Genomic DNA, 42788 nt, shown 5'->3' on the forward strand with positions numbered 1-42788 from the left:
CACCCCCGCATCCAATAATGAAGGCACTATCTGAGAAGGGGGTAAACTGGCGTATTCTTTACTGTTACAGATCGCTAAAACTGATGCCCGTTCAGCATCAGTTAACTTATTTTTCGGCTCAGGTCTATCTGCATCAAGGCGCCTATCTCCAACCTTCAGAGCATCTTCTTTTATCCAACGACGATAGGTTCTCAGGCTGATTCCTGCTTCAGAACAAGCAATTGTTTTTCTAGCACCTGCTGTAAAAGCATTATTGATCAGAATAATTAACTTTTGTCGCTCAAGCAGTGGCGTTAGCTCTCCTCGTCCTCCAGGTCGTAGAGAGCACTCAACTTTTTTCTGAGCACCAATATGGCAGCAGTTTCAGCAAGTGCTTTATCTTTGCGTCTCAACTCTTTTTTTAATGCCTTGATCTCGGCTTTATCATCTTTAGCCTCTTTAATACTGGCTTTGCTACTTACTTTTTTTGTTTGCATGCCTTGCACAAACTCACTTTTCCAAGCCTTTATTTTCTCTGGATAAAAGCCATTCTCACGACAATACTTTGCCAATTCAGATTCAGTGAATGAGCTCGTTTCAATAATAATCGCAAGTTTCTTTTCTGCCGTTAAAGACGTTGAGTTAGACATAGTTACACCGTTGTTTTGAGCTGTTTTTAGCCAAGTATATAAAGTGCTACAGTGTATGCCTTCTTCATTAGCAACTTCAACTACTGACCTTGATTGTGGTGGTAATACTTTACTCAAGACTGCTTCTTTTCTTTCTGGTGAATATTGATTCATTCAAATCTAAATTACCGCTCCCTGTCTTTATTATTAATTGAAAACTAAGGGGTGACAACTAGTCTGACACAGGGGGAAAGTGCAAAGCAAGGCCAAACAGGAGCTATAACTTTGATCGGCCGGTAAATGAATGCGATAAGGTGGTGCTATCTACAAACTCTAGCTCTCCACCTACTGGCACGCCGTGTGCGATACGACTTACCTGAATACCATGTTTTCTGGCCATTTCTGCGATGTAATAAGCCGTTGCTTCACCTTCTACCGTAGGGTTAGTGGCCAAAATAACTTCATTAGTCTTACCCGCTTGCATCTGTTTTTCTAATAGATTCAAACCTAGCTGGTCTGGACCTATACCATCGAGTGGTGATAAGTGCCCCATTAATACAAAATACGTACCAGAGAAAAGTGCAGTTTGTTCTATCGCCACCACATCAACGGGCATTTCTACAATACAAATAGTACCGTTGTCATTGCGTTTTTGGTTGTTACAAATAGAGCAAAAATCTTCTTCGGTAAATGTACGGCACTGTTGACAATGGCCTATCTCGGCTACCGCTCTTGCTAACATGTCACTTAACTTAAGCGCACCATTACGATTTTTATCTAATAAATGATACACCATACGCTGTGCCGACTTTGGCCCAACACTTGGTAAACATTGCAAGGCTTGCATTAACTCATCTATTAAAGGTCTACTTGACATTATCTCTTCTTCTATTTTTAAGCATTATTTAAGGTGTTTTTATAAGGCACTGGGTATAAGGTTCATTTTATTTAAAGTTATTCGTAACTACTCAGGCCGTCGCTATTTAAGCCTATTTATTTGTTGAAAAGTGCTCATTTAAACTACTAAACTGCGCTTTTTCGCCTTGAACTAAGCATAAATAGCTTAGCCCTGAGTATTTACGTTTTTATTTTGCTAAAAAGCACTCAGTTTTAATGGGTGCTGAGTAGTTACAGTTATTCTACTATTGATATCAACATCTGATTGTAATATTTTTAGTCAAATTCAGTGACTTTTTCCAATTCATAAAATGATTCAGTAATGGTATCCAGTTTATCATCTAATAATTCTCTAGCATCATTTAGACCCTGATTATAATAATAACTACCCACTTTTTCGGTAAAGAAATCTAACAAAAATTCAGCATCAAATTGCCCAAGATCTTGATCCAGCTCTTTTTCAAAATACTTTTGTATTTGATCTACTATTGTGGCTTTTTGTGCATTAGAAAATTTAATTTCAGCCATTTTCATTCCTCTATAAACGGGTAGATAATTTATTAATCACTTTACCTTATTTCAGCTCTGTAATTTTTATTTGCTCAATGGTCGGCTGTAAGTCTTTATATAGATTAATCGCCACCTGTTCAGCTAAGTGTAAATACGGATCAACTAGCTCAGGAAGATCACCTTTAGCTACCGTTGGCATGCCTGCATCAGTATCTTCACGGTATCGAATATGTAATGGTAATTCACCTAAATAAGGTAAATTAAATTGTTCTGCTAATTTTCGTCCGCCACCGGTTCCAAAAATTGCTTCTTGATGGCCACATTTAACACAGGAATAAACGCTCATGTTCTCAATTAATCCAGCGACATGTACGTCTACTTTATTAAACATGATAACCCCTTTTTGAGCATCAATTAATGCAACGTCCTGCGGGGTTGTGACTATAATTGCACTGGTAACAGGTACATTTTGCGACATTGTTAATTGAATATCGCCGGTACCCGGTGGCATATCCACAATCAAATAGTCTAATTCAGGCCAGTCCGTTTCATTCAACACTTGTTGCAAGGCTTTACTCGCCATAGGACCACGCCATACCATGGCATCTTTATCATCGATTAAAAAGCCAATGCTATTACCCACAATGCCATGAGCGCTAATTGGCGTTAATAGTTTGCCATCAGCAGAGGTCGATTTAGTTTGTTTTTTACCGATCATAGTAGGCAAAGATGGGCCATAAATATCTGCATCTAATAACCCGACTTTTGCACCATTCTTGGCCAACGAAATAGCAAGGTTAACACTGACCGTAGATTTACCCACTCCGCCTTTACCCGATGAAACGGCAATAATGTTGTTTATATTAGGATTAGTTTTGGCCACTTTTTTGTGCTCAAAGGTGGGCACTTTGTAGCTAACATTCCACACTGCAGGTTGTTTGAATAAGGTTTGTAATGAATCAGCTGTTTGTTGTTGTAAAGAAGCTAACCATTTAGGTGCATAGAAAGGTAAACGTAAATTGATTTCAGCTGAGTCTTCTTTAATAACTAATAAACGCTGCTCAATAAATTTTTTAAATATTGTTTCTTCAATTGCTTTTTCTAAACATTTTAAAACTTTTTGTTCGATAGTTTTCTTTTTAAACAGCATGATAAACCCTTAAAACTGAATTGATGAGTGAGTTTATCAAAATCATTAGATAAATCATCCTTATTAAAAATAGGCCTTAATACATACTGATACCTACTAGCTATCAAGAAACCTAGATAAGAGTGGGATTTATAATGTTTTTTGGGTAGACTTACTGGCTTAAAAAATCCGCTTAGACTTAAGGAATATCAAATAAAATGGCTAATCAAGATCGTAATATCCTTGTTACTTGCGCCCTTCCCTACGCTAATGGTCCAATCCATTTAGGGCATATGCTTGAGCACGTACAAGCTGACATCTGGGTTCGTTTCCAGCGCTTACGCGGTAATAACATTCATTTTGTTTGTGCTGATGATGCACACGGCACCGCTATCATGCTGAAAGCGCAAGAAATGGGTATCACTCCTGAGCAATTAATTGCACAAGTACAAGCTGATCATGAGAAAGATTTTGAAGGGTTTAACATCAGTTTTGATAACTACCATTCAACGCATTCAGAAGAAAATAAAGCATTATCATCACAAGTTTACCTTGCACTACGTGATAACGGCTACATCACTAAAAAGGTGGTTTCGCAATTATACGACCCAGAAAAAGAGATGTTTTTACCGGATCGCTTTGTAAAAGGTACTTGCCCAAAATGTAAAGCAGAAGATCAGTACGGCGATAACTGTGATGTTTGTGGCGCGACCTATAGCCCAGCTGAAATGATTAATCCAAAATCAGTGGTTTCTAATGCAACTCCTGTGATGAAAGATACAGAAAACTTATTCTTTGATGCGCCACAATTTCAAGACATGCTTGTTGAATGGACTAAATCAGGTGCGCTGCAAAGCGAAGTCGCGAATAAGTTAAGTGAATGGTTTGAAAGTGGCTTAAAAGCGTGGGATATCACTCGTGATGCACCTTACTTTGGCTTTGAAATCCCTGATGCACCGGGTAAATTTTTCTATGTTTGGTTAGATGCACCTATCGGTTACATGGGCAGCTTTAAAAATCTGTGTGATCGTACCGATGGTCTTAACTTTGACGATTACTGGAAAAAAGACAGCACAGCTGAGCTTTACCATTTCATTGGTAAGGACATCATCAACTTCCACGGTTTATTCTGGCCAGCGATGTTAGAAGGTGCAGGTTTCCGTAAACCGACTGGCGTTAATGTACATGGTTATGTCAGTGTTAATGGTGAGAAAATGTCTAAATCAAAAGGCACCTTCATCAAAGCAAGTACTTATCTTGAAAACTTAGATCCTGAGTGTTTACGCTATTATTACGCTGCGAAACTAACATCTCGTGTTGATGATTTAGACTTTAACTTAGAAGACTTTGCGCAACGAGTTAACTCTGATGTGGTTAATAAGTTAGTTAACTTAGCTTCTCGTACAGCTGGCTTTATTGCTAAAAAATACGACGGTCAACTTTCTAAAGAAGTTTCTGAACCTGAGTTATACCAACAGTTTGTTGATGCCGGTGAGTCCATTGCAACGCAATTTGAAAACCGTGAATTCGCTCGCGCTATTCGTGAAATCATGGCATTGGCTGATATTGCCAATAAATACATTGATGACAAAGCACCGTGGGCATTGGCTAAAGTTGAAGGCAAAGAAGTTGAAGTGCAAGATATCTGTTCAATGGGTATTAACTTGTTCCGTGTGTTAATGACGTATTTGAAACCAATCATGCCAAAACTAACCGAGCGTAGTGAATCATTTTTAGATGAAACGTTAACTTGGGACAGCATTCAAACACCATTAGCTGACCATAAAATTAATAAGTTTAAAGCCTTATTCCAACGCATTGATCCTAAACATGTTGAAGCTATGGTTGAATCGTCTAAAGCAAGTGCAGCTGCCGATGCAGCAGCAAAAGAGAAATTAGCTGAAGCAACACAAGCAGAAAGCCAAAGTGAATTAGACAAAGAGCCGATTGCCGCTGAGATTGATTTTGATACCTTTGCTAAAACGGACTTACGTGTTGCTTTAATTGCTAAAGCTGAACATGTGCCTAAAGCTAATAAACTGTTAAAACTAACCTTAGACTTAGGCGGTGAAACACGTACCGTATTTGCTGGTATTAAATCAGCTTATAACCCTGAAGATTTGGAAGGTAAATTAACAGTCATGGTAGCGAACCTTGCACCGCGTCAAATGAAATTTGGTTTGTCTGAAGGTATGGTATTAGCAGCGGGACCTGGCGGTGAAGATATTCATATTTTAAACCCAGATTCAGGTGCAAAACCTGGTCAGCGTATTATGTAGCTGCGGTGGCTCTTAGTTAATATAAAAGTGTTAATATAAAACCATTAATAATAGTTCACGTTGCCCATGACTAAAGTGACTAGAAACTAAAAAGGGGCTTAATCAATTGATTAAGCCCCTTTTTTATTATGATTTTATTGATAAAAATATTTAAAAATTATTTAAAGCTACTTAAAAACAAAACCGTTTACCACGTTTTCCAAATATTCTTGAGCACCAGACACAGGTGTTGGTTGAAAATCACTTTTAGCCGCATGCTCAGCTAATGCAGCAAGTGAAAGTTTACCACTTAAAATATCTTTGCCCATTTGGTCATTCCAACCAGCATAACGATTAGCGATATTTTTACCTAAAATATCATTTTCGATCATGCCCGCAGCGCGCTCTAATGAAGCAGCCATTACATCCATTCCACCAATATGTCCGTGGAAAAGGTCAGCACCATCAATTGATGGACGACGAACACGTGAGTCAAAGTTGAAACCACCCGTTGTAAAGCCACCCGCTTTAAGAATTTCGTACATAACTAACGTATTCTCTTCAACACTATTTGGGAATTGGTCAGTATCCCAGCCTAGTTGAGGATCACCTCGGTTAGCATCAACTGAGCCAAATAAACCTAATGATGTCGCTGTTGCGATTTCATGTTGGAAGCTATGGCCTGCTAACGTGGCATGATTAGCTTCGATGTTGACTTTAATCTCATTTTCAAGCCCGTACTGCTTTAAGAAACCATACACAGTTGCCGTATCATAATCATATTGATGTTTAGTAGGCTCTTGAGGTTTTGGCTCGATTAAAATAGCACCTTTAAAACCTATTTTATGCTTATGTTCAACAACCATCTGCATCATTCGGCCCAACTGCTCACGCTCTTGGCGCAAATCAGTATTTAATAGTGTTTCGTAACCTTCTCTACCTCCCCACAACACATAGTTATCACCGCCTAGGCGTTGTGTTGCACCCATTGCATTAAATATTTGAGTAGCGGCATAAGCAAACACTTCAGGATTTGGATTGGTTGCAGCACCGTTCATATAACGTGGGTTAGAGAACGCATTTGCAGTCCCCCAAAGAAGTTTTAGGCCGGTCTCAGCTTGTTTCGCTTCTAATACATCAACCATTTCAGCAAAGTTATTTTGGTATTCTTTTAGCGAATTACCCTCTGGTGCAATATCAGTATCGTGAAAACAGTAATAGGGTACGCTTAATTTTTTAAAGAATTCAAAAGCAGCATCTGCTTTCATTTTTGCCATGTCCATTGCATTACCCGGTTTGTGCCAAGGTCTGTCAAAGGTACCTGCACCAAAAACATCTGAACCAGGCCAACAAAAGTTATGCCAGTAACAAGCGGCAAAACGTAAATGGTCTTTCATTGGTTTGCCAAGAATAATTTTTTCTGCATCGTAGTGGCGGAATGCGAGTGGATTTGTTGAGGTTGTACCTTCAAACTTTATTGGAGAAACACTTTTAAAAAATTCAGTCATAATAATGATTCCATTGGTTGATTAAGAAAGATGTTATTTAAACTCACCTCATCTTTTTCTTTTTCTGCAATTCATTCAATTATGATATTTGTTAGCTCTATTCACTGATTTAACTAACGTGGCAAACCTCACACTTATTTTTTTATTTTTTGATGATTTATGTGAATACAACCAACTATTATTAATATTACAGGTTAATAATAAGGCATATTGCTTAAACATTTTACTCAAGTAGATTTATCATACGGTACTCTTTTGGTGTCATCTCAATGTCTTTTTTAAAAACGGTATACATATATTGAAGCGATGGATAACCACATAAATCTGGAATTTCAGCAATAGCAATGGTGGTAGAATTGAGAAGTTGGCAAGCTCGTTTAAGCTTAGCATTATGAATTTCTTGGTGTACCGAGTGCCCTCTTTCATCCTTAAAACGTGACTCTAAATTTGAACGGGAAATTCTTAAATGATCTAACACTTGATCAACTTTAATGCCGTTATAAGCGTTATTTCGAATATAATGCATCGCTCTAATAACCAGAGGATCGTTAATCGCCTGAAAATCACTACTCTGGCGCTCAAAAACTTTTGAAGCTGGTATAATTATGCGCGGTAACTGCGCTAGTTGATGATCAACTGATAAAGTATTATCTACTGGTGTTACTAATTTTTGATGCAGCATTTTAGCCGCAGCGTATCCCATCGCTTTACACCCTTGTCCCACAGAGCTCAATGACACTCTGGTGAGGTAGCGTGTTAACTCTTCATTATCAATACCTATGATTGCAATCTTATCTGGCACCATTAACTCCAAGTGTTCGCATACTTGTAATAAGTGCCTTGCTCGCGCATCGGTTACCGCAATAATACCAACCGGTGTTGGTAATCTTTGTAACCAGTCAGATAAACGGTTCATATCATATTGCCAGCTTTCTGCAGTCGTTATATTTCCTCTATAAACAGAACCTGAATAGTTTTCTCTAGTGAGCATGCTTTTAAATGCTTTTTCTCTTTCAGCCGCCCATCGATTGGTAGGCCCATCGGGTAAGCTATAAAATGCAAAATGCTCTAACCCTTTATCCATTAAGTGCAGAAAAGCGGTTTCGACTAAATTTTTATTATCGGTACCGATATATGGCACATTAGGGTAGTCTTTTTCATTTTCATAGGAACCACCTACCCCTACTACCGGAATATTTAGAGTAGAAACAAGCGACTTAATGTCAGGGTCATCCAAATCGGCAATAATGCCGTCTCCAACCCAGTCTTTGATTTTAGCTAAATTTGTACAAAAATTTTCTTCAAAGAAAATATCCCAATCACATTGCGTTGCTTGTAGGTATTCGCCAACCCCCTTAATAACCTGACGGTCATAAGCTTTGTTGGCATTAAATAAAAGGGCAATACGATAATTTTTTTTCATAACACTCTACTCTGGGAATCGATGGCACAATAAAAACATGCATTTATAACGTTAAAACAATCTCTTTAAAATAAATATCAAGGATGCTTTTTACTTTTTAAATAAATCAAAAGTTAAAATATTCAACAATAAAAAAACAGTAAAATTAAAGTAAAACAATAAGTTAAGAATCAATTATTTTTTAACTGTAACCTAGTGTTGTACCATAGCTCTATTTAAACAGTATCATTTACTATGCAATTTGTGAGCTATCACTCAATCAACAAATCAGAGAATCGTACTATTAAAAATCATAATTGTTATCGTAAATAATAAGCATCAAAATAACCCCATTAATGGTCATTAACTTAAATAAACGGTTATATAAATTGAATTAACCCTCATTCTTTATTTGTAAAAGGAATATTACATGTTCATTGGTATCGATCTCGGTACATCTGGGGTAAAAGTAATTTTACTCGATGTAAATGATGTTATTTTAGCGACAAAATCGGTCGCGATCTCAGTATCACGCCCTTTCCCTTTATGGTCAGAACAAGATCCAGAATCTTGGTGGACGGCCACAGACCAAGCAATTAAAGCATTAGCCTCTGAACATGACTTATCAAAGGTACAAAGTATCGGTATTGCAGGTCAAATGCATGGAGCGACATTATTAGACAAAGACTCAAATATATTAAGGCCTGCTATTTTATGGAATGATGGGCGTTCTGAAAAAGAGTGCCTTGAAATTGAACAGTTAGTACCAAATAGTCGAGACATTACGGGCAATATTATGATGCCGGGTTTCACGGCTCCAAAATTAAAATGGATACAAAAACACGAACCGGAATGTTTTTCAAAAATTGCAAAGGTGTTGTTACCTAAAGGTTATTTAAACTTCCGATTAACAGGGGATTTTGTATCGGACATGTCCGATGCTGCCGGCACCATGTGGTTAAATGTAGGTAAAAGAGATTGGGATGAACAGTTGCTTGCGGCAACGGGTTTATCACGTGACAACATGCCTAGATTATTTGAAGGAAACCAAGTAACTGGGCATTTATCGAATGTCATTGCTCAGCGATGGGGAATGGACAACGTTCCTGTTGTAGCTGGTGCAGGCGATAATGCAGCAGGTGCAATAGGTGTTGGTATCATTAAACCTGGACAAGCTATGTTGTCATTAGGAACTTCTGGCGTTTATTTCGCTGTTACTAATGGTTTTACACCCAATCCTGAGTCTGCATTACATAGTTTTTGTCATGCATTGCCTTCTACTTGGCACTCAATGTCAGTTATTTTAAGTGCGGCATCTTGCTTGAACTGGGTTGCTGAATTAACAGGAGCAGCCGATGTTGCAAGCCTATTAGCAGAAGTTGAGAACGATGCTAATCCAACATCAGAAGTGATTTTTTTACCCTATTTATCAGGCGAGCGTACACCACATAATAATGCCAATGCTAAAGGTGTGTTCTTTGGCATGACACATGAAACTAAAAGAGCGGAGTTAGGTAAAGCAGTGCTAGAGGGCGTTGCTTTTGCTTTAGCAGACGGTCTTGATGCTTTACATGCCACAGGTGTTGATCCTGAGGAAATATCCTTGATCGGCGGAGGAGCACAGAGTCCCTATTGGCGTCAAATGTTAGCCGATATATTTAATAGAAAATTAGCCTATCGTTCTGGTGGAGAAGTGGGTCCAGCATTAGGGGCTGCTCGCCTTGCTCATTTAGGGGTGACAAAAGATAAAACAGTATCAGAGATATGCCCTGTTCCAACATTAGTTCAAATGCACTTACCTGATAGCAGCAAACACCTCGCCTATGGCGCTAAACGTGAAAAATTTCAAAAGCTGTATGTGCAATTAAAAGATCTTTTTTAAATTAGAATAACCATAAACCAATACCCATCTTATCAACAATGCCAGTAATAGCTTACTGGCATTGTTGCATCTGAATGTCCCTTTTTAATCCCCGTATTTGTAGTGAATTGTAGTGAATTGTAGTGAATTGTCGCGCAGTACAATAAAGACGAGCCAATACCAACAATCTCTCAAGTGATGACACTGGTTAGTTTCACAATAGCTTATTTTACATCTCCAGAATCAGGTTACGGCTGAACTGAATTTTTTAACATCTTGAGTAATACATTTATGATTTGAATCTAAGCAATGATTTGAGCGGCATAATTATGGTATTAATAGTCTAGGTTCAGTTGCCCTTTGAATGTTATTTTCGCTGAATTAATGACTGTTTAGGGAAGGTTAAGCTTATCTGTTTTGTTATTAGGACGTCTTTATTCAACACGTATATTCGCATAATAGGTCAAAATTTATTAGGGAGAATTCATTCTAAACAGCAAAGATCCACAACAACTAAACATTTCAAGTCTTATTAATCTCTGTACTGTAATACTTTAGTTAAATATTGTAGTTAGTCACTGCAATTAATCACTATAGTTAATCACTGCGCTCCAATAAATGATTGATACAAAAAAGCCCAAAGTGATTACTACCTTGGGCTTGAAAACAATAGTGCTTTGGTTAAATCCTAACCTCTATGCTTACTTGCACTATCCATCCAAACAGCTAATAACAATACCCCACCTTTTACTATGTATTGCCAAAAAGTAGGGACATCCATCATACTCATTCCATTATCCAGCGATGCCATGATAAAGGCGCCAATCACCGCACCAATAACAGTACCTACGCCACCAGCCATACTTGCACCACCAATAACACAAGCAGCAATTGCATCTAGCTCAGCTATATTACCTGCAGATGGAGAACCAGCACCTAAACGAGAACTCAGAATCAAAGCAGATATCGCCACTAAAAACCCATTCATTGCATAAACAGATAATTTAGTTTTTTCTACATTAATACCGGATAAACGACTCGCCTCAATATTGCCACCAATCGCATAGATTCTGCGTCCAAACCGAGATTTAGCCGCGATAAAAGTACCCACTAAAGCAAAAAATATAAGTAATAAAACTGGTGTAGGCACACCACGATAATCATTAAGTAAAACAATTGCGACTAATACTGCCACTGCAATTAAGGTGTTTTTTGTTAATGCGCTTTGAGTGCTAGGTACAGATAATTGATATTTTTTGCGTAAACCATTACGTTTTTTCTGCCATCCAAAATATCCTGCTAAACAACCTACACCGATCATTAAACTGACCATATCTGGTAAGTAACTCTGACCAATTACACTCATATCATCCGATATAGGCGCAACGGTTGTACCATCTGTGATGCCAATCAAAATACCACGAAACGCTAAGTAACCTGCTAGTGTAACAATGAAGGAAGGTACTTTTCTGTACGCAACCCACCAGCCATTCCACGCGCCTAATACAACACCTGCAAATAACGTAATAATAATAGTTAGTGGCAACGGCAAGCCAAACCATACATCTAAAATGGCGGCAATACCCCCTAATAAACCCATTAGAGAACCAACAGATAAATCAATCTCACCACTAATAATAACAAAGACCATTCCAATCGCTAAAATACCTGTAATGGCAGTTTGTCTTAACAGGTTAGAGATATTTCTTGGCGTTAAATAACTCCACTCAGTCATAATACTAAAAAACAGCATAATAAATACAATCGCGGCGGCCATCACAACTAGTTGTATATTTACATTTTTAAACCTATCTTTAATACTTACACTTGCAGTGTTTTTAGTGTCATTTGCTTGCTTTATCATGCTACAACTCCTTCGGATAACGCACAATTCATGATTATTTCTTGGGATAAGTTCTCATTGACTAAGTTCCCTTTAATGATGCCTTCATGCATCACTAAAACACGGTCACTGATACCAAGTACTTCTGGCAGTTCTGATGAAACCATAATGATGCTCAACCCGGTTTTCACTAGCTCAAACATGAGTTTATAAATTTCATATTTAGCGCCTACGTCGATACCACGTGTTGGTTCATCTAATATTAAAATACTTGGGGTAACCATTAAAAATCTAGCCAAAATGGCTTTTTGTTGATTACCACCGGATAAACTACTAATCGGTATTTCTGTATTGGGTGTTTTTACCGTTAGTCTTTTTGCGCTATCTGCAACCTTATTTGCTTCCAACGTATCATTTACTATTCCAGCTGATGTAAACTGATCAAGAGCAGCTAGTGACATATTTTTACCAACAGACATAATAGGTACAATACCGTTGCGTTTGCGATCTTCCGGTACCATTGCAATGCCAGCAACTAAAGCATCTCGACTACTTGCTGTTTTAATTTCTTGGCCATTTAAAAAATATTTCCCTTCGTGTTTACCTTGATAACAACCATACAAACATTCCATTAACTCTGTACGGCCGGCACCAACTAAACCTGAAACCCCAAGGATTTCTCCTTTACGTAGTTCAAAACTGGCATTCCTTACTTTAGGTATCGCTGAATTAGCTTTATCCCATGCATTAACATTTTTAACTTCGAGAATAACCTCTCCAATATCATGCTCTTCACGTGGGAATAGTTGCTTCATTTCTCGACCAACCATCATTGTCACAATATCGTCGGTTGTCATATCCGCTGCTTCCCGTGTACCAATAGGAACACCGTCTCGAATGACACATATTTTGTCTGAAATATTCTTCACTTCGCTTAGCTTATGAGAGATATAAATACAGCTCACGCCAGAATCTCGTAACTCGGTGACCAGATTTAATAAAATTTCTGTTTCAGATTCAGTTAAAGGAGCAGTAGGCTCATCTAACACTAATAATTTGGCATTTTTAGACAATGCCTTTGCTATTTCTACTAATTGTTGTTGACCAACACCTAAGTCACCCACTTTGGTTTCTGGGGAAACAGAGAGTCTTACTTTTTTAAGTAATATTTCGGCTTCATAATGCATTAACTCAAAATCCATAATGCCAAATTTACATAATTCAGAGCCAAGAAATAGGTTTTCAAGAATACTTAATTCTTTAACTAAAGTGAGCTCCTGATGAATAATGCCAATACCTAATTGTTCAGTGTCAGAGATATTTCTAGGTTCTAATTTTTTACCTTTATAAATAATTTCACCTTCATATGAGCCATGAGGGTAAATACCACAAAGTACTTTCATTAATGTAGACTTGCCAGAACCATTCTCTCCGCATAAAGATAAAACTTCGCCTTTATTTAAGCTGATACTGACGCCATCTAACGCTTTAACAGGACCAAAACATTTAACGATATTGTTCATTTCCAATAATGGATGCATAAAAATCACTCCTTATAAGTAGCGCTAAACTGATGCTTAGCGCTGACAAATTCTTATTGGTAAACGTCTTTTTCAGAATGGAAGCCATCTGCAACGATAGTTTCTTTAATGTTTTTAGCATCAACCGCAATTGGGCTTAATAACCATGAAGGGACATCTTTCATGCCATTATTTAACTGTGCATTTTTTTCAGGTTCTTTCCCGTTACCTAAAACAACAGCAATTTCAGCCGCATGTGTTGCTAATGCAACGATAGGTTTATAAACAGTCATCGTCTGTGTACCAGCGATAATACGACGTATAGCCGCTAGATCGGCATCTTGACCTGAAATTGCAACTTTGCCTGCAAGACCTTGTGCTTCAAGTGCTTGAATTGCACCGCCTGCTGTTGCATCATTTGATGCAACCACTACATCGATGTTGTTGTTGTTCGCAGTTAATGCATTTTCCATTATTTTTAATGCGTTTTCTGCTAACCAATAATTAACCCATTGATCACCAACAACTTCGATATCACCAGCATCAATTTTAGGTTGAAGAATGTTCATTTGTCCTTTACGGAACAGTTTTGCATTACTATCGGTTGGCGCGCCACCCATTAAGAAATAACGACCTGAAGGTTTCGCTGCAACCATCGCTGTTGCTTGCATTTCACCTACAATTTCATTATCAAATGATAAGTAAAAATCGATATCCGCATTGCTAATCAAGCGATCATAAGCAAGTACTTTGATCCCATCAATTTTAGCTTCTTTGATTACGTTAGAAAGTACCTCACCGTTTGTAGGAATAATCACTAGTACATCAACGCCTCGTGAAATCATATTTTCGATTTGAGATATTTGAGTTTGTTCGTTTCCGTTAGCAGATTGAACATAAACTTTAGCGCCTTGTTTTTCTGCAGCTGCAACAAAGATATCTCTATCTTTCTGCCAACGTTCCAATCTAAGGTCATCAATTACCATCCCTATTTTTAAAGATTTAGCAAAAATAGGAGTGCTAATTGTCATCAAAACTACGCATAGTAGGGTTATGAATTTTTTCATTATAATGTCCTTTAATAATGTAATTTTTTGTTAAGGTGTATACCCGTTACCAATCAAGATGCAAAGTTCAGCAGGTTGTGAGGTGAGTAGCTTCTAGGCAGAAAGTTGAAGATCTAACTAGTTCAATCAATACTTTCTAACAACGAAGATACTTGCCTCACAACTTGCCCTACGGGTCGTTAGTTCGAAAAGCAATTCAGCGTTGCAACATTCGATAAGGACTAGCCATTGTCATCATGTTGCGTCTTGCCTTGCTGTCCGAACTAACGACTGAATAAAGCATCTCGATTAGTAACGGGTATATTCACATTCAGTGAATGGTTAGACATTAACGTTAGAATTAAAGGAAATCTTTTCAGTAATTTCATAATCTCTTTGTCATTTTTTGTTTTTTCAATTAACTGTGATCGTAAGCATGCAAGACATTTTTCAATCAATTAAAGCGCTGAGAGACGCATCACAAAGTTAATGCTTTCGCCTCTAAACTAATATTGATTGATAAAAAAGCTGAGTATATGAAACAGAGTATTGTCAACGGAGAGCAAAAAGATAAACGAGAAAGAAGTTTTAAAATAGGGCTCAAAAAGTAAAGCTTTAGACGTTACTTTTTAATAATAGATAAGTCGAAAGTATTATTTTTCGCTATAGGATGCAGTACTACTTCGTACTAACAGTTGTGTTGGTAATATTGTATCTTGGGCTGCTTTCTCATCAAATAGCACATGCAATAGGGTTTGCATTGCTGTTTTCCCTATTTGCAACTGTGGTTGCTGTATCGTCGTTAATTGAGGCGTTGTATATTGGGCAAAAGGCAGATCATCAAAACCGATAATGGACAATTTTTCCGGTACGTTCAATCCGACTTCAAAAGCAGCACGCATCGCGCCCAATGCCATCATGTCATTAAAACAAAATAAAGCAGTCATTTTATATTGTTTATATAAACGATGAAATGCGCTGTAACCCGAGTGAAAACTAAAATCCCCACTATCAATGGCTAATTCGTCGAGTTCAAGTGAAGCATTTTCTAAACTTTGTCGGTAGCCATTTTTACGGGCAACACAAATCGGATTGTCCATTGGCCCTGTTATGCAAGCAATACGCTTATGCCCAATATCCAATAAATAATCTATTGCATTTTTTGATGCCGTGTAATTGTCTACTCTAACGGTGGGGACCGGAAAATTATCAAAATATTCACAGGCCATAACAATAGGAATGTTAATCCCCTCTTTTACTTCTTCAGGGAGTTCAGACGTTAACGAAATAATGCCATCAGCTTGTTTGGTTTTAACTAAATCGATATACGCATTTGCTTGCTCTACCGCATGCACTGAATCCCCAAGTAATACTTTATAGTCATTCTTTTTGGCAATAATTTGAATGCCTCGAACAATGTCAGCAAAAAACTGGTTAGCAATATCAGGCAGGATCACGATCACTGTTTTAGATTCACAACGCCTTAAATTTCTAGCACTAACATTGGGTGAGAATCCACATTCAAGCATTGCTGATTGTACTTTTTTTCTTGTTTTTTCTGATACTTTTTCAGGATGTGTCATCGCACGGGAAACCGTTGCGGTTGATACTCCAGCAAGTTTAGCGACATCTTTTACATTTGCCATAAAAGCCCTTAGGTAGAATTTTTTAAAGATACAAAAAACAAAAAACATTCTTTTGTTACATTAATTGTAACGGACAAATATTACCTCAAAAACCATCACAAAGCTAAAACCAAAAAACAATAAAAATAAAGTATTGATAAATAATACGTTTTTTAAATAAACCGATTCAACCTCAAATTTTACAGACTGTTTTTTGTACAAGCAATATAGTTTTGGTTACATTAATCCAACAAAAAATGTAATCGATTACATTAATAACAAGGAGTGACAACATGAAAACAATCCAAGGCCCAGCTTTGTTTTTAGCGCAATTTGTATCAGACCAAGCCCCTTTTAATAACCTAGAAAACATTGCGACTTGGGCAAGTGGTATTGGTTATAAGGGTTTACAAATACCCACTTGGGATAAACGCTTATTTGACCTTGAAAGAGCTGCAAATGATCTTGCTTACTGCCAACAAATACAAGATTTATTAGCTGGGCTTGATCTTCAAATAACTGAATTATCGACCCATGTTCAAGGTCAATTGGTTGCTGTACATCCAGCTTATGATGAAATTTTTGATAGCTTTGCACCGACCGAGTTTCATGGCGATCCGGTTGCTCGTCAAAAATGGGCTGTGGAGCAATTAATGCTTGCTGCAAAAGCCTCTAAAAACTTGGGATTAACTGCTCATGCCACTTTTTCAGGATCATTGTTATGGCCTTATATATACCCCTGGCCTCAACGCCCAGAAGGGTTAATTGAAACTGGCTTTAAAGCACTAGGAGAACGCTGGTTACCTATTTTAGATGCGTTTGATCAAGCTGGTGTTGACCTTTGTTACGAAATACACCCAGGTGAAGATCTACATGACGGTATCAGTTTTGAGATGTTCTTAGATGTTGTTGATCAACATCCTCGCGCTAGTATTTTGTATGACCCAAGCCATTTTGTACTGCAACAACTTGATTACCTTTCCTTTATTGATAAATACCACGAACGAATTCGTATGTTCCATGTAAAAGATGCTGAGTTTAACCCTACAGCACAACAGGGAGTTTACGGTGGTTTCCAAAGTTGGGTTGAACGTGCTGGACGTTTTCGCTCTTTAGGAGATGGGCAAGTTGATTTCTCAGCCATTTTTTCAAAGTTAGCACAATATAATTTCTCAGGGTGGGCAGTTGTTGAATGGGAGTGTTGCTTAAAACATCCAGAGGTAGGTGCACAGCAAGGCGTTGAGTTTGTGAAAAGTAAAATGATCACTGTTACCGATAAAGCTTTTGATGACTTTGCAGGTAGTGAGCCTGATACAGAAATGAATTCACGCATTCTTGGTTTAACGCAATAAAGAAGAGGTCAACATGAAACGCTTAAAATTAGGTATGGTCGGTGGCGGCACAGGTGCATTTATTGGTGCAGTGCATCGTATTGCAGCAAGAATAGATGATCGCTTTGAGTTAGTTGCTGGTGCATTAAGTTCAAATCCAGAAACGGCCAAACAATCAGCCAAAGAATTAAATATTAAAGAAGACAGAGCTTACACGTCATACACACAGATGGTCGAGCAAGAAAGCCAAAGAGAAGATGGTATTAATGCAGTCGCCATCGTGACTCCCAATTTTTTGCACTACCCTATCGCAAAAAGTTTTTTAGCCGCAGGCATAAATGTCATTTGTGATAAACCAATGACCTGCACATTAGAAGAAGCACTGAGTTTACAGGAAATTGCACAACAAAGTGGCTGCATATTTGTATTAACTCATAACTACAGTGCTTACCCATTGGTGCGTCAAGCTAAACAGTTAGTGAATGATGGAGCGCTTGGTCCGTTACGCTTAGTACAGGTTGAATACGTCCAAGACTGGTTATCAACAGCGACTGAATTAGAAGGAAATAAACAAGCAGAATGGAGAAGCGACCCTAAACGTAATGGCCCTGGTGGTTGTTTAGGCGATATTGCTACCCATGCTTTTAATTTAGCCTCCTTTATTAGTGGTTTAAAACTGAATCAAGTAAGCGCGGATTTAAATACCTTTGTTGAGGGTAGAAAACTAGACGATAACGTCAATGCAATGCTGCGTTTTGAAAAAAATGTAAAAGGTATGTTGTGGTCTTCACAGGTTGCACCGGGTAATGAAAATGGACTCAGAATTCGTATTTATGGTGAAAAAGCCGGTATTGAATGGGCACAGGAAAATCCAAACCAATTGTTATTTAGCCCACTTGGCGGTGCTAAACAAATAATTACCAGAGCAGGAGCCGCCTATACTGGTGCTCCTCATTTAGTACGTACGCCAGGTGGCCATCCAGAAGGTTATCTTGAGGGTTTTGCTAATATTTATTATGAAGCTGCAGACCTCATTCTCGCTCAGCTTGCTGGTGAAAATACCATGCAATTACAACAAGCGAGTTTACTGCCTGGTACTCAAGAAGGTGTTGAAGGTTTGCGTTTCATTGAAGCGGTTATTGCATCTTCTGAACAAGATGGCAAATGGATTGCAATGGAGCCAGTACATGAATAAAACGCTGAATGAACCCATCTTACGCCTAGAAAATATCCGTAAGTCATTTTCGGGAGTACAAGTTTTACATGGTATAGACGTGACAATTAATAGTGGCGAAGTATTGGGTATTCTTGGTGAAAATGGTGCGGGTAAATCAACGTTACTTAAAGTGATTAGTGGTTTACATCAAGCTACATCGGGTAGCGTGTACCTTGATCAAAAACAGATACATATTAAAAATCCTGCTGTTGCTAAAAAATATGGAATCGCGATGATCCCACAAGAATTTAACCTTGTTTCCACTCTCAATGTTTTTGAGAATGTATTTCTTGGACAAGAACTGAAACAAGGCCGTTTTCTTGATAAAAACAAAATGCGCGAACGTACGCAAGCATTACTTAATCAACTTGAAACCCATTTAGATACCGACGCTTTAATTGAGACATTAAGTGTTGCTGAGAAGCAAATGGTTGAAATAGCTAAAGCCTTGGTACACGACGTGCGTATTTTGATCATGGATGAACCAACCACTGTATTAACCAACCAAGAGGTGGCGGTATTATTTAGGCTAATTGACAAGCTTAAAGCACAAGGTGTCACCATTGTATTTATTTCTCATAAGCTAAAAGAAGTGAAATTGTTGTGCGACCGATTAATGATTTTACGAGATGGGCATTTAGTTTCAATTGAGCCGGTAGCAGGCCTAAATGAGCAAGAAATGGCCTCTAAAATGGTTGGGCGAGAGCTTAATCAAATTTTTCCTGAGCATTCACAAGCCAGCACCGAAATAGCGTTGCAAGTTGAACAACTTAGTATTAACAACCTGCTTCATAATATTGAATTTAAAGTACATCGTGGTGAAATTTTAGGTTTTGCAGGTTTGATTGGAAGTGGTCGAACTGAAATGGCGGAAGCGATTATGGGCTTGCGTAAAAAAAATAGTGGTAAGGTAAAAATATTTAACCAAGATGTCACCATTCATGCCGCTAAAGACGCTGTAAAACATGGACTTGCTTACCTCAGTGAAGATAGACAAGGCAGTGGTTTAATTATGAATTTTAACCTGCCAGAAAATATTAGTTTGATTTCTTTGAAAAAATATATCAAAGGATTTATTCAACATAAAAAAACCACAGAGTCTGCCGCTCGATATAGTGAGCAGTTTGCCATTAAGGCCCCTTCTTTAGATAGCGAATTACAATATCTAAGCGGTGGCAATCAGCAAAAAGTTTACCTCGCAAAATGGATGGATACAGATCCTGAAATTTTGATTTTAGATGAGCCCACTCGTGGGGTAGACATTAATACCAAAAAAGACATTTATCATTTTATCCACTCCTTAACCGAACAAGGCAAAGCCGTGATTATCATTTCATCTGAGATGGAGGAGTTGATCGGACTGTCACATCGTATTTTAGTCATTCGAGAAGGAAAAATTGCCGGAGAGTTAGTAGGCAAAGAGATTGAAGAGCAAAAAATAATGTTTTTAGCCGCGGGCGTTAATGACAAAACACCTCGAATGGAACCAATATTATGAGCGAAAAAACTGAATTAGGAAAAATAAAATGACCAATAAAATTGTAAGTGAAACAGCAATACAACCCTCTGCTTTATCTAGGTGGATAAAGTCAATTAGTTTAACCAGTATGGCTCCTCTAATTGCACTGATTGTTTTATTGATTCTCAGCGCCATGGTGAGTGATCATTTTTTAATTCCGCGGAACTTAACCAATGTGTTAAGACAAGTATCCTATACAGGCATCATTGCGTTGGGTATGACCTTTTTGATCATTGCCGGAGGAATTGACCTCTCTGTTGGCTCAATGTTGGCATTAGTTGGGGTGCTAGTGATTATGATCCTAAACCATCTTGGCGATGGATGGATGGCAGTGATGATTGCAATTAGTGCTGCAATGGCATTAGGTGCATTTTTTGGTGCAATTAATGGTTGGTTAACTACAAAAGGAAAAATAACCGCCTTTGTAGCCACGTTAGCAACCATGTCTATTTTCCGTTCTTTTACATTATACATCAGTGATGCCGGAGAAATGGTATCGCGAAACAATCTCTATTCAGACGTTGGAACAGGATATTTTCTTGGTTTACCCGTGCCAGTATGGGTATTTCTCATTCTAGCGATTATTGGCCATATATTACTTCGTCATACTGCCTATGGACGACACCTTTGTGCCGTCGGTTCTAATCCAAAAGTGGCCAGTTATTCTGCTATTAATGTATCAAAAGTCTATTTTTTAAGTTTTATTATTTTAGGTTTTACCGTTGGTATATCTGCAGTGATGTTGTCATCTCGCCTCAACTCTATCAGCCCCGGTGATGCGGGCCTATTTTACGAGTTAGACGCGATTGCTGCGGTCGTTATCGGTGGTACAGCACTATCCGGCGGAAAAGGCACTATTTGGGGTACGGTTATCGGCGCGATTATTTTAGGGATAATCAATAACATGCTTAACCTTTCGGGTGTTTCCCCCTACTTACAAGGTGCGGTAAAAGGCTTTGTGATCTTAATAGCCGTTTTAATGCAATACAAACGAGCACAATAAATTTACATATTTATACAACATTATAAAACACTGTTTTTTATAGTTCGCTTTTAAGAAATTTTTTTTAAAAGCAATTAAAAAAGCAACATACTACAAACCAAGGAGAGCTAACAATGAACTTATTTAAAAAAATGGGCAAATTAGCATTAGGTGCCATTCTATTAACCACTTTTGCCAGTCAATCAGCAATTGCAGCTAAATATAAGGTAGGTGTTTCTGTTCCATCAGCAGACCATGGATGGACGGCTGGACTACTATGGTGGGCGAATAAAGCGGTTGCAGATTTTAAAAAGTCAGATGATGATGTCGAATTCTATGTCGTTGCGGCAAGCTCTGGTTCAAAACAAGTGGGTGATGTTGAAGATTTAATGATCCGCGGCATTGATGCTTTAGTTATATTGCCGCATAACCCTGCAACATTACAAACAGTCATTAATGAAGCTTATGACAGTGATATCTATACTGTTGTAGTTGACCGAGAACTAGAAACACCGAGCCAAAATGTATTTATTGCAGGTGATAATGCAGGCCTAGGCACAGTGAGTGGTAAATGGTTAGCTAAAGAGTTAAAAGAAAAAGGTAACATTGTGGTGATTGAAGGTATGCCTATTCCGATTAATAAGCAACGTGTAGATGCATTCGATGTAGAAATTGCTAAGCATAAAGGTATTAAAATACTTGATAGCCAAACAGCTGATTGGTCAACTCAAAAAGCATTAGCAGTAATGGAAAATTTTCTACAAAAACATCCTAAAATTGATGCAGTATGGTGTCAAGATGACGATATGTTGAAAGGTGTTTTACAAGCAATCAAAGAATCTGGTCGTACTGATATCAAAACAGTATTAGGTGGTGCTGGTTCAAAAGATATCTACAAAATGATTAAAGACAATAACCCTGTTGTTCGTGCATCAGTTACTTACCCTCCAAGCATGGTTGCTTCAGGTATTGCATTAGCGGTAGCTGGTTTGAAAAATGAGAAAATAGGAAAAATGTATCATACATCTCCATCTCGAGTGATTCTTGCGGCTGAGCTCGTTGATAAACATAACGTAGATGCATTTTATACGCCAGAGTCAGCTTATTAATTTACCCGCTCTAAAAGTAAAATATAGCGAGCTTAAGTAAAGATTATTTACTCGTACTATGATGCCCTCTTCTATTCAACTTGAATTTAAGGGGGCATTTTTGTATTCAAAAATGCAAATATATAATCCCCTGATATATGCGCTATCAAGATAACTAGGTTTTAGTATAAATAGATTTTGGTTAAGCCAACTTGTATATCGTTAAGCCAATTTGTATATCGCTAATCCAGTGCAAGAAAAGGTCTAAAAGATCAGCAATAGAAAACATGCATGACGTAATAAAAATAGCCCCTGCTATGTTAAAATTTCTGCTGTATCTAATAAATGGACTTGGCTTCATGAAACAAAAAATTACGGGTTATCATAAAGATCACGAAGAGCATTGGGTTGCACAGTTAGTCTGTGGTCACTTTCAACATGTTAGGCATAATCCTCCCTGGACGGTTCGATTATGGGTAACCACCAAACAAGGCCGAAATTCGATGATCGGGCACCAATTAAATTGTGTCAAATGTGACAACTGCGCTGAAAAAGATCAGCGTGAATAAATGCATTCACTAAAACAGAGTGATTATCTTACTTCCTCAGTTATTTCACCACTACAGAAGCTTTTAATGATGGATTTTTGATCACTAAAAGAATGCCGCTCAAAATCATCATACTGGATATAACAAACACCAATGACACGGATTCACCAAGGAAGACAAAGCCTGCAATGGCAGCTAATACAGGCACTAATAATTGTACGACGGCTGCAACGTTATGACGTAATGACGTTAATGCTTGGTACCACAACAAATACCCTAGCGCAGAGGCAAATACGCCAGATAAGACAGCATATAGCACTCCCTCTATTGTTAACTGGGTAGTCTCAATATTAATAAATGCAAAAATGAATAGGAATGGCAAAGTACGGAAAAAATTAAAAATGGTATCAGCACTTGGGTCAGTACTTTTTTTACCTGCTAAAGTATAAAAAGCCCAGCTTATACCAGACATACACATCAATATAAATGCAATTAAAGAAGGGCTGGACATTTGTGGTGCTAATAAATAAATAAAACCAGCAACGGCTAGAATTAAACCTAATAACTCGGCACGACTTAATAGGTGCCCTTTAAATAAACGTGTTACCAACATGGTGACTTGCACAGTAGCGAATAATACTAAGGCCCCCGTTGCGGTATCTAACTGAATATAGGCGTATGAAAATGTTAGTGCATAAATAAACAACCAAATTGCATTAATCCAACTACCTGTACTTTTTTTGTTAATAACGCCCTGCTTTGCGACTTTTTTTAAATCAATAAAAAAATGCTTAACAGCGAGGAAAATAGCTAAGAAAATGCAACCAGAAAACAATCGGATCACAGTAAAGCTACCTGCATCGATTTGGTTATCACCGAGAGCTAATCGACAAAAAACGGAATTAGCAGCAAAAGCTAATAATGCTAACGCGGTTAAAACAAAAGTATTATTAAACATAACAGGCTTATTCCCATGAAATATAAAAATAAAGCCTGCGTAAAACAGGCTTTAAGAGTAATATTTTTTTGTAATCGATTTGCATTAACCGATACTATTTTATTGATTAACTAAGTTAATTTAATGATGGCTAAAATACGCCGTTTAATAAAATAAAAAGATCAGCTTTAAGCGACGATAAGTGCACTCACTAAACCAATCAAACCACCAAATACACCGCCCCATACAACTAACCAACCCAAGTGTTTTTTGATCATTGCTTGAATGATCTCTTTCACTAATTGTGGCGTCAGTTCATTCAAACGCTGCTCTATTATTTTTTCTATTTTAGCTAAAATATCTTGCATCATATCTGGTTGTTCAATTTCAGTTTTTAATAGTTCGATAAATTTTTCATCATTAGTTAAATCGATTATTGATGTTTTCATATGTTTGATAAAAGGTTCTCTTAATGGTTTCAATGCCTCTTCACCACCAAACATATCTAACATAGCACCAAATGAGGAGTCCATAATCACTTTTATTAAACCATCATAGGTTGGGTTTAAGTCCACTTTTTCGATCACGGGTTGTAGATTTAATTGTGCAGGCGAAAAACTACCAGCAGATAAAAAACGATCCACATTTTCTGCAGTAAAGAATTGCGTCATCATTAAATTTCTAATCCCTGACTTAAATTCTTCAAAGTGAGCGGGCACAACACCTGAACCATATAAGAATGGGACTTTTTCAAACAACATAAATATAGCAAGCCAGTTGGTTAAGGCTCCCGATAGCGCAAACAAACCCACCATAATTAATATAGCTGCAATTTCAGTTTCACCCAGTACAAACCCAAAACCTAAGATTAATGCTGCAATTAGGTTAGTGGCTAAACTCTTGTTCATCTCTGTTCCTTGTTTTAGTTATTGTTTTAGTTATTGTTTTGGTTATTGTTTTGGTTATTTTCATGACTGTTAATTTTAAAATTTTGTGTTTTTTAATCGGGCAATTAAATAGACTAAAGACTAATCTAAAACGGCACTTTTTACTTGAATCTAAGAGCCCATAAAATTAATTATCCATTTTTTATCGAAAAAAAATCCAGTTATAAATAACTGGATTTTATTATCATTACACATAATCACTGTAATTATTTTGAGATTTCTTCACGTAACTTTAAGCTACGAAGTGCTTTATCTAACACACCGTTAACAAATTTGTATGACTCATCGGTTGCAAAATCTTTTGCTAATTCGATCGCTTCATTTAGCACTACTTTAGGCGGCACATCAGTACGGTAAGTTAACTCAAACATCGCTAAACGTAATACGGCAATATCAACCATATCAACATCGTCAATTTTACGAGATAGGTACGGAGAAAGTTTTTCATCTAATGATTCAACTCTCTGTACAACACCCATCAACAATTCTTTAAAGTAAGGAACGTCAGCTTTTGACATATCTTGGTCAACAGAGAATTGTTCAATAATTTGTGACACACCTGTTTGCGTGATTTGCCATTGATAAATAGCTTGCACAGCAAACTGACGAGCACGACGACGTTCAGCAGGTTTCATTTTCATTATCCTAATTCCGCCATCACATTAACCATTTCTAATGCGCTTAAAGCAGCTTCGCTACCTTTGTTACCCATTTTAGTTCCAGCACGCTCAATTGCTTGATCAATTGAGTCTGTTGATAAAACGCCAAATGCAACAGGAATATCGTTATCTAACGATACAGTTGCTAGGCCTTTATTACATTCGTTAACCACTAATTCAAAGTGCGGTGTACCACCACGGATAACACAACCCAATGCAACAATAGCATCAAACTTTTTAGATGTAGCAGCACGTTTAGCTACTAATGGCAGCTCAACAGCACCCGGTACTCGAATCACTGTGATGTTCTCATCAGCAACTTGACCTGTACGTTTAAGGGTATCAACTGCGCCAGCAAGTAACTGCTCATTAATAAAGCTGTTAAAGCGAGAGATTACGATTGCGATTTTAGCTTGTGGAGCGGCTAAGCCACCTTCAATTATTTTCATTTTCTACCCTTATTACAAAATTTTTGTGCATTCTAACACAGTTTATTTCTATACTGACACTGTTTATTCGGTGATGTATTCAACCACTTCTAGTCCAAATCCAGATAATGCATGGTACTTTTTCTGCGAACTAAACAAAGCCATTTTTTGCACGCCTAAATCACGTAGAATTTGCGAGCCAACACCGACGCGACGACTTGCACCTTGTGCTTTAGCGGCAATACGTTCACCGGCATCTTCTTGCTGAATATTTTTAATTTGCTCGATCAATGATTCTGCCGTTTCTTGGTGTCCTAACATCACTAACACTCCACCATCTTTGGCTAAACGCGCCAAAGCACTATGCATTGGCCAAGTGCGAGGACTTAAACGATCAGAAAAGAAGTTATCAGCAAATGTATTTTGTAAATGAACACGCACATTAGTAATGGCATCGCTTTTTACTTCACCATTAACTAGCGCAAAATGTACTTGTTTGTCGATAGTATCTTGATAAGCGACCAAATCAAATTCACCAAATTCAGTCGGTAATTTACATTCGCTAACACGTTCAATGGTCGTTTCATTGTTGTTACGGTATTCAATTAAATCAGCAACTGTGCCAAGCTTAATATTATGTTGCTTAGCAAAAACTTCCAAGTCAGCACGACGCGCCATGCTGCCATCTTCATTTAAGATTTCAACAATCACGCCAGCAGGTTCACGCCCCGCAAGACGAGCTAAATCACAACCAGCTTCAGTATGTCCGGCACGAGTTAACACACCACCTTCTTGTGCTTTAAGCGGGAATATATGGCCAGGCATCACGATATCTGTCGGTTTTGCATCTTTACCAATAGCTGCTAATACAGTCACTGCGCGGTCTGCAGCAGAAATACCCGTTGTCACGCCTTCCGCAGCTTCAATAGAAACCGTAAAGTTAGTTGAAAATGCAGCCGTATTATCTTCTACCATTAATGGTAACTTTAATTTTTCACAACGAGCTTCTGTCAGTGTTAAACAAATCAAACCACGACCATATTTTGCCATGAAGTTAATTGCTTCAGGCGTTACTAGGTCCGCAGCCATGATCAAATCACCTTCATTTTCACGGTCTTCGTCATCCATTAGGATAACCATTTTGCCTAAGCGAATATCTTCGATGATTTCTGCAGTTGTATTTAACTTCATTTTTGTTCCTTAAACCTTATGAATTAACCCATGAACCCGCTTTTTGCTAGCAGTTCCATTGTCGACTGTTGTTTTTTATTTGTGTCAGCAGCATGCTCGCCTAATACTAAACGTTCTAGATAACGTGCAATCACATCCACTTCTAAATTAACACGACTGCCAACAGCATAATGTTGCATCGTGGTTTGACTGATAGTATGAGGGATGATGGTTAATTTAAAACTAGCGCCATCGACATCATTTATTGTAAGACTGATCCCATCAACGGTAATCGAGCCTTTTTTAGCAATATATTTAGCCAAATCATCGGGTGCTTTGATCCAATATTCAACTGCATTGCCTAATGGAGAAATAGACGTTATTTCCCCAACCCCATCAACATGACCACTCACAATATGACCACCAAAACGGTCATTCATTTGCATGGCTTTTTCGAGGTTGACCACAAATCCGGGTTGAATATTTGCAAAGCCACTTAATCGAATAGTTTCATGCGAGACATCCGCATCAAATGAGCTTTCACCTAAACGTGTTACGGTTAAGCAAACACCATTATTGGAAATACTATCACCGAGTTTGACGTCGTTCATATCTAACTCGCCAGCATGCACGCTGATAGTCATATCTTTTTCATTATTTTTAATTGCAGTGATTTTGCCCACTGCTGCAATAATGCCTGTAAACATATTATTCTCGATGGTTAATCAGACGAATATCATCACCTATCTGAATCACAGAGTGTAATTTAAGGGTAATAATTTCGTTCATCGTGGAAAAGTTAGGTAAGTTTACTAAGTTTCTGCTTTGATCGCCCATTAATTTTGTCGCTTGATAGAGAATAAATTCATCAACCAGCTCTTTTTTGAACAATTCGCCAGCTAAAGTTGCACCAGCTTCCACCCATAGGTCATTAATTTCATATTCGTTTAACAAAATCATTAACGCATTAAGGTCGATACGTTGATGATTGTCTGCGCTGCAAATAACTTGCTCGACTTCCGCCACACAATTTTTGAATGCACTGCTATCTCGAGTTTGTAACGACACTAATAAAACTTTACCGGGTAAGTTAAATAATTTTTCTTGTAATGTACATTGGTTATTAGAATCTAAAATAATGCGTATCGGTTGGCGCAGATTAGCTTCACTCATTAATTTGCTATTAAAAGCAGGACTGGCTAAAAGCTCTTGATAACGCACATTCAAACTAGGATCATCGGCTAACACAGTATTTATACCTGTTAAAATAGCGCTTTGCTGCGCACGATAATATTGCACATCTGCTCTTGCATCTGGGCCTGTTATCCATTGGCTAAGTCCATTTTTCAATGCTGTTTTACCGTCTAGACTTGACGCCATTTTTACAGTTATTCTTGGACGTTTATATTTCATTCGAGTAATAAAGCCTAAATTTAACTGCTCAGCCTCTTTGGTTAACAACCCCACATCGACTTTAATCCCCGCTTCTTGTAATAAGGCAATACCACGCCCAGCAACTTTAGGGTTAGGATCAACCATTGCAACTACAACACGTTTAACACCCGCTTTAACTAATGCTAAAGCGCATGGAGGCGTTCGTCCAAAATGCGAGCAAGGCTCTAGGGTGACATAACACGTAGCACCAATAGATTGTTGTTTGGCAATTGCTAACGCATTTACTTCAGCGTGACCAGACCCCGCTTTGTGATGCAATCCCTCACCAACGATCTTGTTCTCTTTAACAATCACACACCCTACATTTGGGTTAGGAGAAGTAGTGAATCTGCCACGTTCAGCAAGTGCGATGGCACGTTTCATGTATTTTTCATCAAGCTCGGTAAATAGCATTTTATTAGTACTTTTATTGATTTTAATAATTAATTCATTCATTCATCGGAACAATTAACGTGCTGTATTTTCAACAAGCAGTCAATAATCTTAAGCTTTATTGGCAATATTTATGCTTTATTTAATGCTTTCATTTATTGGTATCTAATCTAGCAATTTCTTCACCAAACTCTTTAACGTCTTCAAAAGCACGATAGACCGAAGCAAAACGAATGTAAGCAACTTTATCCAAGCTTTTAAGTAAATCCATCACTAGTTCGCCGACCATTTTGGAAGGTATTTCACGCTCACCTGTTGCGCGCAATGTTGATTTTAATTTATTCACTGCACTTTCTACCGCTTCAATACTAACCGGACGTTTTTCTAGTGCGATATTTATACCCACAAGCAGTTTTTCTTCATTAAATGGTTCACGACTGCCATCTGATTTAATCAAACGCGGCATGATAAGTTCCGCTAATTCAAAAGTAGTGAATCTTTCATTACACTCATTACATAAACGACGACGACGAACTTGAGAGCCTTCAGAAACAAGACGTGAATCAATAACTTTTGTATCTTGGGCATTACAAAAAGGACAAAACATAGTGTTTTTCTCTGTTCAATAAACGACGAAATGATAATTTAACATATTTCGATCCCTATAATGATGAGTGCATTAAGCAAGCGCTCACATTAAGGCTTAAAATAGGCGCTTAAGTTAACATATTTATACTCTACGATGGCAGTTTATAAAGTATATTTTATGTTAAAAAGTGATATCTATTTGCTCTAACAGAGGTTAACGTTATGATAGATATTCATAAATTGATCATTTAGACTGTACTTTATATAAGTTTATTCATATGAATGTTAACTATGTCTAAAATTTACATTGTTTGGTTTTAAAAAATAAGGAAGCACAATGACACAACAAAATATGATAATCGGTGGAGGATGTTTCTGGTGTGTTGAAGCAGCTTTTAATCAAGTAAAAGGTGTTACAAGTGCCATTTCAGGATATACCGGCGGTCAAAAAGAAACAGCAGATTATGAAACAGTTTGTTCAGGTACAACGGGACATGTAGAAGTGGTTAAGGTCACTTTCGATAGTGAGCAGATTAGTTACTCTCAATTATTAAACTTATTTTTTAGCGTACACGATGCAACACAGGTTAATCGTCAAGGTAATGATACCGGTACACAATATCGCTCTGCTATATTTTATTGCAATGAAGAACAACAACAAATAGCGCAGGCATTAGTTGAGCAAATTAATGAGCAACAGTTATTTGATAAAGATATCGTGACAAGCGTAGAACCTCTTGAGGTTTTTTATGCGGCAGAGGATTATCATCAAGGATATTATTTAAAAAATCCAGAACAAGGTTATTGTATGGCTGTGGTTGCGCCTAAGTTTCAAAAATTTAAAGCGCAACATGCGCAATTAATGAAAGAATCATAACTGATAAATCCAGCTTGTTATTTACAGAGTCTATTTTATAAAAAAGGGTTAAATAGTTTACTTACTATTTAACCCTTTTTTGCTTTAGCATTCTGATAAAACACTTAGTTTGAAAAGAATACTTGTTTTGAAAGAATACTGGTTAAGTGTTAATTCACATCACTAGGTGCAATAATGAAACCTTGATAACCCGTTGCTTGTAACTCACTGACCCGTTCTAGCTGTTCGTAATCTTCAACTGCTGTAATGATTACATCCACACCAGAACCGAGCGCAGTGTTAATTACTGCACGCGTTAATACAAGTCGCTGTGTCAGGTCTCCTACATCCATTTCGTTACTCATATCACATGACAGTGATTGATCTAGTTTTACATAGTTTGGTTTAATATTTTGTAAGTAAGATAGTGACGCCATCTCTCTTCCATAGTGGTCAATACCAATTTGCGCTCCCACTTCTTTAATTAAATTAGCAAAGTGAATACTCTGTTCAGGGTGATTTAAAATAGCATCCTCTTGAATTTCAAAATAAAAACGACTTTGATCAGGTTGCGCGTTCAAAAATCCTTTTAACCAACTATGAAATTGCAAATCAAGCACGCTGTCATGCGTAATATTAATGGCGACTTTCTTATTACTAGACTTCATTGTAGGGTTTTCAACAATGGCTTCAATTAATGATTTATCGAACTGACTGCCGAGCTCTAACTGCTCTATGTAAGGCATAAATTTAGCCGCACGTATCTGTTTATCATCAATAGTAATAATACTGTAAATTTCATGATGTAAAATTTTGTCGTTTGTAAATGAAACAGAAGGATGCCATTTAAATTTTAGCGATTTATTGGCAATGGCCTCTTTTAAATGAGTGTGCCATTGCGTTAATGTCATATCTTGTTTAACAACACTCTCGTACCAGTGACTCACTTTTGATTCATTTAAAGCATGTTGCAATGCATTATCTGCATTCGCTAATAATTCAGAAGCCGTTATGTCATCGGTACGAATCGCACCACCAATAGCAAATTGCTCCTCGCCATCATAATTTGCATTCTGCATGGCTTCACTAATTAAGCGAGATACTTTTTGCAAATAGACGTTTAGTTGCGGTTGGGATGCTTTAGTGACTAGAAATACAAACTCACGATTGGAGATACGAGCGATAAAGCTTGGGCATACCGCAGGTAAAGTCTGTTGCATTTCTTTAGCTAAAATTTGGATCGTATTATCTCTAACTTGATACCCAAATTGATCATAAATCGTCTCTAACCAATCTAGCCTTGCGATTAATAAACCGCCATAACCGGGATCTTTAATCCAACTTGCAAGTTGTGAATTAAGATATAAACGATTGGGTAATTGCGAAACAGTATCGGTTAATTTTCCTTTTTTTAAGGTAACTACTTCTTTATCTAACTGTGAAAAGACTGCTTGTAATTGACCAGACATACTATTGATCGCTAGTACAACTTCTTTCAGCTCTGTTGTTTCGGGGATTGCTAAATTAGGCTGAAATTCTCGTTTTGCAATCAGTTTAGCTTGATCCGCGACACGATGTAATGGTGCAAGAATACGTTTTAAACGAAGATTTAAAATAATTAAAGAGACAAAAAAGATAACTGCTAATGCAATTAATGTATCGCACATTACTTTCCATAATTGGCTGTAACCAATCGCTGGATTTGCTTCTAAATTTAATGTTGCCAGTTGGATCCAGCCATTAGTAATAACACTCTCAGTACTTTGTGACTCAAATAAATTTAGGTCTAAAAACCACTGTGGCACGCCCGCTACTTTAATTGGATTTTCCCATACTTGAGTTTTATTTGTTTCTAACCAAGTCAGGCTAACTTTTTTATAAAATCCACCTTCAAAAATAACATTAATCACAGTTTCAGCTGAGGCTACATCTCCTGTTTCAAGGTGTGGTTTTAACATTAATGTAAGCGCATTAGTTGTATTATTTAAGTCCGACGCTATCTGACTATCCATAAATGTTTTTGTTTGGGTAAACTGAAAATACGCCAAACTCGTTGCTACTAGTAAAAACAGTCCTAGTAATAATGAGTTGATCTGATTAAACAGTGTCATAAATAAGTTACTCCATTGATGTAACAGGTTGCTTTAATTGATTAAGTCCCATGCGATGATTTAAATCATTCCATCGTTTGAGTCTACTGGGTTTCCCTGCCACACGGCCTTGTCTTTTTTCATTGTTTAACCATAACTGTTTACCGTTAAAGCTATACACAGGGATTAAATCTTGACGCTCACTTGCTTTTTTTATACGCCCATCGATGTTATCTAAAATTAATGGTTCCGCAGTTGGATGTTTATAATAAGCCACAACCATATGGTATTGGTTAAGCGTTAAGGATTTAACCATGACGATACGTAATTTATCGTCTGCAACTCCTACAGCCAATAAACTAAAATACTTTGCTAACGCAAAATCTTCACAGTCCCCCGCATTGGCACCTATAAACTCTACGGGTGTTGCCCAATAATTACTTTCACCCCACAGTTTTTGATCCGTTGTAAACTGTAGTTGATTAAAAAAACGGTTAGTACTAATTAATTTTTGTTGTTCATCTTTATATTGCTTATTAAGAACTTTTAACCATGCGGAACCACGCTTTGCCGCACGTTCTCCATAGTTCTTTTGCAATACAGAGATCAACTTTTTGGTATCTATATTTATCGGAATGCTTGCATATAGGTAAACACTACTCATATATACAAACAAACCAATAAAGAATATTTTTTTTAATAAACCATATTTACTATGCATTTAGTTCATAATTATTGCTCACGATGATCAACGGTATAAATAGTCCATTTCATATCTACAATATCTGCTGCACCATCTATCTCAGCAACAATACGTCTATTTTGAGCATTCACATATTCATCATTACCTTCAAACAGAAGTTGCTCAAATCCTAAACCAACCGTGCTGATTCTATTTTTATCAACGCCATATTGATTAACTAATATGTTTTTAACTGCGTCAGCACGCTTTAAAGAGAGTTGTTTATTATGTTGCGCACTACCTACAATACTGGTGTGCCCTTCAATCATCACAGTAATCGAAGAATACTCTTTCATTAAATCTGCTAATGTTTTGATTTCTGCATAATATTTACCATCAACAAATGCAGAGTCATTATCAAAATTTACCAACAGTTTCACACGTACTTTTTCAAGGTTATCTGTACTGCAACCGTCATTATTCACTTCTGCACCGAGTGCTGTAGCAGGGCATTTATCACGAGCAGATATAATGCCATCCCCTTCTAGGTCCGATAAATCATAAGCTTGTACAGTAGGTTCCGGTGTCATTTCAATAATATTAGATGAACAGCCACTCACTAATATAGCGGCAGCAAATAGACTAATTATTTTCATTGTATACACCTCCTTCAAATTGTTCTTCACCTTGCCAAGTTGCAGGACGAGTCACTCGCAACGAGTCTAATAATTCCCCCATTGAATGCAATACACGATATTGAGCTATTATTTCGGAAAACTCGGCGTCTAAAAAGTCACGTCTCGCTTGATATAGTTCATTTTCGGTATCTAATAAGTCTAATAAACTACGTTGGCCTATTTTAAACTGTTCTTTATAATCAGCCTGTGTATCTTTAGAAGCAATAACATGCAATTTAATATATTTCTTTTGTAAATTTAATTGCTCAAATGCATCCCAAGATAAAATAAAGCCTTCTTTTACTTCACGATGTGCGGTCATATTTAACGCTTTAGCTTCATTAATTCGATAAGCCGTTTCTTTTGCATAAGCGAGGTCTTTACCGCCTGAAAACAAATTATATTTAAAACGAAGCATCGCCGTGACATCATTATTATTACCACCAACATCTCCACTAGTGTAATTACCATCAACACCATCAACGTTATCATTAAAATTAGCATCAATTTCAAATGTGACTTCAGGGTAATAGGTTGATTTAGCACTATCGTATTGTGCATGTGCAGATTGTATATCGTTGCTTGCAGCCCATACTGAAGGGTGATTTTTAAACGCTATTTCGAGGCCTTCATCGCGAGTAGCGGGTAACATGCTGCGATCTGGAAAAGGAATAACAAGATTTTCTGGAGTTTGATCAATGAGACGATAAAACTTAGTTTTGCTGTCTAAATAATTGTTTTTAGCAGCAATCAAATTTGATTGTGCCTTCGCTAAACGCCCATTAATCTGAGATAAATCCGCCTTACTACTAAAACCAGATTCAGTACGTTCTTTAATTTGGTCATAAATTTCAACGTGCGACTGTAAGTTTTTTTCTGATAAAGAAACCAATTCTTCAGACTCAATAAGCTCCAAATAGACTTTAGTTATCTCTAATGCAATATCTTCAGCAATTGAATGTAAACGCCATTGTTCTGCACTCGTTGCATAACTTGTGCGATCCACTTCACTACTGGTACGAAAACCGGTAAATAAGTTTTGTTTTAAACTTAAGCCCAATTCACGTCTTGTTAAGTTCTCAGGATCATCATTTGTGTCATTTCTGGTGCTTGGACTATCGGTATACTCATAACCAATTCCACCAGTTACGTCTAAAGTCGGTAAATAACCAGCTTCTGCTTGATCCACTTGTTTCTCTGCTGCTTTAAATCGAGTGAAGGCAGCTCTAATTTCAGGATGAGTATCTAAAGTATGAGCAACTGCTTGCTCTAATGATTGACTTTGCACCGACAAAGGTAACAATGCCAAAGAACTAAAAGCGATTAATACTGCTTTATTTGCTATTCCACGTTTTAATGGTTTCATTCTCTCTCCATGAGCGTTTTTAATATTCACGTAACGCCATCTCTTTTGCTCGTAATAATGGGTTTAACATATATTCAAGTACAGTGCGTTTGCTTACCATTACGTCGACGCTTGTTAGCATTCCGGGAATAATCGGCATATCGTTCTTATCTTTACGGTTCATACTTGATTCATTGGTTCTGATTCTAACAATATAAAAACTATTACCTTCTTCATCTTGTGTAGTATCTGCACTGATATGCTCAACAACACCTTCAAGACCACCGTATCGGGTAAAATCATAGGCTGTAATTTTAACGCGTGCAGGTAACCCCACATGAATAAATGCAATATCTTTAGGAATTATTTTAGCTTCTACTAGTAACTTATCTTCTGTTGGTACTATTTCTAATAGTACTTGGCCAGGTTTAACTACACCACCTAGTGTATTGATATGCAAGGTTTTTACTGTACCAACAACGGGAGAAGTGATCAGAGCCTTAGTTACTTTATCTTTTACACCTACTTGTGCTTCTGTGATCCTAGAAAGTACTCCCTGTTTTTCATTTAATTGAGCTCGAGCATCTGTACGAAATGCAAACACTAGTTCACGTCTTTTTAAGATAGACTCTTCTAAGGCAGATTGTTGCCTTGGTATTTGTGCTCGTAATGAATTAATTTCGCCATTTAAATCATTAACGGTTCGTTGTAATTTTAAGTACTCTACCTCAGGCACAATATTTTTTTCAGCTAAAGGGCGAGTTAAACGCATTTCTCTGTTTGCTAACCGTAAACTACTTCTTAATGTACTGATCTTAGATTCTATTTCTTTAATTTCTTGTTGGCGTTGTTTAATTTGTTGGGCCTGGATTGCAACTTGGTTTTCTAAGCTGTTTAAACGTCCAATATATTCATCTTGCTGGCGTTCCACTAGTGTAGCGGCAGTGGTTTGCAAATCTTCAGGAAACTGTAATATTTTTTGTTCTATTTTTATTTGTAATTTCCAATCCTTTACATTGGCTATCAAGATGCTACTTAATTCCGATCTTAAACGAATAATATCAGCTCTAAGTGCGTCAACTTCTTGAGTTTGTTGTGCCATATCTGAGCGGAATCGAGTGTCATCGATACGCGCTAAAGGCTGACCTTTAGTGACTAACATTCCCTCTTTTACGTATAAATCTTGTAAAATACCGCCATCTAAACTTTGAATTATTTGTACTTGTGAAGAAGGAACAACCTTACCTTCTCCGCGAGTCACTCGATCTAATTTTGCATAATAAGCCCACACAAAAAAGCATACGAATAAAGCAGCTAAAGCCCACACAGTTAAGCGCTGTGCAGTTGGTGTTTGAGTTATCATCGCACCATAAACATCATCGGCCATTTCTAAATCATGTTTAGATATTTTCATGATTTAACTCCTCCAGTAGTACTAAGATTACCTGAAGCAAGCTTCTCTAAAATAATATCCTTTGCATCATTCGCGACTATTTTTCCATTCTCTAGTACAATAATCCGATCAACCAACTGTAATAGATGCATCTTGTGAGTGATCAGCAACAAGCTGCGATTTTTTATGGTTTGTTTCATTGAACTAATAAACTGTTTTTCAGCACGTGCATCTAAACTCGCAGTGGGTTCATCAAGCAATAAGATTTGAGGATCATTCAAAATAGCCCGCGCTAATGCGACAGCCTGACGCTGACCTCTAGATAACGTGATCCCCCCTTCACCAACTTGTAAATCTAAACCTTCAGAAGCAAAATCCGTAAATAGTGTCACACCCGATAACTGAGCAGCACGTAATAATTGATACTCAGTAACTTGTCGAGTACCAAACAGAATATTGTCTTTAATAGTGCCATGAAAAAGAATGATATCTTGAGGTAAGTAACCTATATTGCTGCGTAAATCACTCGGATGAATTTGCCCTTGGTGCAGACCATCATAGCGAATACTACCCAACACAGGTTTATAAAGGCCTAAAATTAATTTTGCTAATGTGGTTTTCCCTGACCCATTACGCCCTATAATTGCAATTTTTTCACCTGGTTTAATGTGCAAAGAAAAAGGGTATAGAGCTGTTTTTTCAGTATTTGGATAATGGAATGATACTTGCTCACATTCAATATTCCCCTGTAACTTGTTGCGACTTACTAGGTGCCCTTTATTTTCAAACTCCCCTTCTTGCTCCATAACACTATTGATTTGACGTAAAGAACTCATCGTTTGATTATAGCGAGTCATTAACGAAGCAATTTTAGCCATCGGTCCAATCGCTCTACTAGACAACATCACCGCCGCAATAATCGCCCCCATAGAGATCAGACCTTCAGATACTCGATAAACTCCTAATACCATCACAGCAACAACAGAGATTTGTATAATGAAGCTTGATACATTAGCCACTGAATTAGTTATCACTTTTACTTTTAATTGCCACTTTGAAGTATGACCAACCATTTGTTGCCAAGTATGTTGAATAATACCTTCAGCGCCATTAGCTTTTATTGACTCCATCGAAGACAAACTTTCTACTAAATGACCATGTCGTAGACCTGAAAATTTATTACTTTCTTCAATTGCTACTTTTAATTTACTTTGCACAATCAGGCTATAACTAATAATTAATACAGTCGCAATGACTGCGAAAATAGCCAAGTCGCCAGAAACTAACCAAATGATAAAGATAAAGAAAATAGAAAAAGGTAAATCAACTAATGCGGTAATGGTTGCTGAAGATAAAAAATCACGAATACTATCAAACTCACCCAGTTGACGAGCCATGCCACCCACACTTGAAGATCTTTTTTCTAGAGGGATACCAATTGCTTTAGCAAACAGTTTAGATGATATTTCTACATCGACTTTTTTACCTGCTACATCAATGAGGTAGGCTCGAATTTGCTTTAATATAAGATCAAATATATAAGCGACACCTGCTCCGATGGCTAATACCCATAACGTTTCAAAAGCAAGATTAGGCACTACTTTGTCATACACATTCATCACCAATAATGGTGACAACAATGCAAATATATTAATTAAAATAGATGCAACAATCACATCTCGATAAATTGGTGCAGATTCTCGAATGCTGCTCCATAACCAATGCTTTTTAGTATCGTGAATATGAACATCAAAGTGACGATCACCATGATATTTTTGTTTAATCAGGAAAAGATAACCTACATATTCAGCTTCTAATGCAGCAATGGTTAACAGTTCTTCACCACCCGTTTCAGGAAATGAAACACGCGCTTTATCAGCGGTGATATCAATCTCATGCAATATGCAGGCTTGTTTATTTTTGAGCATTAAAATACAAGGCAGCAACATATCAGGGATAGCAGATAAGCTCCTACGATCCATTTTTGCACTCAACCCAGCTCGACTCGCGGCTTGTGGGAGTAGCTCAGGAGTAAGATGTTGATGAGTTAACGGTAAACCTGCCGCTAATGATTCTGCTGAACAGGGCGTAGAGAAATGCTCACTTAATAGAACTAAGCAATCTAATAATGGATCATGTCCAATACGAGTTGAGCTGTTTATTTCCCACTGTCCTGACTGAGGCTTTGTTTGCTTCAATGTTGACCCTTTATTATCAATAGTCATCATAACCCTCCTTAGAGAGCATTATGACGACTATTTTCATTTGCGTAATAGAAAGAATACTAACGTTTTTATAAGTAGTTATCTATTTAAAAACATGATCTTAAAAAACGTTACCTAAATAGTTAATTAAAATACACTTAAAAACCATTTAAACAAGATAACGTTAAATAAAATATCATTTAAACATAATTAATTATACATATTCCACTTAAACAATTTCATCATCTAATAGTGAGGATGTATCTTCAACAACCGTGTCCCCAATGATTAAAGCGCCATCGTTTAACAGATTATTAATAACAATTTCTTTATCAAAATCGGATACCTTACCCACAGTATCGATCCCTTCTAATTGGGTATCTTCTAATACGATTTTCTGTGTAGGAGAGTAACCACCGTCTTGATATGTTGTAATTGTTGTATCTTTTCCGTCGAAACTAAAGTCTAAATAGTCTCCAAGGGTATTTTCTGACTCTCCCTGTAATAGATCACTTAAGTCCAATTTATCTTCATTAACATTAAAGTCTGTTATCGTATCACTGCCATATGTATCACTAGCAGTCCAAACAAACGTATCAATTCCAGCACCACCAGTTAGAAGATCATTACCTACTCCACCAATTAATATATCGTCACCTAAACCACCATCTAATTGATCTTCTCCGCCATCACCACTAAGTTGATCATCACCAGCACCACCAGTTAGCGCATCTGTATTACTGCCTCCGAATAGCAGATCATCTCCCTGATCACCATTCAAAGTATCGTTACCTGTATCACCGTAAAGCGTATCGTTACCAGCTCCACCATTCAGAGTATCATTTTGAGATTTACCGTATAATATATCTTGGCCATCATCCCCATTTAAAATATCTTCACCAGAAGCGCCATCCAACATATCATTACCGGCTCCGCCGTTTAATGTATCGTTACCAGAAACTCCGAATATTTCATCATTACCACTTCCACCGGTCAGCGTATTATTGTTCTCATCGCCTGTAATAATAGAATCTGCATCGGCAGTCAGTGACTCAACAGGCTCCATTACATCAGTATTAGTAACAGTAGCATCACTAATATCAGTGACTTCCTCAAGAACCCCAGTTTCAGCAGAATGAAGTACAGTGACATACGCCACAGCGGCATTTGAAATAGAACCATTCTCATCTTTGATTGTATAAGTAAAAGAATCTGTCCCTGTATACCCATCGTTTGGAGTATAAACAACATCACCATTAACAATTTCAAGTGAACCATATTCAGGATCACTAAGTGTGTTAATACTAATACCTTGGCCAACATCGTTCGCTAATAAATCAAGTGTAATTGGTGTATCAATAAGCGTGTTTGGACTGTCTTCTGTATTACTAAGATTGCTTTCAATCCAAACGTTATCGCCAATCCCATTGAGGCTCATGTTTAAATCAAGGACATAATCGCCACCTTGATCCCAATAAATTATCTCAACAGAATGTAAGCCTGCAGACAATGCGATCTCTGCAATCGAGTCAACAGGTGCTGTGATAAGACTATATGTAAATACATCTTCTCCATCGATGATAAGCTGGAAACCGTCATCATGATTAACTGTAAATAGATAAATACCTGCTTCTTCAACATTTAAGTTGCCTGATACAGCTATAATTCCATCAGTAGCGGTTTCTGAAGATCCACCGTCAATCGTAACAATAGAGTCAGCATCACTATTTAAGAAAGCAACAAGATTTGCAGGTATTCCACTATCATCTGCACCAACAGCAACACCTGAACTTTGATCAACATCGCCTGTAGATTTATAATCAAGCTTTGTAGAAATAAAGGAAATGTCAGCTGTAGGGTTATCAATAATGTACTGTTTTACCACATCTAAGGAAGAAGTATTTTGTTCCTCCAGTGCTTCATCATAACCCCAGTATTTACCAGAAAGACCTGTTTTTGGACTTGCATCATCAAATGCAACTGGTTGAGATGTAACCACAGAAGCATCACTAACAGACTCTTCATTAACGATCAAACTACTAGTCATTATTAAATTATTGGCTTCGTCAACACCATCAACACGTACTGTAGCTTTTGCTGTACCGGTTTTAGAACCATCACTAATGGTGTACTCAATATCAATTTCTTTAGAGTCGCCATCATTTAAGGTTACGCCTAACTCTTCACTAGGGGTAAAGACCAATTTGCCATCAACAAGTTTCCCAGTACCGACAATAAGGCCATCAACGGTGATATCTACAGCATCACCACCATCTATGACACTTTGCCCTGCTATCTCTGTGATAATGATTTCTTCATTATCATCGTCGAAATCGTTAGACAATAAATCGATAGCAATTGAACTGTTTTCATCAGTAAAAATAACACCTTCGGTAATAGTAGTATCTACTGCCGGTAAATAATTTGTCACATCAACGGCTTCACTTGCATCATTATAGTTAAGGTCAAGTACAACAGATTCGGTTGTTTCACTACCATCTGCTTGTGTTCTAGTAAATGTAATTTCATCTGTAACGGTTCTAGATAGCGTCATATTTTGTACTACATAGGTACCATTTGATCCGGAAGTTGTTAATTCAAAGCGATCCACCGGTGACTCTTTATCAAAGGTAAAGGTATAAGTATCTACAAAAGAACCACTTTGTCTGTAATGAGATTGTATTTCGCTTGTTCCATCTTCAAAATAAGCTGTGATGCTTACTTTAGTCGCATATTTACTAGACTCATCAAAATAACCACCTAAACCATCAAGCGTAAAGGTTACTTCGTTAATATTTTCACCTTCAATGTCTATAACAAGTGTCTCACCTTGGCTTAGTCCATTGTCATCCCCGTTACCAATACCACTACCTATATGCGTGTTTCCGTTCCATGCTGTTAATATAGTGGAATCATTTTCATCAGTAGTTTTTAACGAGGTTTTAATCGTTGCATTACCACTGATTGCAGTTACTGCTGTACCATCACTGTTAACCGTTCCCCAGTCATTCACACTAGCCACATAGTCTGAACTACCATCATCATCAAATGAACCTATACCAATATCAACAGAGTTGAGTTTAATTTCTTCTTCGTCAGGTACAAATTGCACTTCAGAATCAGAGTCATACTCTTCACCAGCGACCATATCAACCCAAACACCATCAACAGATACCTGCAATGTTCCATATTGAGGTAATTCATCTAGACGAATCGTTGTATCGTAAGTCATTTCAGTATCGTCAACTGCCTCTGGCGCATAATCGACACCATTAATAGTGATAACAATATCCTGCACTGTACCATTCAGATTAACAGTATGAGTCTCAGTGATTGTTTCATTCGAATCTAATGCCTGAATCTCATTGTTTGTATTATCAACTTCGTAATTCCAAGTACCATCGGGATTAATGGTTAAAAGACCTAATTGAGCATTTCCAGTTGTATTAGTAAAAGTTACTGTAGGATTGAAATTTTCACTATCAGTGGTATCAACATCACTAAATGTTAATTTACCCGATACAGTCAATTTATCGTCATTAATATCCTTATCTTCAGTAACCTCACCCAGAGCAGTATCTCCAGCACTTGTATCTACAGTAATTTCAGTTGGATCTTCAGCACCAAAAATTGTTATAGGGACATCCGTCGTTACACCGTTAATAGAAACCGTATAAATTTCAGTAATACGTTCACCTGCATCTAAATATTGTGCAGCTTCATTATTTAAAACATATTCCCATTGAAATTGACCTGGTTTACTAGCCGTTGGATTAGGTGTTAATGTGAGATCACCAATAGCTTCACTTCCACCAGTAGAGCTTATAAACGTAGAAGTTGGTTCATATGTATCTGATTCTGTATAGTCAGCATCACTAAATATAAAGGTCCCCTGAACACTTTGAAGATTTCCACCATCTTCCAAAACTCTACCTTGTGCTGAATTAGCCCCTGCAATTTGAATGATAGTAGGATCATCTTGCGGTGTTATCGTTACATTGACAGTTCCTACTTCACCTTCTTCGTTAGTATAAGTAAAGCTATCCGCCCCATTAAAGTCTGCATTCGGTGTGTATTTCACCGTGCCATCGGCA

At 37.4% G+C, this 42788-nt stretch carries 34 protein-coding genes; 9 read left to right on the top strand and 25 right to left on the bottom strand.

Annotated features, from left to right (window positions below; all coding sequences use genetic code 11):
- Positions 1–293 precede the first annotated feature (293 nt).
- The 4 genes from MT391_RS17350 to apbC all read right to left on the bottom strand — a co-directional run bounded on the left by MT391_RS17350 (position 294) and on the right by apbC (position 3165).
- Entirely contained in the window at positions 294–782 is a 489-nt protein-coding gene (locus MT391_RS17350; protein ID WP_499499199.1) for a transposase, read from the bottom strand.
- Between the two features lie 103 nt (positions 783–885).
- Positions 886–1485: a recombination mediator RecR gene (gene recR / locus MT391_RS17355; protein ID WP_166373052.1), complete on the bottom strand. Its 600-nt coding sequence runs from the start codon at positions 1483–1485 to the stop codon at positions 886–888.
- A 296-nt stretch (positions 1486–1781) separates the two neighbouring features.
- Entirely contained in the window at positions 1782–2033 is a 252-nt protein-coding gene (locus MT391_RS17360; RefSeq protein ID WP_499499200.1) for a DUF2164 domain-containing protein, read from the bottom strand.
- A gap of 46 nt (positions 2034–2079) precedes the next feature.
- Entirely contained in the window at positions 2080–3165 is a 1086-nt protein-coding gene (apbC, locus tag MT391_RS17365; RefSeq protein WP_499499202.1) for an iron-sulfur cluster carrier protein ApbC, read from the bottom strand.
- Positions 3166–3362: 197 nt separating this feature from the next.
- Here apbC and metG point away from each other — a divergent pair, with 197 nt between their 5' ends.
- On the top strand, positions 3363–5423 hold the full coding sequence (metG, locus tag MT391_RS17370) for a methionine--tRNA ligase (RefSeq protein WP_499499204.1): 2061 nt from the start codon (positions 3363–3365) through the stop codon (positions 5421–5423).
- 167 nt (positions 5424–5590) lie between these two features.
- On the opposite strand, the gene xylA is transcribed toward metG, so the two are convergent.
- Complete coding sequence (gene xylA / locus MT391_RS17375) at positions 5591–6910, bottom strand: xylose isomerase (protein ID WP_299668383.1); 1320 nt, start codon at positions 6908–6910, stop codon at positions 5591–5593.
- 223 nt (positions 6911–7133) lie between these two features.
- Positions 7134–8333 carry a XylR family transcriptional regulator gene (locus MT391_RS17380; RefSeq protein ID WP_499499206.1) on the bottom strand — a complete coding sequence of 400 codons (1200 nt, stop codon included), beginning with the start codon at positions 8331–8333 and terminating at the stop codon, positions 7134–7136.
- A 409-nt stretch (positions 8334–8742) separates the two neighbouring features.
- On the opposite strand from MT391_RS17380, the gene xylB reads away from it, so the two are divergent.
- The gene (gene xylB / locus MT391_RS17385; RefSeq protein WP_499499208.1) at positions 8743–10194 is read left to right on the top strand and encodes a xylulokinase; all 1452 of its coding nucleotides are present in this window, start codon (positions 8743–8745) and stop codon (positions 10192–10194) included.
- Positions 10195–10861: 667 nt separating this feature from the next.
- Here xylB and MT391_RS17390 read toward each other — a convergent pair.
- The 4 genes from MT391_RS17390 to MT391_RS17405 all read right to left on the bottom strand — a co-directional run bounded on the left by MT391_RS17390 (position 10862) and on the right by MT391_RS17405 (position 16228).
- Positions 10862–12037 carry a sugar ABC transporter permease gene (locus MT391_RS17390; RefSeq protein WP_299668392.1) on the bottom strand — a complete coding sequence of 392 codons (1176 nt, stop codon included), beginning with the start codon at positions 12035–12037 and terminating at the stop codon, positions 10862–10864.
- Positions 12034–13557, bottom strand: a complete 1524-nt coding sequence (locus MT391_RS17395; protein WP_166373060.1) for a xylose ABC transporter ATP-binding protein — start codon at positions 13555–13557, stop codon at positions 12034–12036. The genes MT391_RS17390 and MT391_RS17395 overlap by 4 nt, the downstream gene beginning before the upstream one ends.
- 53 nt (positions 13558–13610) lie before the next feature.
- Positions 13611–14603 carry a D-xylose ABC transporter substrate-binding protein gene (gene xylF, locus MT391_RS17400; protein WP_499499210.1) on the bottom strand — a complete coding sequence of 331 codons (993 nt, stop codon included), beginning with the start codon at positions 14601–14603 and terminating at the stop codon, positions 13611–13613.
- 632 nt (positions 14604–15235) lie between these two features.
- Positions 15236–16228, bottom strand: a complete 993-nt coding sequence (locus tag MT391_RS17405; RefSeq protein ID WP_182691042.1) for a LacI family DNA-binding transcriptional regulator — start codon at positions 16226–16228, stop codon at positions 15236–15238.
- A 272-nt stretch (positions 16229–16500) separates the two neighbouring features.
- Between MT391_RS17405 and MT391_RS17410 the strand changes: the two genes are divergently transcribed.
- The 6 genes from MT391_RS17410 to MT391_RS17435 all read left to right on the top strand — a co-directional run bounded on the left by MT391_RS17410 (position 16501) and on the right by MT391_RS17435 (position 22912).
- The gene (locus MT391_RS17410) at positions 16501–17559 is read left to right on the top strand and encodes a sugar phosphate isomerase/epimerase family protein (RefSeq protein ID WP_499499212.1); all 1059 of its coding nucleotides are present in this window, start codon (positions 16501–16503) and stop codon (positions 17557–17559) included.
- A 13-nt stretch (positions 17560–17572) separates the two neighbouring features.
- Positions 17573–18733: a Gfo/Idh/MocA family protein gene (locus MT391_RS17415; RefSeq protein WP_499499214.1), complete on the top strand. Its 1161-nt coding sequence runs from the start codon at positions 17573–17575 to the stop codon at positions 18731–18733.
- Positions 18726–20252, top strand: coding sequence for a sugar ABC transporter ATP-binding protein (locus MT391_RS17420; RefSeq protein WP_499499215.1), 1527 nt, complete (start codon positions 18726–18728; stop codon positions 20250–20252). The genes MT391_RS17415 and MT391_RS17420 overlap by 8 nt, the downstream gene beginning before the upstream one ends.
- 28 nt (positions 20253–20280) lie before the next feature.
- Positions 20281–21276 (top strand): ABC transporter permease, encoded by a 996-nt coding sequence (locus tag MT391_RS17425; protein ID WP_166373066.1) that lies wholly within the window; start codon positions 20281–20283, stop codon positions 21274–21276.
- Positions 21277–21389: 113 nt separating this feature from the next.
- Entirely contained in the window at positions 21390–22364 is a 975-nt protein-coding gene (locus tag MT391_RS17430) for a substrate-binding domain-containing protein (RefSeq protein ID WP_499499217.1), read from the top strand.
- A gap of 338 nt (positions 22365–22702) precedes the next feature.
- Positions 22703–22912 carry a DUF3565 domain-containing protein gene (locus tag MT391_RS17435; protein WP_499499219.1) on the top strand — a complete coding sequence of 70 codons (210 nt, stop codon included), beginning with the start codon at positions 22703–22705 and terminating at the stop codon, positions 22910–22912.
- Positions 22913–22952: 40 nt separating this feature from the next.
- Here the strand turns inward: MT391_RS17435 and MT391_RS17440 are convergent, their stop codons facing one another.
- From MT391_RS17440 to nrdR, 8 genes are all read right to left on the bottom strand, one after another.
- Positions 22953–23849, bottom strand: a complete 897-nt coding sequence (locus tag MT391_RS17440; RefSeq protein WP_499499221.1) for a DMT family transporter — start codon at positions 23847–23849, stop codon at positions 22953–22955.
- A 167-nt stretch (positions 23850–24016) separates the two neighbouring features.
- On the bottom strand, positions 24017–24736 hold the full coding sequence (locus tag MT391_RS17445) for a DUF445 domain-containing protein (RefSeq protein WP_499499223.1): 720 nt from the start codon (positions 24734–24736) through the stop codon (positions 24017–24019).
- A gap of 245 nt (positions 24737–24981) precedes the next feature.
- Positions 24982–25410: a transcription antitermination factor NusB gene (gene nusB, locus MT391_RS17450; protein ID WP_166373085.1), complete on the bottom strand. Its 429-nt coding sequence runs from the start codon at positions 25408–25410 to the stop codon at positions 24982–24984.
- A gap of 5 nt (positions 25411–25415) precedes the next feature.
- Positions 25416–25883 carry a 6,7-dimethyl-8-ribityllumazine synthase gene (gene ribH, locus MT391_RS17455; protein ID WP_166373071.1) on the bottom strand — a complete coding sequence of 156 codons (468 nt, stop codon included), beginning with the start codon at positions 25881–25883 and terminating at the stop codon, positions 25416–25418.
- 63 nt (positions 25884–25946) lie between these two features.
- Complete coding sequence (gene ribBA / locus MT391_RS17460; RefSeq protein WP_166373072.1) at positions 25947–27053, bottom strand: bifunctional 3,4-dihydroxy-2-butanone-4-phosphate synthase/GTP cyclohydrolase II; 1107 nt, start codon at positions 27051–27053, stop codon at positions 25947–25949.
- A 23-nt stretch (positions 27054–27076) separates the two neighbouring features.
- The gene (locus MT391_RS17465; RefSeq protein ID WP_499499225.1) at positions 27077–27739 is read right to left on the bottom strand and encodes a riboflavin synthase; all 663 of its coding nucleotides are present in this window, start codon (positions 27737–27739) and stop codon (positions 27077–27079) included.
- Position 27740: 1 nt separating this feature from the next.
- Positions 27741–28922 (bottom strand): bifunctional diaminohydroxyphosphoribosylaminopyrimidine deaminase/5-amino-6-(5-phosphoribosylamino)uracil reductase RibD, encoded by a 1182-nt coding sequence (gene ribD, locus MT391_RS17470; protein ID WP_499499227.1) that lies wholly within the window; start codon positions 28920–28922, stop codon positions 27741–27743.
- Between the two features lie 88 nt (positions 28923–29010).
- Complete coding sequence (gene nrdR, locus MT391_RS17475) at positions 29011–29466, bottom strand: transcriptional regulator NrdR (protein ID WP_166373075.1); 456 nt, start codon at positions 29464–29466, stop codon at positions 29011–29013.
- 318 nt (positions 29467–29784) lie between these two features.
- Between nrdR and msrA the strand changes: the two genes are divergently transcribed.
- Positions 29785–30324: a peptide-methionine (S)-S-oxide reductase MsrA gene (msrA, locus tag MT391_RS17480; protein ID WP_499499229.1), complete on the top strand. Its 540-nt coding sequence runs from the start codon at positions 29785–29787 to the stop codon at positions 30322–30324.
- Between the two features lie 149 nt (positions 30325–30473).
- Here the strand turns inward: msrA and MT391_RS17485 are convergent, their stop codons facing one another.
- The 7 genes from MT391_RS17485 to MT391_RS17515 form a co-directional block, all read right to left on the bottom strand.
- Positions 30474–32414, bottom strand: coding sequence for a bifunctional diguanylate cyclase/phosphodiesterase (locus MT391_RS17485; protein WP_499499231.1), 1941 nt, complete (start codon positions 32412–32414; stop codon positions 30474–30476).
- Between the two features lie 7 nt (positions 32415–32421).
- A complete protein-coding gene (locus tag MT391_RS17490) occupies positions 32422–33114 on the bottom strand; it encodes a transglutaminase-like cysteine peptidase (protein WP_166373078.1) in 693 nt (230 codons plus the stop codon).
- An 11-nt stretch (positions 33115–33125) separates the two neighbouring features.
- Positions 33126–33731, bottom strand: a complete 606-nt coding sequence (locus MT391_RS17495; protein WP_166373079.1) for an OmpA family protein — start codon at positions 33729–33731, stop codon at positions 33126–33128.
- Positions 33718–35118 (bottom strand): TolC family outer membrane protein, encoded by a 1401-nt coding sequence (locus MT391_RS17500; RefSeq protein ID WP_499499233.1) that lies wholly within the window; start codon positions 35116–35118, stop codon positions 33718–33720. Before MT391_RS17500 ends, MT391_RS17495 begins: the two co-directional genes overlap by 14 nt.
- Before the next feature lie 19 nt (positions 35119–35137).
- The gene (locus tag MT391_RS17505; RefSeq protein ID WP_166373081.1) at positions 35138–36511 is read right to left on the bottom strand and encodes an HlyD family type I secretion periplasmic adaptor subunit; all 1374 of its coding nucleotides are present in this window, start codon (positions 36509–36511) and stop codon (positions 35138–35140) included.
- Complete coding sequence (locus MT391_RS17510) at positions 36508–38718, bottom strand: type I secretion system permease/ATPase (RefSeq protein ID WP_499441985.1); 2211 nt, start codon at positions 38716–38718, stop codon at positions 36508–36510. Before MT391_RS17510 ends, MT391_RS17505 begins: the two co-directional genes overlap by 4 nt.
- Positions 38719–38923: 205 nt before the next feature.
- On the bottom strand, positions 38924–42788 hold a 3865-nt coding region (locus MT391_RS17515), incomplete at its 5' end, for a VCBS domain-containing protein (RefSeq protein WP_499499235.1).

It is taken from the genome of Vibrio sp. 1-Bac 57, from assembly GCF_037546855.1.
Lineage (GTDB): Bacteria > Pseudomonadota > Gammaproteobacteria > Enterobacterales > Psychromonadaceae > Psychromonas.

Excerpts from the sequence above, each read along its gene's own strand:
- MT391_RS17350 (WP_499499199.1), bottom strand. The coding sequence starts at position 782 with ATGAATCAATATTCACCAGAAAGAAAAGAAGCAGTCTTGAGTAAAGTA.
- recR (WP_166373052.1), bottom strand. The coding sequence starts at position 1,485 with ATGTCAAGTAGACCTTTAATAGATGAGTTAATGCAAGCCTTGCAATGT.
- MT391_RS17360 (WP_499499200.1), bottom strand. The coding sequence starts at position 2,033 with ATGGCTGAAATTAAATTTTCTAATGCACAAAAAGCCACAATAGTAGAT.
- apbC (WP_499499202.1), bottom strand. The coding sequence starts at position 3,165 with ATGCTGTTTAAAAAGAAAACTATCGAACAAAAAGTTTTAAAATGTTTA.
- metG (WP_499499204.1), top strand. The coding sequence starts at position 3,363 with ATGGCTAATCAAGATCGTAATATCCTTGTTACTTGCGCCCTTCCCTAC.
- xylA (WP_299668383.1), bottom strand. The coding sequence starts at position 6,910 with ATGACTGAATTTTTTAAAAGTGTTTCTCCAATAAAGTTTGAAGGTACA.
- MT391_RS17380 (WP_499499206.1), bottom strand. The coding sequence starts at position 8,333 with ATGAAAAAAAATTATCGTATTGCCCTTTTATTTAATGCCAACAAAGCT.
- xylB (WP_499499208.1), top strand. The coding sequence starts at position 8,743 with ATGTTCATTGGTATCGATCTCGGTACATCTGGGGTAAAAGTAATTTTA.
- MT391_RS17390 (WP_299668392.1), bottom strand. The coding sequence starts at position 12,037 with ATGATAAAGCAAGCAAATGACACTAAAAACACTGCAAGTGTAAGTATT.
- MT391_RS17395 (WP_166373060.1), bottom strand. The coding sequence starts at position 13,557 with ATGCATCCATTATTGGAAATGAACAATATCGTTAAATGTTTTGGTCCT.
- xylF (WP_499499210.1), bottom strand. The coding sequence starts at position 14,603 with ATGAAAAAATTCATAACCCTACTATGCGTAGTTTTGATGACAATTAGC.
- MT391_RS17405 (WP_182691042.1), bottom strand. The coding sequence starts at position 16,228 with ATGGCAAATGTAAAAGATGTCGCTAAACTTGCTGGAGTATCAACCGCA.
- MT391_RS17410 (WP_499499212.1), top strand. The coding sequence starts at position 16,501 with ATGAAAACAATCCAAGGCCCAGCTTTGTTTTTAGCGCAATTTGTATCA.
- MT391_RS17415 (WP_499499214.1), top strand. The coding sequence starts at position 17,573 with ATGAAACGCTTAAAATTAGGTATGGTCGGTGGCGGCACAGGTGCATTT.
- MT391_RS17420 (WP_499499215.1), top strand. The coding sequence starts at position 18,726 with ATGAATAAAACGCTGAATGAACCCATCTTACGCCTAGAAAATATCCGT.
- MT391_RS17425 (WP_166373066.1), top strand. The coding sequence starts at position 20,281 with ATGACCAATAAAATTGTAAGTGAAACAGCAATACAACCCTCTGCTTTA.
- MT391_RS17430 (WP_499499217.1), top strand. The coding sequence starts at position 21,390 with ATGAACTTATTTAAAAAAATGGGCAAATTAGCATTAGGTGCCATTCTA.
- MT391_RS17435 (WP_499499219.1), top strand. The coding sequence starts at position 22,703 with ATGAAACAAAAAATTACGGGTTATCATAAAGATCACGAAGAGCATTGG.
- MT391_RS17440 (WP_499499221.1), bottom strand. The coding sequence starts at position 23,849 with ATGTTTAATAATACTTTTGTTTTAACCGCGTTAGCATTATTAGCTTTT.
- MT391_RS17445 (WP_499499223.1), bottom strand. The coding sequence starts at position 24,736 with ATGAACAAGAGTTTAGCCACTAACCTAATTGCAGCATTAATCTTAGGT.
- nusB (WP_166373085.1), bottom strand. The coding sequence starts at position 25,410 with ATGAAACCTGCTGAACGTCGTCGTGCTCGTCAGTTTGCTGTGCAAGCT.
- ribH (WP_166373071.1), bottom strand. The coding sequence starts at position 25,883 with ATGAAAATAATTGAAGGTGGCTTAGCCGCTCCACAAGCTAAAATCGCA.
- ribBA (WP_166373072.1), bottom strand. The coding sequence starts at position 27,053 with ATGAAGTTAAATACAACTGCAGAAATCATCGAAGATATTCGCTTAGGC.
- MT391_RS17465 (WP_499499225.1), bottom strand. The coding sequence starts at position 27,739 with ATGTTTACAGGCATTATTGCAGCAGTGGGCAAAATCACTGCAATTAAA.
- ribD (WP_499499227.1), bottom strand. The coding sequence starts at position 28,922 with ATGAATGAATTAATTATTAAAATCAATAAAAGTACTAATAAAATGCTA.
- nrdR (WP_166373075.1), bottom strand. The coding sequence starts at position 29,466 with ATGTTTTGTCCTTTTTGTAATGCCCAAGATACAAAAGTTATTGATTCA.
- msrA (WP_499499229.1), top strand. The coding sequence starts at position 29,785 with ATGACACAACAAAATATGATAATCGGTGGAGGATGTTTCTGGTGTGTT.
- MT391_RS17485 (WP_499499231.1), bottom strand. The coding sequence starts at position 32,414 with ATGACACTGTTTAATCAGATCAACTCATTATTACTAGGACTGTTTTTA.
- MT391_RS17490 (WP_166373078.1), bottom strand. The coding sequence starts at position 33,114 with ATGCATAGTAAATATGGTTTATTAAAAAAAATATTCTTTATTGGTTTG.
- MT391_RS17495 (WP_166373079.1), bottom strand. The coding sequence starts at position 33,731 with ATGAAAATAATTAGTCTATTTGCTGCCGCTATATTAGTGAGTGGCTGT.
- MT391_RS17500 (WP_499499233.1), bottom strand. The coding sequence starts at position 35,118 with ATGAAACCATTAAAACGTGGAATAGCAAATAAAGCAGTATTAATCGCT.
- MT391_RS17505 (WP_166373081.1), bottom strand. The coding sequence starts at position 36,511 with ATGAAAATATCTAAACATGATTTAGAAATGGCCGATGATGTTTATGGT.
- MT391_RS17510 (WP_499441985.1), bottom strand. The coding sequence starts at position 38,718 with ATGATGACTATTGATAATAAAGGGTCAACATTGAAGCAAACAAAGCCT.